A 57,671-nucleotide genomic window follows, 5' to 3' on the forward strand; every position below is an offset into this window, starting at 1 on the left:
CCATGCAGCCCATAAGCTGGTTAGTGCTTTAAAAAATGAAATCGGAATTCCTATCCATCTTCATACTCACGACACTACAGGCAACGGGGTAGCAACGGTTCTGATGGCCGTGGAAGCAGGGGTAGATATTGTAGATACCGCCTTTAACAGCATGTCAGGTTTGACGAGCCAACCGGCCATGAATTCAATTGCTGCGGCACTTAAAAATACGGAAAGGGACCCTGGGATTGACCTGAAAGGAATTCAAAAGGTATCTGACTACTGGGAAGCGGTGCGGCCGGTATACGGCAAGTTTGAATCAGGATTGAAGTCTGGATCAGCCGAGATCTATAAGTATGAGATTCCTGGAGGCCAGTACTCCAACCTTAAGCCTCAAGTTGAGAGCTTCGGTCTCGGCCATAAGTTCAATGAGATCAAAGACATGTACAAAAAAGTGAACGAGATGTTAGGAGATATTGTCAAGGTTACTCCTTCATCGAAAGTTGTAGGGGACTTCGCCATATTTATGGTCCAAAATCACCTCACCCCAGAGAATATTTATGAAAAAGCAAAGAATATGACATTTCCCGATTCCGTCGTAGCCTATTTCAGAGGCATGATAGGCCAGCCTATGGGGGGATTCCCGGAAAAACTTCAAGAGTTGGTCTTGAAGGGAGAAAGACCGATAACAGAACGTCCCGGTGAACTCCTTCCGGCTGAGGACTTTGACGAGATCTTTAAGTATTTAAGAGATAAGTTTGGTTTTGAACCGACGAAGAAGGATGTTTTGAGTTATGCTTTATACCCCGAAGTTTTTGAAGGATTCTTGAAAGTTATAGCTGAATACGGAGATTTGAGCAGGCTTGGAAGCGATGTCTTTTTCCATGGCCTTAGTGAAGGGGAAATCATCGAGGCTGAGGTTGCCGAAGGAAGAAGCTTGATGATTAAGCTTCGTTCCCTTGAGAAACCGGATCTGGAAGGATATAGAACTCTTGTGTTTGAAGTCAACAGAAATCGACGGGAAATTAAAATCAAGGATAAGAACTGGAGCAACAGTAACCCTCTCGTCCAATCGGGCGAATATAGTTTGACAGAAATGGCAGACCCTGATAATAAGAATGAAATAGGTTCCCCTATTCCAGGAACTGTCGTGACGTTGATGGTTAAAGAAGGAGACAAGGTTACGGAAAACCAAACTCTTGTGGTCATCGAAGCCATGAAAATGGAAACAAGAATAACCAGTTCCGCCGCAGGGATCGTCAGCTCAGTCAATATTAAAGAAGGACAGCAGGTCAAAGCCGGCGAACTCCTTATCGCCATTAAATAATTGGTAGGGAAAGCTTATTCTGCCACTGCAACACTGCAATTACCGTATAGCAACGTATGCTATACGGTTTTTCTTTTCAGTATAGTAATTTCGTGATTCAACCATATTACAATGCGGAAGTAGCAATTTTTATCCAATCGTACCAGGGGCCTGCAACATGTTAAGCGCCCTCACCGAAGCACCGATGTTCAGCTATTAGCTGAACGAGTTTACTCTTTATTATTCTTAACTCATGAATGCCGATTGTAATCGAAAATTATCTTTAAAGATTGACAAGTATCGTTCACAGATGTAATATAATCATCAATTACACATGTAAACTTAATTGAACTCTCAAATATGTAACGCAAAGAAAGGAAGTTATTTAAGTGATTAAAATCCCTAATATATCAGATGCCGAATGGGAAGTTATGAAAATCTGTTGGTTATCAGCGCCATGCAGTGCCAATGAGATCGTTAAGGCCTTAGAACAATCGACACATTGGAAACCAAACACAATTAAGACTTTAATCGGGAGGCTTGTCAAAAAGGGAGTCCTTGGTTTTAAAGAAGAAGGGAGATCTTATAGCTACTATCCGCTGATAACTGAGGAAGAATGTATTAAAGCTGAGAGTAAGTCTTTCCTTACACGTGTTTTTGGCGGTGCCTTAAAGCCTATGTTGGTCACTTTTCTTAAGGACGAAAAACTCTCTCCAGCAGAAATTGAAGAGCTAAAGCTACTCCTTGAAAAAAGGGAGGATTGAAGATGCTGATGCAACTACTGGTGAATTATCTCAACCTTTTTAACTGGGTTATGATGATATCTGCCAAAGCGAGCATCTTTGTAATTCTTTTGTTAGGAGTAAAGTTTGCACTCAGAAGCAAACTAGGAGTTCGCTTTCACTATCTGCTTTGGGTAGTTTTACTCATTGGTTTGTTGTTGCCTTGGACCCCCACTAGTTCCGTTAGTGTTTACAATTTCCTTGAGTTTCCCAAACTACAACAAAGTGCTGCAACGTTCTTTAAGAGCCCATATCAACCCTATTTTGAAATGCAAAAAACTCAAACTCATTTGGACAAAACTCTTGGTGTCATAAATACAGACAGCAAGGCCATGCCGACAGCGGCGACGCAAATATCAAGTAATAGCCTACCCATTATTATTCAATTAATCTACCTAGATTGGTTCTTCGGAGTTTTGTTTGTGTCAATCCTTACAATTATTAGTAACAAACAATTTGCGGCAAAAATTGGAAATGATTTAATAACCGACGATAGGATTCTCTCGAATTTCAATAGCCTTAAATTAAAATTGAAGATAAAGGCGGAAATTCCCTTAATTACAACAAGACATGTCAAGAGTCCCTCCTTATTTGGCTTATTTCATCCCCGCATATTATTACCCCTTGGCTTTGAACAAACATTTAATTTGGAACAAATCAACTATATTTTGTTCCATGAATTAGTACATTTTAAACGCAAAGACCTTTGGATTAATTGGCTAGCGCAGATATTAGTCACAATTCACTGGTTTAACCCCTTACTATGGTATGCGTTTTTCCGAATGAAAGAGGACCAGGAGATAGCCTGTGATGCCATAGTAATATCTCGCTTTGCCCCAGAGCAGTCCAACGACTATGCTCATACTTTGATCAAGCTGGCTGAGACATACTCTTCAGTTCCGGCGCTGACCTGTATGGCAAGTTCAGGCGGCTCAAAATCCCAGATTAAGAAAAGACTTATTCTGATCTCTAAGCCTAAAAAGACTTCAGTCAGCTGGTTATTACTGAGTGTCGTGGTTATAGGCTTAATAGCCTTTTCAACATTTACTAGTCCCAAAGTAAGTGCGGAGCCGTTATACAATCAAAACACCAATAATAATGAGCAAATAGAGGAGCCTTCAAAGGCTATCACTTTAAGTTCGGGGATTATCATAGAGGATATTACCGGTCCAACATATAAAGGCAAAGTGATGCTGATTAAAGACCCCAAACGAGTCAATTTAGCAATGACTAAAAATATTGGTATTAGTGGAGAAAGAGTCAGTGATCTGGTCAAAGATACGGGAGCGATCGCCGGAATTAATGCCGGAGGGTTCTCTGACCCCGATGGCAAAGGTAACGGTGCTTTTCCCGAAGGTTTAGTTATGCATGAGGGGAAAGTAGTATATAACAATGTGGGAGACAAGAATGTTAACGCTGCCGGTTTTGATGAGCAGGGGAAACTTGTTATTGGCAGCATGACTGAAAAACAGCTGCAGGAAAATAACATGCGTGAAGCGGTTACCTTTAGCCCCAATCTTATTGTTAAGGGCAAAGTAGTCATTGATGGAGACGGTGGCTGGGGAATTGCTCCTAGGACAGGTATTGGGCAAAGGGCCGACGGCACGGTTATTCTTGTTGTAATTGATGGCCGTCAAGCCACCTGGAGTCTTGGGGCTTCCTTACGTGACCTGGCAGAAGTCTTTGCCGATTATCACGCACTCACTGCGGTTAACCTGGACGGCGGTTCCTCTTCAGAAATGTTCTTTCAGGGTAAGGTCCAGAATCGGCTGGGAAACGTTTTTGGTGAACGCTATCTTCCCACAGCCTTTGTCGTCAACTAAAGGAGGCATTATGAGGAAGAAAAGAAAAATACACCTTACTAAGGTTGTTGGCTTTATTATTTTCAATGTCCTTTTTACTGTGCTCCTTGCCCCTTTTATTACGTTCTGGGGGCCTTTTGAAGCCACTAAAACAATAGCCGTTGGGTCTGTTCTAACGTCACGACATCCCCAGGTTGTTAAGGCATTTCTCTCAGATCAAGAGATAAGCGACATTGTTAACAATTATAATGATTCAAATGCAACCTCTGATCGGACAATACAGACTACTGTGACCGATGCCTCTGCTGGAATCACAATAGAAACAATTAATGGCAAGACTTTCAAAGGCAAGGTAATGCTCATCAAGGACCCTAAACGGATAAAAGTTGCTGTGACTAAAGACTTAGGGGTTAAAGGAGAACGGGTGAGTGACTTTGTGCAAGATACAGGAGCTGTCGCCGGAATCAATGGCGGAGCGTTTTGTGATCCTAACGGTGCGGGAAACGGTGGGTTTCCCGACGGGTTAACTGTGCATAAAGGAGAGATTGTCCAAAATAATATCGGTAGTAATAGCACGGACATCGTAGCTCTGGATAAGGAAGGCAAACTGATTGTAGGACAAATTACGGCAGATGACGTTAAAAAGAAAAATATTCAGGAAGCGGTATTTTTCTGGCCCCCTTTAATCCAGGACGGAAAACGCTGTGAATTTAAGGACTCAGAATGGGGAATAGGACCTCGCACAGCTATCGGGCAGAAAGAAGATGGCACGATTATCCTGGCTGTCATTGACGGACGTCAGCCACTTTGGAGTTTGGGGGCCAAAATGAGTGACCTCTACAACCTTTTCAGGGATTATGGGGCAGTCAATGCGGCTAATCTGGATGGCGGCTCCTCTTCGGAGCTCTTCTATAACGGAAAAGTACTTAATAAACTCTGGGATTGGGCCGGTGAGCGGTATCTGCCAACCGCCTTTGTGGTTATGCCGGAGGAAAGCAAATCATGACCTTGAATTTTAAATACTGACACCAAAGGAGAAATATGGCATGAAGAAGAAAATGCGTACCCTCTTGGTGTGGATACTAGTTTCAATCATCCTGCAATTTGGAGGGTACTCTCTTTTAAACAAGCAGATGGAACGAGTTCTGGGAAATTCGGGGACAGATAGTCAACCACCCATTACTACCGAGCTTCAAGCAACGATCCCAGGTTCAGGGTTATCCAATATCCAAGTTTCCTATGCTAAAGATTATGCCGCGTATATGGACAATAATGTACTGAAGGTTTTTAATCTTAAAAAAGGAAATGTTGTGTTTGAGAAAAATCCTTCCACAGCTAACGATCAAACATTAGGGGTACTTGATTACCAATGGCTGCCGGATCGAAATATTTTGCTCTATTTTTATGCTCAGAAAAACCCAAATGCTGTGACGACTGTAAAAGTCTACCCAGCCAAGCCTGAAGTCTCGACGCCTTCAATTTCCTTTAATTCCGAAGACCCTAAGCAAGAAAAAACCGTTATCAAGACCTCTCCCCAGCCCAAGCTTGAAAAACGCTATGGCAATTCTCAGCTCACGGAACTATATTCTTTGGAACTTCCGAATAGTGACGAAGATGCAATCCCGGATGATCGCCTGAATCCCTTTGAGAGTGGTAGTAAAGAGTTTCCAGCAGGCGGAAAAATTGAAAAATTTGTTGTCTCACCTGTTACGAATTTGATGTATCTAACTGTGAAGACCCGTTCCGGGCAGCAGCTTATGAAGATCGATGTTATGAAAAAGGTTAGCGTTCTCAGCGAATCACAGGAGGAAATCGATAATATGGCCGCTTCTGACCAATATGGAACCCTTTATATTGATAGTAAGCTAGGCGCTCTTCAACAGATTACAGCAATTCAGTATGATACTGCTTCGCAAAAGAACAAACGTTATATCATCACTAAAAATACCTCAGATCGAATCCTCGGCGTTAAAAAGGGAAAAGTCTATATCGGAGAAGTGAAGAACAATCAACTTGTAACGATAAAAACTACGAATGACCTTTCGGACGTTAAAGAAAACCCTTCTTTGAAAACTGAATGGGAAGGTTCAATTCCCTTCAACCCAACTACACGTGCGATTATAGGTGCTGATGGACAAATAATTGTCTGTGATAATCAGAAAGCCTATATCGTTAGAGATGAACATCTTAAAGAGGTCGTTTTGCAGGGGGATGAAAATTATTGTTCCGAGGATGGAGCTGAGCTTATCCAGCTGAGAAAGGAAGGTACCTCCACTTTAGTTAAATTGCAGCCATTAGAGCAATTGACTCAGGTAGGCTTCTAAAATCAAATGAAGGAGAGCAAATACCTGACGCATCAAATATTTAAGCAAGTTCATTGTATAGGGATGAAGCTCTGATGTTTAGCTTTAGCTGAACGAGTTCACTACTTCGTGTTGTCTTGAACGAAATTTAAATGCCCCAAAGTCAATTCATTAAAATGATTATTTTCTCACATACTACCAGGAAAAGAAAACTGTCGGAGATTAAAAATATGTGGAAAAAAATTATTTTAAGTGTTGCCTTAACTTTTGTTGGCTTTTATGCTTTGTTTCAAGTCGGTTATTATGCTACCTCAACTCCACCCTTTTGTGGTTCATGTCATGAGGTGAATAAATATTTAATATCATGGCAAACCTCTGCCCACAAAGATGTAAACTGTCTGGATTGCCATCAACCACGAGGTGAGCTGGGAAAATTTCAGGCTAAGGCACGGGGGCTAAATTATGTATTTCAACATTTCAGCGGTGATTATACGATTCCAACCAAGGCAATTGTATCCGATCAGAACTGTCTTCAATGTCATCTAGGGGATGATAAATCCTTTCCCAATGCAGCTAAACTTAAAAACACTCCACAAGTAGATCATTATCAGACGATTAAAAAAGCCCAATCCTGTTTAGATTGCCATAGAGCAACGGGGCATGATATCGATATCTATTTGACTCGGGATTTGAAAGGTAGAAAGCAATTATAGCCTAGCATGGCTTTATTCTTAAGGGGAGTGTTGCTCTACGAACTTGAGCAGTTCGTAGAGCAACGTTTCTTTTTTATGCTTCAAAATAATTAGTTTTACTATTTAAGTTTGAGGTGTTAATACCAGAGTATGACTCCGTTCGACTGTCAAGGCATATTCTTCGAGGGATTAAATTAGAAGCGTTCACAGGGCCTTTGCTTTGAAATGATAGTAAAGCTCGCTTTACATTACATAGGAATCATGCTACCATATTATATGGAAAGTATCCTTTACAATTCGTGTTTGGAGGAATGTCCTTGAAGAATAAGCTTGAAGAAATTAGAAAACAACGCGGGATTACACAGGAAGAACTTGCTGACAGGTTGGAAGTATCAAGGCAGACGATTAGTTCTTTGGAAAATGGTCGTTATAACCCGTCTATTATGCTGGCATTTAAGATTGCTCGTTTCTTTAATCTGAGTATCGAACAGATATTTATCTATGAGGGGGAGTAGAAAGTGAAGAAGCGTAAATTATGGTTATACGCTATTTTAACAGTCGCGGGAGCCGTGCTGTTTTATCTGGGAGAATTTGTATTGGTCAGTGAAGCAGTAAAACAAATTTCAGGGCTGGGCATTGGGCTTGGTGCAGCTTTGTTTTGTCTTGGATTAGGGAAGTTTTTTGATGATCTTTTGGTATCAAAGACTGAAGGTGAAACAATGAAACGCAGAATAGCAATTGAACGTAATGATGAACGGAATATACGATTAAAAGAAAAGGTTGGTGCTAAAGTTAATCAAGTATTGATTTATCTCTTAAGTATTTTGGTTTTGACCTTGAGTTTTATGGGAGCAAAGAGTGTCATTATACTAATGGTTGCAGCTATAATATTTATTCAATTGTTCTTAACCATTTTTCTTTTTAATTATTATGGGAAGAGAATGTAAGGATAGGTTCATAAATTATCATAGGTTGGCGACTTGTCTCATAGTCATAACTAATATACACTTCTTCATTTGCAGAATGATTAGAAAGTGGGAGGGCGTTATGACTAAAGAGCAAGAGATTCTCGATTTTCTGGAAGTCAATTTATTTAACCCCATTTTGCAATCACCAAGTACTTCAGAACGGTTCAAGAAGGCGACTCGTGGTTTACATTTGCGAATGAAACAGAGAGATGCTCAAGGGATGATACAGTACTTCTGGAATACAGTTGTCGATACTAAGACGAAGCAGGCAAATTACGGGCGTTTGCTTGAGAATGAAGGGTTTTCTGAGTTTGAGGAGGTTGTTGCCAACTTTCGGGTTCGTTTTAAGGAATTGTAGGCAACAAATAGAAGTAAGTAAAAGTGATTTCTCTAATAGGGTCAGCAGATTAAGCTGAACCTTTTTTTATCACACATTTGATCCAATCGTAAGACATCCGCTTCTAAAGTGGGAGTGATTCCCATAGTTAATTCCGGTTAATTTCCATTTTGGAATAATATACCAAATTCGTTTAAATAGGACACGTTCGTTGTTTAAAAGCGCATCATCAGCATGCTCTCTTCGACAGTCTTCATTTCTTCAGCATGAGATAATTATCTCGATAATTGAAGGAGTGAGTTTTGATGAGCAAAAAAATGATCGCGTCAATCATTATTGTTTGTAACACAATGATGGCAGGGTTGCCGGTTTACGCTGCAACGAATAATTCAAGTTCAGATATTAGTACGTCACAAAGTGTTAAGATGAATCGTTTAGCTGGGAAGACAAAATATGAGACGGCCAAGGCCATTTCAGAGTATTATAGCAGTGGTAAAGTTAATAATGTAATTCTGGCAACTGGAAATAACTTTGCTGACGGAATTTCAGCAAGTGTATTGGCTCATACCAAAGAAGCTCCTATTCTCTTAGTTAATTCAACCGTTGAGGATTCTCAAGATGCCTTTGACTATATTCGCCAACATCTTGATCCCCTTGGCACAGTTTATATTATTGGGGGGACAGGAATTATTGGAAATGAGTTCGAAGCTGAACTTAACGAACTAGGATTTGCCAAAATTGAACGAATTGCTGGTTTAGATCGCTATGATACATCTTACCAAATAGCTGAATCTCTTCACACTGCGATGGGATCATCCGTTGTAATTTCATCAGGAGAGGACTATTCCGATGCGTTAAGTATTTCGAGCTTTGCTGCTAATAAAAACTGGCCAATTCTGTTGTCACCTGCCAAGGAACTCCCTGAAGAATTGAAAAATTATTTGCAAGAACTAAAACCAGCGAAAGTTTTTGTTACTGGCGGAGAAGTTTTAATCTCGAACAATGTAATCTCCGAAATCCGCGATCTTTTGCCTGAGGCCAGTATCGAGCGGTTAATGGGGCAATCACGATTTGATACCAATGTAATTATTGCCAAGACATTTGTGACCAATCCGGCAATGGTCTATCTTGCCAACGGTTATGGCTTTGCAGATGCTTTGGCAGGAAGTGCGGTAGCTGCTCGAAAAGGAGAACCCATAATTATGGTCGATCCTTCCATCCCTACGTTACCTAAATCAACAGCTGGCTATTTTGAGAATTTTTTCATGAATAACTTAAGTCCCGATTTAGTTGCCTTTGGCGGAAGCGGAGTGGTATCCGATGAAATAATGGCAAACTCAAAACGTTTAATTTCGGGAGCAGTGAAAGGTACGAGTATCTATTCCATAGATGACCTTAATCAAACGGTAACCCAAAATGAAAGTTATTCTTTGCCCACAACAGTCCCCGCAAAACTCTATAATAGTGATATAGAGAATCTGTCTGTCCAGTGGAATCCCCAGACGGTTGATACCAGTAAAGTAGGTACAACAGTTTACATCGGGGTCATTGATGGTTTTGCTAATCCTATAAAGCTTAACCTTACTGTCCGAGAACCGTTGCCAATCGCCCAATATACGACTTACTTTGATCCTGGCTTGGCCAATAGAACTGAGAACATTCGCCTTGCAGCGAAAGCACTTGATGGAAAACTTTTAGCGCCTGGAGAACGCTTTTCCTTCAATAAAAGTGTCGGGGAACGAACTGCTGAAGCGGGTTATAAGGAAGCCCTGATTATAGAAGGAGACTCTTTTACCCCTGGACTTGGAGGAGGGGTATGTCAAGTTTCCTCCACGCTATATAATGCGGTAAGTCTTGCAGGCTTAGAAATTATTGAACGACATCCCCATACGCTGCCTATCAGTTACGTACCGCCTGGGCAAGATGCAACCGTTGCTTATCCAGAACTTGATTTTAAGTTTAAAAATAACACCGCGGCTTCTATCTTAATTCGTAGTTTTGTTGGGGATAATTCTTTAACATTTAAGCTTTATAAGAAGTAAACCTCTCTTGCCTACACTTATAATTTCCTTAGGTTCTGGAAAACCCTTTTATACCACTTCCAGTGACCACAAAAATGATAAACAGAGACAACGATTAGAATAATGGAAGCCCATTTATGGATGGTTTCAAAGAACATGGCTAATTCGTCATTTCCTGAATCAAAAGGAAAGATAAACCAGACGAGAAGACCTGTAATTGACACTATCAACAATAACAAGATGAGCGCAGTATCAACCAGAAAATAATTTTTTGCTTTATTCAAGCTACACCTCCCAAGAGATAGTTCAGATCGTCGGCCACGTCATAAAGAGTTCCTTACTTTGTTTAATACGACCAATGCTTTCAAGTTATAATCTGTGGAAGGAAGATTTGGTGAGGTTATTTGTTTGAGAAGCAAGCTTTTTCTTAGAGCTTGCTTTATCTTGCTTACCGTTCTTCTTGAAGCTATACTCTAGCTATAACAATTTTCTCGAGCTAAATTCTCCCAATAAGAGAGGTGCGAGCGTCATTAACAACTTTACAACCTTAAGGAATAAATCATTAGCTTTATTAATGACCTCCCGTGTAGCTAATACGTTAGCAATTCAGATGCTGACGGTCGCTGTCGGATGGCAAATGTATTCCTTGACACACTCAGCATTTTATTTAGGGCTTGTCGGATTAGTTCAGTTTATGCCTATGATTTTTTTAACCCTTGTCGTTGGACATGTTGCTGATCGCTATGACCGAAAATTAATTATCTCGATAAGCCAGATGGTTGGAGCTATGTCCGTTTTCTTACTCGCGTTTGGGAATTTTCATGGCTGGATTAGTGAAGAAAGAATCCTGATCTTAATCTTTATTATAGGAATCGCCAATTCCTTTCAGGGCCCGCCGATGCAAGCGTTGCTTCCCAACATCGTCAGCGACGAAGTTTTTCCCAGGGCGGCGGCTCTTGTGGCTTCAGCCTCTCAATTTGCAGTAATTATTGGCCCTGGTTTAGGAGGTATAATCTATTCCTTCGGCCCTGGAGCAGTGTATACTATCACCGGACTTTTAATATTCACCTCAAGTGTACTGATACTTTTTGTTTCAGTAAGAAAAGACCAAGTTAAAACAGAATCTAAAAATTTAAAAACCTTGTTTGCAGGTATATCCTTTATCAGAAGCAGGCCTGTGATCCTTGGTGCTATTTCTCTTGATTTATTTGCCGTATTATTTGGCGGTGCCACGGCCTTGCTCCCCATTTATGCCAGCAAAATACTCTTTATTGGTTCCTTTGGACTGGGAGTACTCCGCTCAGCTCCGGCTGTTGGAGCACTGTTAATGTCAGCTTTTCTGGCCAGATATCCGCTTAAGAAAAATGTCGGGCGAACTATGTTTCTAGCTGTAATTTTCTTTGGCGTCGCCACTATCATTTTTTCGTTATCGACTTCCTTTATTGTATCTATTTTGGCACTTATTTTATTAGGAGCTTCTGATGTCATAAGTGTTGTTATCCGTTCGACCTTTGTTCAAATGGAAACTCCTGACACAATGAGGGGCAGAGTTAGCTCCGTAAATATGCTCTTCATAGGTACTTCCAATCAGCTTGGCGAGTTTGAATCCGGTCTGACAGCTTCTTGGTTGGGTACAGTTCCGGCAGTTTTCATTGGAGGAATCGGAACCATAGCCGTCGCTCTTCTTTGGATGAAACTGTTTCCTGAACTTCTGCACATTGATAAGTTAGAAGTTAGAAGGTGAATTATTAACCCAATAATCATGAACTTAGCTGTCCACCCAGTAACAAAATTACTGGGTGGATTTTTAATACAATTGTTCGAAGGTATCACATTTTTCGAGATGAATTTTATCCGTCATATGACCGAAGAATGTATTTTGTTTCCGAAAATTGGGTTAACGTTTATCGTGAAATATGTTGTAGAATATAGATATTTAAGGTATCGTGTTTTCTCCAAGAGAATGGAGGTAAAATGAGTAATACAGGAATTTCTCGGTCATCTGACCCAATGGGGAACCAGAGGCTACAGCGAAAACCTGCCGGAATTTATTATTACAGCCGTAGAAAAAAACGGCTAAAGCAGGCTTTTATAGGGATGTTTGCAAGTTTCTCGATTTTCGTCTTGTGCTTTTTAGGATTTTTGTTTGCACCTGTTGAACCTTTTGAGTCCCTTCGCGATTTATGGGTAACTAGTGCCATGACTACGCTGCATCATCAATATTTGGCAACCTTTTTATTTAGTGAAGCGGAAATCAAAAAAATAATGGATAGTAATAAAATAGCCGATTTGGGGAATTCTCATCCTGATAATATTCGAACTCAAGGAACGGTCAATAACAGTGGAACGGAACTAATTGACATTAGTCAAAAGGGATTTAAGGGTTATTTGCTTAAGATTAATGATCCGGCCCGTGTTCAAGTCGCTGCGACGCGTTATCTGGGTAAGGTAGGAGAAAAAGCTGAGGATATTGCCAAGGAGAACGGAGCAAGTGCTGTAATCAACGGCGGGGTGTTTGATGATCCACAAGGAACCGGTAATGGCGGGCAGCCCCTCGGCATTCTTATTTCTGACGGTCAGATTCTGCATAAAGATCCCGTTTCATCCTTTGATATCATTGGGTTAAATCGCGATAATGTATTAGTTCTTGGACATTATACTTTAACCCAAATTAAACAAATGGATATCCGGGATGCAGTTACCTTTAGTCCGTTTCTTGTCGTCGATGGCAAGCCTTCAATTACATATGGAGACGGGGGATGGGGGATTGCTCCCAGAACAGCCATCGGACAGACTAAGGACGGCACAATCTTAATGCTGGTTATTGATGGGCGGCAAGTCGGCTCTTTGGGTGCAACCCTTAAAGATGTACAGGATATTATGCTTCAGTATGGCGCCTATAATGTTGCTAATCTTGATGGCGGTGCATCTTCAGTTCTTTATTATAACGGCAAGATAATTAATCATCCGTCAAGCCGTTATGGCGAACGATCTATACCATCGTTCTTTATTGTAAAATAGTTTTTAACGAGAAGTTAAAGTAATGATTTGCTTGCGGTCTTATAGAGCCGCTTATTAGTGCCGTCAGCGACAGTGGCGGAATGGAGGTAATTATGGTTATTACTAAGGAAAAGTCCTTTTTCGTCTATGGCCAAAAGGAGATAGACTATCTTCGAAGAAAAGATAAAAAACTGGGCGCAGCTATTGAGAGAATCGGTATAATCTGGCGTGAAATTACTCCAGATCCCTTCACTGCTTTGATCTCCAGTATTGTCAGTCAACAGATTTCCAGCAAGGCGGCAGAAACGGTTTGGAACAGATTAAATTTTCTATTTCCAGAATTGACGCCTGGAAGCATTGCTCAGGTTGATCTTGCTGAAATAAAAGCCTGTGGAATGTCGGAAAGAAAAGCAAGCTATATTAAAGGAATTGCAGAGGCAGCCATAACTGGAGTTATCGATTTCCAAAACCTAAATAAATTAACGGACGCGGAAATCACTTCCAAGCTTACTTCCTTACGAGGCGTGGGCCTTTGGACTGCGGAAATGCTTCTTATATTTTCTTTGAACCGTCCCGATGTCTTAAGCTTCAAAGATTTAGCCATTTGCAGAGGTATGATGAATCTATACAATCTTAAGGAACTTCCTAAAGAGAAATTTGAACGTTATCGAAAACGATATTCTCCCTATGGTTCGGTAGCCTCACTATATTTATGGGCTTTATCGTGATAGCAATGTCATTTCGATTTCGATCTTCAAAACAATGTTTTATTTTATCTCTAAAATAACCTCTAAAGAATTGAATTCTTTTGCTGATTAGAGTAATATGTTGACAGGAAATAAGGAATTATGATTGGGGAGGGGAGATTATGAATCAGGATGAAGTTTTAGGTCTAATTGAGAGTCTAAGATCTCAACTCGTCATGTTAGCCCAACGTAAGTCCTTGATTGATCCTGAAGTGATCAAGCTTAGCCAGCGTTTGGATTCGTATTTGACGCTCTATCATAACATTATGTCTAATTTTGTTAGTTAAGAAAATAACTATTGGGCAACTACCTGGCTGCTGATGGAATAGGATTTTTGTAACGTTAAACTATTATGAATCTAGGGGTTTTCCAGATGATGAGAAGAGCAGTAGTTGAAGATGTTCCGCAAATTATGGACATGGTCCAAAAGACAATTTTGGAAATGCATTCATATGGGAATTATCAATGGGATGAGAATTATCCACAAGCCGATGATTTTACGATGGATATTAAGGCAGGAAACTTATACGTACGAGAAGAGAAGGGTAATCTTGCGGCGTTTATCTGTGTAAATAGGGTTGAACCTGAGGAATATTCTCATCTTCAGTGGTTCTCCAGGGAAGGGATGGTAATCCACAGAATGTCTGTCCATCCCGATTATCGAAGGCGTGGTTTAGCTGTCGAATTGCTTCAATTTGCTGAGACCTTGGCGCGAAGCAATGATTTACCCTATTTGAAAACTGATACAAATTCAAAAAATGAAAAAATGAAGTCTCTCTTTATGAAATGCGGTTTTAAATTTATTGGTCAAATTAATTTTATGTCTAAAGAAGCCCCCTTTTTTTGTTACGATAAAGTTCTTGAGTAAAAGCGCTGAACATCAACTTTCGATGTTCAGCGCTTCTTAATTAGAGGATTCAATTGGCTGCCAATCTTTAATCCCATCATCTTCAATAATGCCTAATGTTACATCTGTGACATCTTCGTATGCCAATAAATTGTCTCGGATTTTGGCTTTGATTTTATCTGCTTCTGCTAAGGTAAACCCTCTGCGCAGTTCAATGTAGCTTTCAACGTGATAAAAACGTCCTTCCTGGAGGATACGCATTTTATTTATATCTGTCACAGCAGGATCGACCAAAATAATCTGAGATACTTTATCTTCCACCTCTTTGGGGGCGGAAACTCCAATAAGCCCGACCATATTGTCATACCCCACTCGAAAGGCAACTCCGACCATAAGCAGCCCGATTATGATCGCGGCAAATCCGTCAAGAGCCTTGAGAGGAGTAAAGCGTGTGAGTAGGATCGCTCCTAAAGCCAGAACTGCTCCGGAGGTGGCTACAAGGTCTTCATAAAAGACCAAACGGGTTGGGGGAGAAGCCTGTCTGACGTTTTTGAGTGCAAAAGGGATTAGATTTAGCCCTTTTTTATCACTGTGAGTCTCTTTGCCAATTTCACGGATTGCTTTAAGGAGAACGTAACCATCCGTTGCCATAGAAGCAACAAGACTAAAAATAGTAAATCCCAAAGTTTGAAACGACGAGGGATGCTTAATGAGATGGATTCCTTCGAGTACCGTTTCATAAGCCATAATTGTTACAACGATTACAGCCCCCATACAAAAGACATTAATGAGTCTGCCAAACCCCGTGGGGAAACGAGATGTTGGTTTTCGTTCCGCAAGGATGCTGCCGACAAAGACAAAGATCTGGTTAACCGTATCGGCCCCAGTATGCATAGCTTCAGCAAACATAGCCCCGCTTCCGCTGGTGAAAGCGGCAATGCCTTTAATCACAACCAGTATGAGATTCCCTATGGAAGCATATAAGGATGAGGAATTCCCCTTCTTAATTAATTGCCAGAGATTATTCACGAATATCCACACCAATCAATCATGTTTCTTCTTAGCTTCTCTGAAATAAGGGTGTTTATTCGTCAGGCGTGACAGAAATGAATTGGAAATCATACCCTATTAGAAAAGAAAGATCTTTGGAAAGTAGGTGTGAATTTGTCGTTGTATCTGGCATTGGGAGATTCTATCACTGCTGGGTATGGGGTTGGAACGATTTTCTCGTTTCCGTCGATATATGCCCAATTTCTAAGAAGGCGTGAGCCGAATTTGCTGCTGCGTAACGTTGGGGTTAATGGTTTGACAACCGGCGGACTTTTAGTTTTGTTACGGCAAAACGCAGCAATACGTCGCTATGTTTGTCAGGCTTCGTTAATAACGATTACGATTGGTTCGAATGATCTTCTTCAATTTTTGAGGAATTCCTTGAGAAGTTCTGCCTGTATCTTTAGTCCCGCTCAGTTGTCTTTGACCCTCGTTTCTATGGGGAAAACCGTATCCCAAATAGGGGAAGAAATCAGAAGGATAAATCCAAAGGCGACACTAAAAATAGGTACTCTGTATAATCCTTTACCAGCAGGACCCTATGCGCGGTTCACTTGTCAAGCACAGCAAATAATTGACCAGGCCAATATGATGATTGCTGCCTGGGCAAACCGTTATGGGGGAAATGTTGCCTATATTAATCGAGAATTCCGCGGTAAGGAGCAACAATTAATAGGCCCGGATTTTGCTCACCCAAACGTAACAGGATATCAGAGGATTGCCAGAGCCTTTAGCCGAGCTTAAGATTTGCTGAGACAGCCTTCATTAATCATTGCATGAAGGCTTCTTATAGTTTGTGATGAAGTTCTCTATTAAGTATTAGGAAGAGAAGATGGAAAGGGAACTAGAGTGGTTTCTTGGTTTTAATGCTGGGGATCTGTTCTATTAGTTATGTACCAATAATAAATTACTAAGCCAAAGAGGATTATTCCTATACTTAAAGAAATAAGAAGACGGCCTGGATGGTGGGAAGCTCGCCAGAAATCATGGCCAACCCAAGATTCCCAAATAATCATTGGGAATTTTCCGCAAAGAGTAGCCAGAATAAAAGAGGGAAAAGGCATTTGAGATAATCCGGCCGAATAGTTGACGGCCGCAGAGGGAAGTATGGGAATGAGCCTGGAGAGAAAAACAATCGAAAAGCTGTTGCCCTCGATGAGCTTTCCCCATTTTCCCGATTGAGCGATTTTAGGTTGGGCCCAAGCTTGGCCTAGGGACCGAGAGAGCCAAAAGCCAAGAGCAGCGCCTAAAAGGCTCCCTGCCAGAGAAAGCGAAAAACCGCCAAGCCCGCCAAAGAGGATAGTGTTCACTCCGGCAACCAATACGAAGGGAACTACCGGAAAAAGCATTAATAGTGCAATTATTAAAATATCAATAAAAAGGCTTAGGTTTCCCCATTGTTTAATAAAGGTTTGAAGTACAAAAGGGTGTTGAAGCTTGGGATAGAGGATAATCACCAGAGAAAGGGAGAGCAACAAGGTGAGAAGGGAAAAATGTTTTTTTTTCAAGAGATACCCCCCCAATGAAGAGTTTAACAGCGCACCTATTGTTTATCCTAACATATTATGTACTCTTTTGAATAGAAGTGATATTCAATCTTGAAAAGACTTTTTCTTTTCTTGGTTTATGATAAAATATGGTTATGACATGAGAATGAAAGGGTGATAAACCCATGCCGGCCCAATCTAATATGTATCGTCTCAAACCCGAGGACATCTTTGGTCTTCTTCAAGAAATTAATCACCAAGAGAATTTAGAAGACGCCCTAAAATTACTGACAAAACGAGGGCTTGATTTTTTTAATTCGACGATGGCTGGTATTTGGCTATTTGAAGAACAAAAATTTCATTCTCTGACCATTAGTGCTCTTACAGAACAACAAGAAAGATTTTTAAAGCGTAGCTTTCTTTCTTCAGATTTGAGGGATTTTTTTAAAGGCATAATAGAAAGCGATACTTTTTTTGAGCCTAAAATTACGCTCCATGAAATTGACGAGCAAGGGTATGAACATGATTTCGGAGCATTAAAGAAGGGGTATTCTTTCACAGAATGGAGCGAACATCTACAGGAATTTGAAATACGGCGAATTTTATGTGTTCCTTTGGTTCATTATGGCCAGTTTTTTGGCTTGCTGGCTCTATTTAGTCCTAATCTTTTCGCCTTTGATGAAAATAGCGTCTATTGGCTGGAACAACTGATGCCCTTGATTTCTTCGAATGTCTATGAGCAGCAGCTGCGTTTGGCGGCTTTAGACCGTGAACAAGCTTTGTCACTGCTTTTACGGGGAACTGAAATTTTAGTAAAGGCTGTTTCTGAGGATCAATTGTTAGCTGAAGCCGGGGAAATGGCTATGGAAATTTTATATCTCGAAGCAGGCTTTTTTCATATGGAGCAAGATGGGGATTGGATCATACGGTCACCCTTTGGGCGGTTAAAGCACTTAGAAAAAGTTTGGCAAGAGTGGATGAATTCCGATAAGCAAATCCATTTTCCGTTGGGGTATGTACCACGTTCGACACCAACATTAAGGATTTTAGAAAAATCGGATCAAAGAGATATGCCATATCCTGTGAAGCGGATTTATGTCCATCCGATTATAGCCCATCGCGGGATTGTCGGGGAACTCTGGCTTATGGACTCAGGAGTCAGGAATCTTGAACAAACTCAAGAAATACTATCGGCTTTTGTCAGGATTTTAAGTATGTCTCTAGAAACGATACGCCAAAGGCAGGAACTTAGACGTTTGGCAACAACAGATTGCTTAACAGGGATTTTAAATCGTCAAGGTTTTGAACAGCGGATGTTGGGAGAAATGGCGAATACCTTGAGGCGCGGAACGACCTTTCAATTTTTGCTTCTTGACTTAGACGGTTTTAAAAATTTGAATGACACCCAAGGACATCCCGCGGGAGATCTTGCCCTCGTTCATGTTGCCCAAAACCTGCAAAAATCTGTTCGGTTAGGCGATATTGTTGCTCGAACAGGCGGTGATGAATTTGCTGTGGTCTTTACGGATTTAAAGGCAGGTACAGACGCCATTAAAATTATTGAACGGTTAAAGAAAAATTTAGACCTCGAAAAATTTGGTTTGGGTATAACCATTGGGGTTGCAGAATTTCCTACGGAATCTCAGGACTATGAAACATTATATAAAGTTTCCGATCGTCGGCTCTATATCGGAAAACAAAATGGGAAAGGACAAATCATTGTCAGAGACTAATCCTAGAATTATCTTGAACTGAAAAGCGAATTCTAAAATTCGGCCGGCCGTATGGCGGCCGTTTTTTTATACGGAAAAAATTTGTCTATATTTAGAAAAAAACCAATTATTAGCAGGATTTTCATTGAATCTTGGAGAATGGATTTCTAAGGAGGAGATCCATTATGATGGTTAACCTGAAATGGGACAATTTAAAACGAATTACCCCATGGCGCTTAACGAGCCTATATGCTTTAATTGGTGGCTTTTGGATACTTTTTTCTGATCGTATTTTGGGCTTTTTTATTCAGGATCAGAAGTTATATGTTCAGTTATCAACCCTAAAGGGGTGGGCCTATGTTTTTGTTACTTCGGTTTTTCTTTATCTGTTCTTTTACTGGGGATTAAAGTCACTTCAGGATTCTGAAGAAGCGCTTCAGGACAGTTATCAACGACTACAGTCAAAGCATAAGGAACTTGAAATTGCCCATGAAGAAATGGAGGCGACTCATGAAGAGCTTGTGGCCGCCGAGGAAGAGCTGAAGCAGCAATTTTATGAAGTTCAAGAACAAGAGGCGTATTATCGAAGGGTATATGAGGGAATTTCCAGCGGAATTATAGTGCAGAATCGCCATGGACAGCTTATTCATGCCAATGATGCTGCCTGTCGTTTGTTGAGGCGTGGCCGCTCTCAATTGAGATTGCCTTCTCCTATTGATGGTTCTTGGCGAGCTTATTTTTCAGACGGGACACCCTTTAAATGGGAGGGATTACCTAAGGATGCTTTAGCTCACAATGAAAAATCACCTCTTTATCGTGAACTGGTAGTTTCAGAGGGAAGTCAACAGAAATCCTGGCTATCGATCCATTCTGACATTATTCAAAATCTAAATTCTGATCATGATCAGGAGATCATAACAACCCTCGTAGATATTACAGAGGAGAAAACGTTAGAAATCTATGAACATCTTTTAAATGAAATCAATCAAATGGTGTTATCTGAAAAGACCCTGCCTGAAATTAAACGATATCTCTGCGAACAGCTTGTCAAGCAAATGGAATTTCCTTGGGTTTGGATCGGGGTAAAAAAGGACGATGGAATGGTTGAATTTCGGGCCCAAGCTGGTCTGAAGTATTTGGACTCTAATCCGATCCGTTGGGATGAATCCTTATATGGGCAAGGAGCAGTAGGACGGGCAATTCAAACCGGCTATAAACATGTGGAAGTGTTAGAGGGAAACCCCATTTTCGATGCTTGGAAAGATTTTATTGAGAAAAATGAACTTCGTTCAGTGGCAGTTTTTCCTCTGATCCATCAGGGAGAAACCTTTGGAGTTTTGACGTTATACTCGCGAATAATTGACTATTTTAATGAAAAGCGGCTAGCTTTTTTGGAACATTTCTCGTTTCAATTAGCCGTTATGTTTAATTCAGCAAGCGATCGGGAACATATGGAACGCTATCGCCTCTTAGCTGAGGATTCATTGGAAATGATTCTTTTTGTCCAATCGGACGGACGGATCATAGATGCTAATGAGGCTGCTATAAATCGTTATGGATATACCCGGGAAGAGTTAACGAGTATGTATATCCAGGATATACGCTTAAATGCTGACCGTGATAAACTTATCGAACAACTCAGGCTAGCACAAACCGGGATTCAGTTTGAGTGCATGCACCACTGCAAAGACGGCAGCATTTTTCCGGTCGATGTCAGCTCTAAGGGGGCTGTTTTTCGTGGCCAGTCAATAATCGTAAGTATCATCCGTGACGCCACAGAACGAAAAAATACAGAGGCTATCATCTGGCTGGAAAAAGAACGTGCGCAAGTTACTTTGGATTCAATTGGGGATGCGGTTATTACTACGGACGTTCAGGGTAATGTCGAATATCTTAACCCTATAGCTGAAGCCCTGACCGGTTGGAGTAATGCTGAAGCAGTGGGCCGTCCATTGGAACAAGTTTTTCGGATAGTCAATGAAAATACCAGCGCCCCCGTTGAGAGTCCCATTGTTCGCTGCCTAAGAGAAGGGCGTATCGTTGGCTTAGCAAACCATACTGTCTTAATCCATCAAAATGGACAGAGAATAGCCATCGAAGACTCTGCTGCACCAATTCGCGATCGGCAAGGTGCCGTTATTGGAGGAGTTTTGGTCTTCCATGACGTTAGTGACAAGCGAAATTTAATGAAGGAACTTGCACATCAAGCCCACCATGATTCTCTTACTGGCCTGCCAAATCGTCTTCTGTTCAATGAACTCCTGAACCAGGCGTTGGCACAAGCTCGGCGTAAGAAGAGTATGCTGGCAGTTTTGTTCCTTGATTTAGACCATTTCAAGCTAATCAATGATACTATGGGACATAATATGGGTGATCTTCTCCTTCAGCTGTGTTCGGAGCGACTTCAACAAGCGATACGTGAAGGAGATACTATTGCTCGTCAAGGCGGAGACGAATTTTTGATTCTTCTTCCCGAAATTAGGCGGGGAGAAGAAGCCGCCTATGTCACTGACAGGATCTTAAAAGTTTTTTTAGAGCCCTTTATGCTCAGTGGGAACGAAGTATTCATTAGTACAAGTGTCGGAATAAGCCTTTATCCTAATGATGGCAGTGATTTAGAATCTTTAGTCAAACAAGCAGATACAGCAATGTATTATGCCAAGGAGCAAGGCCGAAAAAACTATCAATTTTTTACACCGGAACTCAACAGCCGGGCACAGGAACGTCTCACGCTTGAGAATAATCTGCGTAAAGCCTTAGAACGGGAAGAGTTTGTTCTTAACTATCAACCACAAGTGGATTTTAGTACAGGACGGATTGTTGGCATGGAGGCCCTGATTCGTTGGAATTCTGCCGAGAGAGGAATCGTTTCCCCGGACGTATTTATTCCTATTGCTGAAGAAACAGGTTTAATTGTTCCTATTGGGGAATGGGTATTGCGAAATGCCTGTGCCCAAAATGTTGCCTGGCAAAAACAAGGACATCAGCCCTGGCGCATTGCTGTAAATATTTCGGCGCGACAGTTCCAGGAAGCCAATTTTATTGAATTACTGTCTAAAGTAATAAACGATACCGAAATGGATCCTCAGTGGCTGGAAATTGAAATCACAGAGAGCATTGCCATGAAAAAGGGGGAATCTTCCGTTAATTTATTACATCGTATTAAAGAATTGGGAGTTCGGATTTCCATTGATGATTTTGGAACGGGATTTTCGTCACTAAATTACTTACAACGATTGCCGGTAGATACTTTAAAAATTGATCAGTCTTTTGTTCGAGATATTACTGAAGATAATAATGGGGAAGAAGTGATTACTACAATTATTTTATTGGCTCGAAGTCTTCACCTTAGAGTAATCGCTGAAGGAGTAGAAACGAAAATCCAATGGCATTTCCTCAAAGAAAAACAATGCGATGAAATGCAAGGGTATTTCTTTAGTAAACCGCTCTTGGCAGAGGACATTGAACGAAGGTTCTTATTGTCCGATTAATACATAATGATTACAACAACTTGATCTCTGGCAGGAAATTATTTCAGAAAGTAGAATAATATATTAGCCAACTATATAAAAGAGAGAAGAATATCAAAATGTGACATATATCAGGTGAACTGAGGAGGATTTAAGATGCGGTATGCAAAATGGATGGCTAATATAGGTGAAAGCTTTATAGGGGAAATGCTAAAAGCTGCCCAGAATCCAGATATGATATCATTTGCCGGCGGTTTGCCGGCCCATGAACTTTTTCCGGATCAGGTCTTGCAGCGCAGTTTTCAGCGCGTTTTCGAGGAACAGGGAAAACCTGCTCTTCAATATGCTCAAACTGCCGGACATCCGCCCTTAAGAGAATGGCTTGCGAAAGAGCATCTGAGAAATGGTAAACCGGCTGAGATGGAAAACATCGTTGTGACAACAGGAAGTCAACAGGGCTTAAGTTTATTGGGTCAAACCTTTTTAGATCCGGGTGACGTTGTGTTTTTGGAAATGCCGACTTATCTGGGAGCGATTCAGGCCTTTCAGGCTTTTGGTGCTCGATTCAGGATGATTCCCTGCGATGATCAGGGGATCATTCCCGAGGAACTGGAGAAAATGCTTGGCGAAGTAACTCCCAAATTCTTATATCTTATTCCTAATTACCAAAATCCTACCGGTAAGGTGATGGGCCTTGCGCGCAGACTGCAGCTTTTGCGGGTAGCTCAAATTTATGATTTGCTGATCGTTGAGGATAATCCTTACGGGGAACTGCGTTTTGAAGGGGAAGCTTTGCCCAATTTAGTGGAATTGGGTGAAAATGTCATCTATTTGGGAACCTTTTCAAAAGTTTTAGCCCCTGGACTAAGGGTCGGATACGTTGTTGCAGATGCAGACATTGTAGATCACCTTTGCCAAACGAAAGAGGGGGTAGACTTACACAGCAATAATCTGACTCAGCGTGCGGTGTTAGAGTTTTTAAAAGAAGGTGTGCTCCCGGAACATATTCAAACCTTGCGAAGGGTCTATAAGGAACGAAGACAATCTATGGTTGAGGCTATTGAAAAGTATCTCGGTGACCAGGTGGAAATGATTGTGCCTTCAGGAGGTCTCTTTCTTTGGGCTCGTTTCAAAAATATAGCCAGCAGTTTTGATTATGTTGAGGAGACTATTCGTCAGAATGTTCTCTATGTTCCGGGCGCGGTCTTTTACACAGATCAGCGAGTCACTCCAGAGGTACGTTTGAACTATTCCTGCTCGACACCGGAAGTAATTGATGAGGGAATTAAGCGCTTAGCACGGGCGATCGTAGGCTAGATAATTATAGTCTAGATCAACGAAGATGATTTGCCAGGATAGCTACTAGGATGATTAAATAGGACTGTGAGAACTAATCAATAAGAAATTGGGGCCGTAACGAAGATTAATTCGTTACGGCCTCTTCCACAAATAATGAGCCTATTTAAAGATGTATTTTTATTTTAATGGAGAAAAGGAAAAGCTGCAAAAAGGCAAAGTACTTCAGAAAGCTCGATAATGGCTCCATAGAGATCGCCGGTCAAGCCCCCGATAAGGGAAGTGATTTTATGTGCCCAAAGGGTTACAGCAATAATACAAACGAAGAAGGAGATTATGCCTGCGAAGCCTGATAATAAATAGGAGATTCCACAGACTAGGGCTCCCGAAATAAGAAGTGTAATCCATTGAGTCGCCTCGTGAAATCCCTTGCCTAATCCTTGAGCTCGAGCATATGGAAAGGCTATGACGCCTATTTGAAAAACCCAACGCGAAAGCATAGGCATAATAAGAAGAAGAGAAAATTTTGCCGGAGTTAGACTTGCAAGTAAAGAAAATTTAAAGAGCAGTAAACCAAAGAGTGCCATGGAAGCATGGGCTCCAACTCGGCTGTCCTTCATGATTTCTAAGATCCGTTCCGGGCTGCGGGCGGACAGCAATCCGTCCATGCTGTCCATGAAACCATCAAGATGGAGCCCGCCGGTGAGCATTAGTTCGGCAGCTAAGAGGAGAGCACCTAACACCAACGGCGGAAAAAATGGAAACAACCCTTTGGCCAGAAGCCAAAGAATAAAGCCTATTAAAAGCCCTACTAATGGATAATAACGATAACTTCCAGTAAACTCTTCCGAGGTTACCTCCACCTTAGGTGAGGGTAAAGGAAGTCTGGTCAGGAAAGTGAGAGCGATGAGAAATCCGCGCATTGGCTATCTCTCCTTGCGCAGGGATGAGAGCAAGGCCTCGCCTGAATGCTTGATTTCCACGGGGAGACCCGCAGTGACCCAATAAACCTTATCTGCGCTTTGGGCGAGAATTTGATTACTTCGTCCTGCTAAATCGCGGTAAGCACGGGATAAGGAATTTTCCGGAACAATTCCCTGACCGACTTCATTGGTAACGAAAATAACAGACGGCTGAATTTCTTGCGCCAGGAGCCCTACTTCTTGTACGAGGGATAAGATTTTAGGTTCGATCATCTCATAAATGGTTTGGGTAATATGAGCTGATTGCGAAGCTTGTGCATTTTTCTCTGTCTCAGAAAGAAGAAGATTCGTGAGCCAAAGGGTGACACAATCGAGGAGAATAACCCCATTAGTCTCTTTTAGTTTCTGCAAGGTATCGGGAATATTTAATGGTTCTTCGATCAATTGCCAAGTTGCGGGCCTTTGTAGTTGGTGCTTTTTGACCCGGTGCGCCATTTCTTCGTCCAAGATTTGAGCCGTTGCAATATAAATGACAGGTCGACTGGGGTACGCCGTATGGGCAGCTAATAGTTCCGCAAAACTACTTTTGCCGCTTCGTGACCCTCCCGTTATAAGGGTGAATTGTGACATCGTTTTCAATGACTCCCCTCATTGTCTTAATAAACCCAATCACGTGGCCCTAATTTGCTTTTTCACTGACGCCTGCATCTTCAAAGGTCGCCATTTCGTTTAAAATGTGCAGGGCAGCTTCAACGAGGTGAAAGGTCAAGGCTGCTCCCGTGCCCTCACCTAATCTCATATCAAGATTTAGCACCGGTTCCAGTTTTAGTTCAGCTAGTGCTTTACGGTGCCCAATTTCGACGGATCCATGGGATGGGAGCATATAAGCCACGCTCTTGGGAGCAAGTTTAGCAGCAATTAAAGCTCCTGCTGTAGAGATAAATCCATCAATAACGATGGGAACATGACTGGCAGCGGCTTGAATGATGCTGCCTGCAATGGCGGCTATTTCTAGACCTCCAACTTTCATGAGGACATCAAGTGCATCCGTTACGTCCGGCCGGTTCACTTCGATGGCTTTTTTAATGGCTTGGCATTTTCTTAAGAGGCCTTTGTCATCAATTCCAGTTCCTCGTCCCACAACGGACTCAACGGAAGAATTCGTCAGGAGGGCTACAATAGCTGAACTGGGAGTGGTATTGCCGATACCAAGTTCTCCGGTAGCAAAAAGGTTATAGCTGTTTTGAATTTTTTCTTGGGCAACTTCAGCCCCGGTGAGCAACGCTTGGAGCGCTTCCTTCTTCGTCATGGCCGGCCCTTTCGTCATATTCCGAGTTCCGTCGGCTACACGCTTATGAAGGCAGTTACCTTCGAGAGGAAAAGCAACTCCAACATCGGTTAAAACGACATCAGCTTGGGCTTGGCGAGCCAAGACGTTAATAGCTGCACCGCCGTTTATTATATTATACGCCATTTGGGGAGTTACTTCCTGAGGAAAGGCACTGACCCCTTCTTCTACGACTCCATGGTCTCCAGCCATTAAGAGGACGGCTCTTTTTAAGAGTTTGGGCTGAGAAGTGCGTTGAATTCCGCCAAGCTGTTTCGCAAAGTGTTCTAACTGTCCTAAGCTTCCTTGTGGTTTAGTCAGGGAATCTAAACGTACTTGAATTTTGGCCATAGCCGCTTCATCAAGGTCGGAAACTGAGGTAATGAGATGTTGAAGTTGATCATGGAGTTGTGTTTCGGATAAATTTTTCATGACATAATCCTCCTTAATTTTCAGATGAAAAAAAGTAAAGTCCCGCCACAAATAATGTGGTCGGGACTTTGCCGTCGTCACCGACGCTTCCCAATATAGGGAAGCCGTCAACATTTTAGGCAGGTCTCCTGGCTCTCGAATCATTGCCGGTTCGCAGCCTTCCCAGCATAAGCCAGTGGTCAGCGAGGCTCATCGAATACAGTGGTGGGTCCGCGTCGTTTTTTATTCCGAACTTCCCTATTCTCCCCAAAGGGCACCTAAAATGGATTGATTTTCTATAGCATATCACAACGGTTACTAATTCTCAAGACGGGAAAAGCTTATTGGTTGAAAATAACAACAATTTAATGAATTAAAAAGTTTGAGTTTCCGTAAAGCTAAACTATTTAATAAGCTAATCTAAACTATAACTATATTAAAAGCAAAAATCACGCGTTATGTATGATGGTAAAAAAGCTTACCCTAGAATTTGCAAGAACAATTTTAGCGAAGAAAGTTCAAATACAGCACCTACTCCAACACCGCCATCATCGACACCAACTTCCACGGGAAAAGATATTTATGACAAGAATTGTGCCGCTTGTCATGGTCCCGCTGGAGCAGGTGGTTCAGCGCGAGCCCAAAATACGGAAACAAGGTCCCAGAATGAAGTTGCTAATATCACACGAAATGGAAAAGGATCAATGCCTGGTTTTGGAAGTTCTTTGAGCGTTGCTGATATTCAAGCAGTTTCGGAATATGTCGCCGGTTTAAAAAAGTGAACAGCCTAAGATGGACATCTTATTTTTAGCAGAGATGTCCTTTTTTACAAGTCATAATCTATCATATATAATTGTTATAATCACTAAGTTGAGTGAACTCGGATGGACCCTACCCCACCGAAGCAAGGTATGGGAACCGCCCCCACTTGAAGAAGTGAGAGTCTTCTTATGATTGGATAAATGTCGTAAAAAATTATGGAGTTCTCTATAGAAATATTAGGAAAGGAAAAGGTTAGGCTGTGTTCGAGAGAACATCGCTTAATCAGGGGAGTGTCATAGAAGGTCTGCTTTGGAGCCTTTTTAAGGTTTTATTTGCTTTTCTCTTAGTTTTAATAAATGGTATTTTTGTAGCTGCCGAGTTCTCGATGGTTAAAGTCCGAAAAACCCGTTTGGCCGAGCTGGCTGAAAACGGTTCCCATCGTGCTCAGACGGCTTTAGAAGTTACCTCAAAGCTTGATGCTTATCTTTCGGCGAGTCAGCTGGGTATTACCCTGGCTTCTCTGGGCCTGGGCTGGTTGGGCGAACCGGCTGTTTCGGCACTTATCGAACCTTTGTTCAGCGGGCTGGGAAGATGGGAGAGGCTTTATACTGAAACCATCTCCGTAATTATTGCCTTTTTATTGATTACTTGTGTGCATATTGTTCTTGGCGAACTTGTTCCAAAGTCAATGGCCATACAGAAAGATGAAGGAACGGCTCTGGCAACGGCCGGTTTATTAAAAGGATTTTATCGAGTTTTTTATCCGGTGATTTGGACTCTTAACAGTCTTGCGAACTTTGTCCTGCGACTCTTGGGTATTCAACCGGCTAATGAACAGGATCTTGTCCACAGTGAAGAAGAACTGCGCATGTTAGTAGATGCCAGTCAACGATATGGCTATTTGGATAAAATGGAAGGAAAGCTTCTCGATAATGTCTTCGAATTTTCAGACCGCATTGCCAGTGAAGTCATGATTCCCCGCCAGGACATGGTCTGTATTTTTCTCCAGGATACCTTTGCCGAGTGTCTTGAACTTATAAAGAAATATGGGCATACTCGGTATTTGCTCTGCGATGGGGACAAAGATCATGTTCTGGGGTTAGTACACATGAGAGATATCTTCTGGCTTCAGGAACAATCTGAAGAGAAGGATATTACTAAGATTAAACGAGACATACTTGTTGTTCCGGAAGGAATGCCAATTTCACATTTAGTTCAAGCCATGCGAAGTCAAAGAACTCATATGGCTGTGGTCGTTGATGAATTTGGCGGTACTGCGGGACTTGTAACCATTGAAGATATGCTGGAGGAACTCGTTGGCGAAATTTACGATGAATTTGAATTAGAGCAGCCTCCTGTTGAAAAGCTTAATGATCAGGAATATATTCTTAACGGTCGTGTTCTTATGGAAGAAGTATCAGAATTGCTGGAAATTCAACTTGAAGAAGAAACTGTATCTACCATCGGCGGCTACGTCTTTTCCCGCTTAGGCCGTAAGCCTTTAAAAGGCGACGTGGTATATTTTGATGGCTTCCTTTTTGAAGTTATTGAAGTCAATGGTTTCCGTATAACGAAAGTTAAGGTCACCAAAAAGCAACCTCAGGAACCCAAAGAGGAAGAAATAAACAATTTTGATGATATAAAATGAGGCCTGCAATTGTGCTGCAGGCCTTTCTAATCGTGAGACTTCCCACTTCTACAAGTGGGAGCGGCCCCCGTTCTCGAGTTCACTAAAGAATTTGGATCTCTTTTTCCCTTAGCCAAAAATCGACTTGAATCAAAAAGGCGAAAAGTTGTGGAATGTCCATTAACTGACCAAACCACGGGCGCCCTGAAGGCAGTGTATCTGAAAGTTTCATTAAGTCTTCAAGAGCAGGAAGATTAATAAGAGGCAGCAGAGGAGAAGAAGAGTCGGCGACAATTTCTTTTAGCCAACTGCGCACGGCCTGCAGATATGCGGGGTGATGTGTTTTTGGATACGGACTTTTGCGGCGCCAGAGGACATCTTCAGGAAGAACGCCGGTTAGAGCATGACGCAGAAGCCCTTTTTCCCGACCTTCCAAGGCCTTCATCTCCCAAGGAATATTCCAAGCATATTCAACGATGCGATGATCACAGAAAGGCACCCTTACTTCTAGGCCTGTAGCCATGGTCATTCGATCTTTACGATCAAGGAGAGTGGGCATAAAACGAGTGAGAGTTAAATAGGAGATTTCTCGGATGCGAGCCTCGCGTTGACGTTCTTTGACAGTTCTGCTGTCTTGGTGAACCGGTGCGTTGCCCGGAAGTTTAGAAATCTCAGCTAAAGCTTCTTCATATCGTTCGCGAATATAGTCATAGGGTTGAAGAAATTCTATTAATTCGGGTGAAAGGACCTGCAATCGATTTTCAACATGAAGTGCCCAGGGAAAGGTTTCTGCAGCAAGGGAGTCAGGACGATGAAACCAGGGGTAGCCTCCGAACACTTCATCCGCGCATTCCCCTGAGAGCCCGACAGTTACATGCTTTTTGATTTCTTGGGAGAAGAGAAAGAGTGAAGAATCAACATCTGCCATGCCTGGAAAGTCACGTGCCGATGCGGCTATTTTAAGAGCTTCAACGAGGTCAGGAATCGAGAATGTACAATTTGTGTGTTGAGTGGAGAAGGCTTCCGACATTCGTTTTATCCATGGACCGTCGGCTCCGGGCTGAAAATCATTGGGCTTGAAATATTTATCATTATCTGCGTAATCCACTGAAAAGGTAGGTAAGGGGCCTTTGCCTTGATATGCTATCGTATTAGCGGCAATGGCGGTAATAGCGCTGGAGTCCAGCCCGCCCGAAAGCAGAGTGCCGATCGGTACATCCGATACCAGTTGCCGCTGGACAGTATCGAGAAAGAGGTTTCGGATTTTCGTTGAGGTCTGGCTAAGATCATCAGTATGAATGTTATTTGGCAGAGCCCAATATTGATAAATTTTTAAACCGTTGTTGGAATAAATCATGCTATGTCCGGGTCTTAATTCAGAAATCCCTTCAAAGACACCGTTGCCTGGAGTACGGGCAGGACCGATAAGAAAAACTTCCGCTAACCCATTTTTCCCAATTAACGGGGAGATTTCCGGGTGTTTGAGTATGGCTTTAATTTCTGAAGCAAACAGCAAATAACCGTTTTGTTCACTGTAGAAGAGAGGTTTTACTCCCATTCTGTCCCTTGCCGCAAACAAATGTTGAGATTTACTGTCCCAAATGCCAAAGGCAAAAATTCCATTGAGACGCTCAACACAGGAGGGACCCCATTCTAAGTAAGAGACAAGGACAACTTCTGTATCCGAGTGGCCTTCAAAATGATAGCCGAGACTCTGAAGTTCTGAGCGAACATCTTGCGTATTGTAGAGCTCACCATTATAAATGAGGGTATAAGTATGTTCTCCGCGCTGGCGACTCATCGGCTGCAGTCCGCCTTCAGGATCAACAACAATCAGACGTCGATGTCCGAAGGCAGCTCGTGGTGAGAACCAGTACCCTTCTGCATCAGGTCCTCGGGGTGTTAGAGTCTGAGTCATACTTCCAAGAACTTCTTGCTGAGATGATAAATCACGTTTCCAATCAATCCAACCAATAATGCCACACATTATAATTTCTGCCTCCTTGTTTAAAGGATAATCATTATCAATTAACCTCCTACACTTTATGTTCCAAACGCATAATAGTTTACGTATTTGTTGTATACTTGGTGAAAAATTTTTTGAACCTTTATCGTCAAATCTCGAGTATGTAGTTCACTCATGATTTATTAATTCCCTAATGCCTCTACGCTTTGACGCTATTTAAATATTAAGGGAGCCATGCTCTTTATGGAATAAACTGGAATATTCTATAGGTAAGCGGATCAATAGTTGGGAGGCTATGGTTATGACTGAAAATGAAGCGAGTTGTTCATGCCACTGTAAAAAGGAATCGAATAACATGCCTATATTAATTGGGGGCATTATTGTCTATGAATTGGCTGTTGCAGTGATCCTATTGACATTTATCTTTTGGGAACTTGAAAAACCATGTGGGTGCGATTCCCGCGAATCTTGCTGTCAAGATGAATCAAAAGGCGGTGTTGTCGAACTCTCAACGGAAGAATAGCAAAACAAGAGTTGCGCAGATAATTTATCCAATCCTAAGGCTTCACTTCTACAAGTGGGAGTGGTTCCCATACCTTTCTTCGGTGGGGCTAGAGTCCATCCTTCAGTGCGATTGCATTTGTTATGGGCTAGGCGCTTGCGGCGAAAGTGTCCACAGGACACTTTCGTCATCGAAGTCTCGATATTCAGCTTTGCTGAACGAGTTCGCACCTTTGGGTTAAAAAGAAACTATTGAATCAAACAGGAGCTTCTATTAAACATTTTGCTGTCAATGATATGTTCTATGAATACAATAAAAGGAGCGGGAACATACAAAGAACATATTATTAATCTGCTTGAGCATTGTATACTTAACTAATAGAGTTGCAAAATTTCCAATCAATAAATATAATTTGTAACAAGTACGAGGAATAAATAAAGGAGTTTGAATACATATGGCACTTGTCAATGAAAATTATTTGAAGTTACCTGGGAGTTATCTGTTTTCTGAAATCGCCCGCAGAATTAATCAATTCAAAGCCACCAATCCGGAAGCGGATATTATTCGTTTAGGCATTGGTGATGTAACCCGTCCTTTGCCGCCTGCCGTTATTGAGGCAATGCACAAGGGCGTTGATGAGATGGGAAAGGCAGAAACTTTTCGGGGTTATGGACCAGAGCAAGGTTATGAGTTCTTGATTGAGAAAATTATAGAACATGACTTTACTCCTCGCGGAGTGGGACTTTCCGTTGATGAAGTTTTTATCAGCGATGGAGCCAAAAGCGATACAGCAAATTTCCAAGAACTTTTTGGAGTTAATAATATTATGGCTGTGACCGATCCCGTTTACCCTGTTTACGTGGACAGCAATGTCATGGCTGGGCGGACAGGAATGTATGACAGTGATAAGGGACAGTATGGTAAAATTGTCTATCTTCCCTGTACGGAAGCAAACGGCATGAAACCTTCCCTTCCCAAGACAAGAGTAGATATGATATATCTTTGTTTCCCTAATAACCCCACCGGAATGACTCTGTCTAAAGACGAACTGAAACAATGGGTGAACTACGCGCGCGAAAATCGTTCGATCCTTTTATTTGATGCTGCCTATGAAGGTTATATCCGAGAAGAAGGAGTTCCCCACAGTATTTTCGAGATCGAAGGCGCACGAGAAGTTGCCGTTGAGTTTCGCAGTTTTTCCAAGACGGCTGGTTTTACAGGTACTCGCTGTGCCTATACCATTGTCCCGAAGGACGTAAAAGTTTATGATTCCAAAGGTGAAGCGCACAGTCTTAATCAACTTTGGCTAAGGAGACAAACAACCAAGTTCAATGGTGTTTCCTATCCGGTCCAAATGGCTGCGGCTGCTGTTTTCTCGGAAGAAGGCCAGCGGCAGATTAAGGAGACGATTAATTACTATATGGAAAATGCCCGGATTATTCGTGAAGGATTACAAGCTGCCGGCTATACTGTTTTCGGAGGCGTCAATGCTCCCTATATCTGGATGAAGACCCCCAATACTATGGGTTCGTGGGAGTTCTTCGATAAACTTATGACGAATGCCCATGTCATTGGAACGCCGGGAGCAGGCTTTGGAGCAAACGGTGAAGGATATTTTCGCTTAACTGCTTTCGGTACACGTGAAAATACTTTGCAAGCGATTGAAAGAATAAAGACGAGAATGTAGGCGAAAAATTAATAGAAATAGTTGGGTGTATAAAAACAAGGGATAATTCAAAGAATTACCCTTGTTTTCTTTATTTTTCGAGATTGTTATTGCTAAATTGACGCTGTTTAGGTATAATTTGCATTGCTGTAAAAGTGATAGGAGGTTGTTGACATGGGGAAGGCTTTGATTATCGGTGCTGGCGGTGTTGCCAGTGTTGCAATTCATAAATGTTGTCAGAATCCGGATGTTTTTGAGGAAATATGTATTGCCAGCAGAACTTTAGAGAAATGTGAAGCAATTAAAAGCAAGCTATCCGGAAGCCGAACAAAAATCCAAACGGCACAGCTTGATGCTGATTATACCGACGAGGTTATTGAACTAATCAAGAGCTTTAAGCCGGATATTGTCATGAACCTTGCACTTCCTTATCAGGATTTGACTATTATGGATGCTTGTTTAGCAGCAGGTGTTGACTATATGGATACGGCAAATTATGAACCACCGGACATTGCAAAATTCGAATATAAATGGCAGTGGGCTTACCGAGAAAAGTTTGCTCAGGCTGGGTTAACAGCGTTGTTAGGAAGCGGTTTTGATCCCGGAGTTACCGGAGTCTTTTGTGCCTATGCCCAAAAGCATTATTTTGATGAAATCCATTCCATTGATATTGTTGATGCCAACGGTGGTGATCATGGTTATCCCTTTGCCACGAATTTTAACCCTGAAATAAATATTCGGGAAGTCACAGCAAATGGAAGGTACTTCGAAAACGGCTCTTGGATAGAAACGCCTCCTCTTTCTATGAAGCAAGTTTATGATCTTCCCGAGATCGGTCCCAAAAACATTTATCTTATGTACCATGAAGAATTAGAGTCCCTGGCAGTAAATATTAAGGGAGTAAAACGAATCAGATTCTGGATGACCTTTTCGGATAATTATCTTAATCATTTACGAGTCCTCGAAAATGTTGGTATGACGTCCATTGAGCCTATTGAATTTGAAGGACGACAAATCATCCCCTTGCAATTCTTGAAAGCAGTTCTTCCCGACCCTGCATCTCTGGGGCCAAGAACGAAAGGGAAAACGAATATCGGTTGTATTATCCAAGGGCTTAAGGACGGAAAACCCAGAACCTATTACGTTTACAATGTTTGTGACCATCAGGAATGTTATGCAGAGGTCGGTTCGCAAGCTATATCCTATACGACTGGTGTTCCGGCCATGATTGGCGCCATGTTAATGCTCAAAGGTGTTTGGAAAAAGCCCGGTGTCTTTAATGTTGAAGAATTCGATCCGGATCCTTTTATGGAAGCCCTTAATAAATCTGGTCTGCCCTGGCAGGAATCGTTCATGCCAACACTCCTTGATTGAGGTATTGCCATGGACTTTGATATTAATACCTTGCCATCTCCCTGTTACTTAGTGGATGAGCGGCTGATTTTAAAAAATTTGGAAATTCTGAATTCTGTGCAAGAACGTACGGGATGCCGTATTCTTCTTGCTTTAAAGGGCTTTTCTATGTTTTCTGTCTTTCCTCTTGTGGCTAAATATCTTAAAGGGGTCACAGCAAGTTCTTTGTACGAAGCGAAACTGGGGCGGGAAGAAATGGGCAAAGAAGTTCATATATATGCACCTGCCTACATTGAAGAGGAATTTGACGGTATCCTTGAGAACTGTGACCATATCGTTTTTAACTCGTTTTCTCAATGGAATCGATATAAAGGAAAAGTGCAGCAATATGGAAACAAGAAGATTAGCTGCGGTCTTCGCATTAACCCGGAATATTCGGAGATTGAGACCCCTATTTATAATCCTTGTTATCAAAACTCCAGGCTGGGTGTGACACTGTCGAATTTTAGACCTGATGAACTGGAAGGAATTGAAGGCCTCCATTTTCATACAATGTGTGAGCAGAATTCTGACACCCTGGAACGAACACTTCCGGTGGTCGACAGGAAATTTGGGCAATATATTAAAACTATGAAATGGCTTAATCTTGGCGGAGGCCATCACATTACCAGACCTGATTACGATATCGAAAGGTTGATTCAAGCGATCAAGTGGCTTCAAGATAAATATTGCGTGGATATTTATCTTGAACCGGGGGAAGCGGTTGCCTTAAATACAGGATTTCTTATTGCCAGCGTTCTTGACATTGTTGAAAACGGCATGAAGATTGCTATTTTAGATACCTCTGCGGCCTGTCATATGCCGGATGTTCTTGAAATGCCCTACAGACCTAATGTAATTGATGCCGGGAAGCCTGGTGAATATTCTTATACCTATAGGCTGGGAAGTCATACTTGTTTAGCGGGAGATGTCATTGGAGATTATTCCTTTAAACAACCCTTAAAAATTGGTCAGAGACTTGTTTTCTGTGACATGGCCCATTATACTATGGTAAAGAACAATATGTTTAATGGCGTTAATCTTCCTGCCATTGCACTTTTCAACGAAGAACAAGGAATTAAAGTCATCAGACAGTTTGGTTATGAAGATTTTAAACATCGTTTGTCCTGAAATTTGTGCTATAATAAGTTCAAGACGATCAACTTATGAGGTATTTTATGTATGATTTAGCGGACTACCGCAGTTTGAAAAATCGAAAGCATGTTCAGGATTCTCCCGTGGGAATATTAGATGTGATTGAATCAGATTATCCGAGTCAATATTCACTGCTTCTTGATAATCAATCCCTTATGGCGACTCTGTTTTCCAAAGAGGAATGGATTGACATATTAACGAAGTCGCGAAATTCTTACAAAGATCATATTCAACGACCGAATTTATCAAGGAAAATTTTAGTTCATAAAATTTGATCTTACTTTTAAAAAAAAGGTTTAGTTTGTGTTCCGGCACAATCTAGACCCTTTTTTAGGTTGCGAGTCTAACTTTCCTCCTCAAACAATATCATAACATTAGGATGTTCTATGAAGGAGGTAGGATTTTAACTTGACTGCTGAATCATCTGAAAGTGTTTTATTTGAGCACCGTTTTTGGTTACAAGTTCTTGGTGACCATAGCCGATTCTTTTTAAAAGCTTTGGGACCTTCTGAAAAAGATGAGATTAGTCGTGCACTTTATTTTATTCACGAGTTTGACAGTCTTCTTGCTTTAGTCCGTAAGGGAACAGGTATGGGGGAATTACATAACTTTCACAACCACATTTGGCAGAAGGTACAGCAATTAAAGGATTTTAAGTTACATTTAATCAGCCGCCAGCTGGAAGGTCAAATACGAATCAATTTAGAACCCTCGCTGATAAGCCATATGGTTAATGAACTGGAAGAATACCAAACATTACTGAGTTATATAGTCAAGGGGGAAACTGTTCCCTTGCTTCATCCGACCCATTACCATTTACTGTGGTTGTTAGATGCGATTGGACATGCCGATACAATTACCATTTCACTTGATGTTGTAGAAGCATCCCTCAGAAACGAAAGTCAACGCTTTACCAAAGATTTCGAAGACAGCTATCGCAAAGCTCATGAAATCAGAGGCTTAACAAGAGCAATGCGGGATTTTTCAGTTCTAACGACATTTAATCATGAGGCAGCAAATCAAATTCAGCAATTTATTCATTTTCTGACTCAACTATTAGAACGTCTTCTCAATAAATCAATTTTAGGGATGTTAGACCCTCTAATGCCGGACCATATGCTGCGGGAAGAGTGCTACTATTTGACAAAGCTATCACTCGTTACAGATGCGAGCAGTCCCTCTTGTGACCCAGGGAGAGCTAGAATTATGGAAAAGCTTTAACCAGATGATGAATATAGGATAATCCTGCTAAACATTGGTTATGTGTTTAGAGATAATCCCCTAATTAAGATTAAACCAGTCGTTTTCAAAATTAAACTGATTAATGAATAATTGTATTAATCCTGCACAACACTCTTAATATAAAAAAAGCTTGTTAGGAGTGTTGACATGGCAGGTTCTTGGATATCGTTATTACCTTTTTTGGTTGTTATTCCTGTTTCGATTATTACGAAACAAGTTCAACCCGGATTATTTGTCGGATTAATCTTGGGATGTTACTTAAAGACTCCTGATGTCCTAGGGGGCATGAAGACATTGATTGGTTATATTGTCGCTAATATTATAAAAGAGAATAATATTCGCATTATTATTTTCCTCTATGTATTTGCAGGATTGATCAGTTTAACGAAAATGACCGGCGGAATTAAAGGTTTTGTCAATCTCGTCGGAAATAAGGTTAAAACAAAAGGTTCCGCCATGTTATTAACTTGGCTTTCAACCATTGGAACCTTTTCTGATCCGGATTTTAGGATTGTGACGATTGCTCCGATCATGAAAGCATTAAGGCAGCGCTTAAAGATGACGAAACAAGAAATTGGTTTTGTCATCGAAGCAACGTCTAATCCTGTTGTTGCTCTCGTTCCCGTTGCTACAGCATTTGTCGGCTATATGGTTTCCTTGACAGGGACAGCTCTTAAACATGTGGGAAGTAAGGAAGCGCCTTATGTCATCTATATCAAGAGTATCCCCTTTAATTTCTTTTCTTTTGTTATTATAGCCTTCGGGATTTATTACAGTTTCTTTCATGATTTTGGGGCAGGGAAGCTGGAAAACGGAAAGAGTTCCGTAAGTAATCAAACAAGTGGCCAAACAAACAATCAGGCGAATAGCCAAGACCCAAATGAGAAACAGGGCGAAGAAGACCTTCAACAGTGTTATCGGTCTTTCGAAAAAGAAACTCCCACGAAACCTTGGAATTTGATTCTGCCCCTCATCTGTGTCGTATTTGGTACGGTCTTTTTGAGTTGGTGGGATGGGCATACAAAATCCAGCAGTTTTATTGGTGCCTTTTTGAAAGTTGATGCTCTGGGTGTTATGCTTGAGGCGGTGTTTCTTACCTTGGTCCTTGCCATAATCTTTTATTTAGTTCAGCATTTCAGTGTTGCAAAACTCGTAACGCATTTTGTAAAAGGCGGCAACGAATTAATGTCCGTGATCATTATGTTGACTTTGATCTGGGCGCTGTCCGCTGTATCGGAAGATTTAGGATTCTCTAAATATATTGCAGCCCAAGTGGCCGGCCGAATTCCCCATAATTTTATCGCTCCCGCTATGTTCCTTCTTGGCGGTTTAATTTCGTATTTTATTGGCTCGTCATGGGGGACATGGGGATTACTCATGCCCTTAGGAATAACTCTTGCTCATCAATCGGGAGCCAATCTTTTAATTGTTATTGGTGCTGTTTTTTCCAGCGGAACTTTTGGGGCTTTTGCGTCGCCTCTCAGTGATAATACCGTGACTCTGTGTACAATTCTCGACCTTCCAGTAATGGAATATGCGCGTTTAAAACTGAAACCCGCCTTACTTGCGGCAGCGATTACAACCATAATGTTTGGGGCGGCAGCTTTTCTGTTCCACTAGAAAGCCTATTGATTTCTGAGATTCAATTTGGGCTGTATTTTTGGAATTTTCGCAGGTGATTTTATTCTAAATTCGTTTACAAGATTATTCCTGCCAATAATAAATTAGTTTTCAAATAGCTCAGTTTTTCAGCGTTTTCCCCTTTTTAAGAGGATATTAATTGGGATGGTTTAACAATTTATCCTTTTCAGTGGTATAATGAGACATTAGATAAAAGGGACAAATTACAATTGTTAAAGGAAGGTTGAAGGCAATGATATCTAATAAAATGAAAGAGCAGGTTCAAAGCAGCTCGATTATTCGTGCAATGTTTGAGGAAGGAAAGCGATTGGCGGAAATTCACGGTGCAGAAAATGTTTTTGACTTCAGCCTCGGAAATCCAAGTGTTGAGCCTCCGGAGGATGTTAGGCAAGCAATCTTAGAAATATTAAATACGGAAAACACCACTAAAATTCATGGATACATGAATAATTCAGGATTTGAGGACGTTAGGGCAATAATCGCCGATTCGATAAATGATAAATTTGGCACTGTTTTTGGACAGAGGAACATACTGATGACCGTCGGTGCTGCCGGCGGCATAAACGTTATTCTTAAAACATTACTAAACCCAGGAGATGAAGTCATTACCTTTGCCCCTTTTTTCGGAGAGTACCGAAATTATGTTAATAATTTTGAGGGCCAGCTGCTCGTAGTCTCCCCTAATACTCTTGATTTTCAACCAAATCTTGAAGAATTTAAGCAAAAAATTACTCCTCAAACCAAAGTGATTATTATAAATTCACCGAATAATCCTACCGGTGTGGTTTATTCCGAAGAAACTATCCTTAAAATGACAGACATTTTAAGAGAAAAACAAAAAGAATTTGGCACCGATATTTATCTCTTTTCTGATGAACCCTACCGAGAATTGGCCTATGACAATGTAAAAGTTCCTTATGTAACTAAGTATTATGAAAACACAATTATCGGCTATTCATTTAGTAAGTCTCTTTCTTTGCCAGGCGAACGAATTGGCTATTTAGTAATTCCCGATCAGGCAGCAGATTTCGAAAATATACTGATAGCGGCGAATATCGCAAATCGTACCTTAGGTTATGTTAATGCGCCATCTCTATTTCAAAGAGTTGTGGCTAAATGCTTGAATGCCAAAGTGGATGTTGAGACCTATAATAAGAATCGTGAACTTTTCTATAACGGACTCTTATCCTACGGCTATCAATGTATTAAGCCTGAAGGCGCATTCTACTTGTTTATTAAAACCCCCCTTGATAACGACGTGGAATTCTGCAATTTGGCCAAGCAGAAGAATATTCTTATTGTACCCGGAACTGCTTTTGGTTGTCCCGGCTATGCGCGTATTGCTTATTGTGTTGCTTATAAAACCATCGAGAACGCTTTGCCGGGATTCAAGGCGTTAATTGAAGAACTTCAATAAGATATAAGTATCCTATTTATCCTTCGATGATGAAAGATGACATCTTAATTACATGTTAATTGCGGGCTTTTTAGCCCGCAGTTTATTTTTGTAGAGGAAAAAGCCGTAGGCTAACGGACTTTCTGTTCTTTATCCACTCTTCGGTTTTTTGCTTTTTATATAAAAATTAACCTCATGACTAGGAAATAAACTCTAGAATTTTTTGGTAGGTTTCTTTTGTGTCCAGATACCCGTTTTGCAATAGTCCATGAAGCTTTTGAGGATTCTTTTCAATTCGACCAACCTCTAAGGCTTTAGATGGCCTGACGACAAGAGCCTGACCGTTACTCTCAAGCTGCTCAATATAATCTAAGGTATCGTTGTAAATTTTATAGCGATTCAACATCGTTTCTACTAAGGAAGGGTACTTTCTGTAAGCTACTTTGAGGAATCCGGTGAACTTAGCCGGACTTTTCCTGTAGCCGCGATTTCTTGTTAAGACGATGACATTTTTAGAGTTGCCGTCCTCAATGGATTTGCGGATAGGTATGGAATCTGAGATTCCACCATCTAATAATTCGTACCCTTTATAATGCACAATAGGAGATATAAGAGGCAGAGAAGCTGAGGCTCTTAAAGCCTGAAACTTTTCACCAATTTCTTCTTTAGTTAAATAAACAGGTTTACCGGTTTTACAATCTGTGGCACCTACTAAAAAATTACAAGGAGAATTATAAAAAGTCTTAAAATCAAAAGCGACATGCTTATTAGGAACTTCGTCAAAGATAAAATCCATTCCAAAATATGATTTGCTGAGCAGAAGATTTCTTAAACTCATGTACCGCCAATCTTGCGCATAATTGATAATAACCTTCTCGTTACGTCCACGCTGCTTCGAAATATAGGAAACAGCATTGCATGCGCCGGCGGATACGCCAATGATATAGTTGAAATAGAGATCATTCTCCATAAAATATTCCAGAACTCCACAGGTATAGAGTCCTCTCATGCCTCCGCCCTCTAACACTAAGCCTATTTTTTCCATAGCCTTCACCTCTGCAATATTAATTATTCATATAGCAATTTCATAATGCTGTAAAACTGAATTAGCGTTAGTTAACAAACCTATAAGACATTTGAATAAAACTCTAATTGGCAACAGTATCCAAATTCATAGAAGAATATCCCATCTTGTACTATAATTAATACTAGACTATTAAGTAAGAAACATAGAGGAGAAGTATTCATGGCACATAGAACGTTGAAATCAGGATATGAGCAATTAAGTGAGCGCTTAAATCGATTTCCGCAAGGGGCACCGCCTACCGAGTATTTGTTTAAAATACTTAAGGTTCTCATGAGCGAAAAAGAAGCTAGGATTATGTCCAAGCTGCCTATAAAGCCATTCACGGTTCAAGCTGCTAGCGCGGCCTTATCTATGGATTTAAAAGATACAGAAAAAACACTAATAGAACTTGCCTCCAGAGCCCTATTGTTGGATATTGAGGATCCCACAGGCGTAAGAACCTTTGTACTGCCGCCGCCGATGGCCGGTTTTTTCGAATTTTCTTTAATGCGGCTTAATGGGAACAGTAATCAAAGACTCCTTGCCGAACTATTTTATCAGTACTTAAATGTTGAGGAGAATTTTGTTCGCGATTTATTTGTTACCGAAACGAAATTAGGCCGGATTTTTGTCAATGAACAAGCGTTAAGCACCGTAAATGATCTTCATATCTTGGATTATGAACGAAGTAGTGAAATAATTAAAAAAGCCTCCCATATAGGAGTTGGCACTTGTTATTGCAGACATAAGATGAGTCATCTTGGCAAGGCATGTGATGCTCCTCTGGAGATTTGTATGACATTTGGAGGAACTGCAGCCAGCCTGATTAAATATGGTTATGCCAGAGAAATCACCGTTTCCGAATGTATGAGTTTAATTGAAAAGGCTTATGAGCATAACTTAGTCCAAATTGGTGAAAACGAACAAGAAGGATTACCTTTTTTATGCAATTGCTGCGGCTGTTGCTGTGAAGCTCTCTTGGCCATAAAACGGTTCGGAACCTTAAACACTATAAATACAACAAATTTCCTGCCAGAGGTAGACGAAGCCCGGTGCAAAGGCTGTGGAAGGTGTGTTCAAGCCTGCCCCGTGGGGGCCTTGTCCATTGAATCTCAAACGATAGGCGATAGCACAGTCCTAAAAAAAGTCAAATTAGATGAGAATGTCTGCCTGGGATGCGGTGTTTGTGTGAGAAATTGTAATCATGGGGCCTTAAAGCTTAATCACCGGGATAAACGGGTAATAACACCTGTCAACTCTGTTCATCGCATCGTTTTGCAAAGTATTGAGAAAGGGCAGCTTCATAATCTCATCTTTGATAATCAGGCTTTGTTTAGTCACCGCGCCATGGCAGCAATTTTGGGAGCAATCTTAAAAATGCCTCCCCTTAAACAAATGATGGCAAGTGAACAGGTCAAGTCCAAGTATTTGTTAGCTCTTATTAAAAATTATAAGGTATGAAAAGAATTAGATAATCGTTCTTTATGCCAGCAAAGGAAGAGACTTTTTAAAAAAAGTCCTTCCTTTGTCTATATTGATTAGTTTTAGATTTTTGGGAAGCATGCAGCAGGCAATGATAACATTATACTTCTTTAAGGATTAGTTGGTCTAAATCAATTCTCGGGCGTGGCTTAGGGTTTTGATCAGGATAGCCGACAGGGATTAAGGCTACGACACGATAATTATCACTCAAATCGAGGATTTTCTTAACCTTTTCTTGATCGAACATCATGATCCAGCATGTGCCAAGACCAAGATCAACAGCTCGTAATGTAAGATGATCAACAGCAATGGCGGCATTTAACCGTAGATAGCCTTCGGCGACTGCTGGATCCAAGGGTATGCGTTTGGCATAGGCATCGGGGTCCATTTTTTCAAGAGGAGTATCATTAAAAGCTCCTGCTTCTTTAAGTTCTCGGGCTCTTGTTCCCATGCCTCCGAAGGACTCCATGTCCACACAGCAGGCAATGACAACAGGTGCGTGGCTGACAAAGGGCAACGGCGAAGCTTCTGTCAGTCTGGCACGTGCTGCTTCACTTTTGATAACTACAAAGCGAGTAGGCTGAAGGTTACTGCCTGAGGGGGCAAGCCGAGCTGCTTCGATCAACTCTCTGATCGCCGTCTCAGGGACTGAATCTGCTTTGAATCGTCGAATACTCCGTCTGGTTTTCAGAGCATCAAGTAATTCCATAGAATTCATCTTCTTTCTTTAAAACTAAAATTGCTTTTTAAGTATTTTTATCAGGCAAGGCATACGTTCTTAATCTTATCTACTTACATTTTAGGGGATTACCCCCTTATTTGCAAATTCTGCACTGACTATAAAAAATTGTAAGTTGCTAGTCTTTTTAAAGAGAAAGTTTTAAGTAATTGGCAGTAATTAGAAGGTTATTGCTCTTAGTTGTCGAAATAGAAAAATACAATGATTATAATATAGCCTTGAGTAAAGCTGTTGCAAGAGATTAACTATTGAAATGGAGTGTCTGCCTATGAAAAATAAAACGAAGAATTCAAAATCGGTTATCAACTACGGGATTAGGTTTAAATTACAAGCTAGCTTTTTAGCCGTAATTATAATGACACTTTTTGTGGGGATAGTGGGGTATTATGGTATTTACCGGCTTAATCAGAGCGCACAAGATCTGGGTGATCATTGGCTAAAGGCCACTAATGCCTTAGGACTGGTCGTTGAGGATACGGAAGATATGCAGAGGACGCTCCTATTGGGCTTTTCGGAACGAGGCGATGCGACGGCTTATCAAGGTATTAAGTTCAGCTTTCTTAATAATAAAACGAAATGGGAAAATGATTTCACGACCTATAGCAGATATGTAACGAGCTCCGAAGGGAAAACCAGAAATGAATCTATGAAAAAGGCATTCGATGCTTACATAACAGATGCTGATCAGGTTTGGAAGTTGATTGAAGACAATAACGACAAAGAGGCCCGAGCTCTTTTAATCGATAAGAGCAAGGAAAGTTTTGATCAAGTAATTAATGCAATGGAAGCTCAGATGTATTTTATGGATAAAGGAGGAGAACAAGCGGTTGCTGACGCCCAGCTTACAAATGCTACTGGCTTAAAGTTTCTGATTATTTTTATCGGCGCCGCTTTTCTCCTCGGAATAGTGCTGACAATATTGTTGGCGAGAAACATCAGTCGGCCCCTTAATAAGGTCACGATGATTGCTCAATCCGTAGCTAATGGTGATTTAAAGGTTAGTATTCCGGAGATAAAAAATCGAGATGAAATAGGTATTTTAGCACAAGCGGTGGGGGATATGGTTCGATCGCTAAGAGAAATTATCGGTGAAGTATTAAATCAATCCGAGAGTGTAGCGGCAACGAGTGAAGAATTGTCGGCAGCTGCCGAAGAAGCAACCACTGCGAGTGAACAAGTTTCCACCACTTTGGTTCAACTTACGACTGGCGCATCGAGTCAAGCATTATCGGTGAAGGATACGAGTGTTGTCATCGAACAGATGTCTTCGAGTGCTCAACAGGTGGCAGCCAATACGGAGATTGTTAATCAAAGTAGTGAGAAAGCAGCACAAGCAGCTGATGTGGGATTTCTGCAGGTGGAAAATGCAGTGCAAAAAATCGAACAAATTCGTGAAGTTTCGGTCCAAACCGCTGAGGCCGTATTTCATTTGGGCGAGCAATCGAAAGAGATTGGACAAATTGTTGATGTGATTAAGGGCATTTCGGAACAAACGAATTTATTAGCTTTAAATGCTGCCATTGAGGCGGCTCGAGCAGGTGAACATGGAAGGGGTTTTGCGGTGGTAGCTGACGAGGTTAGAAAGTTAGCGGAACAATCTTCTTTATCTGCTACTCAAATCGCATTCTTGATTGAAACGATACAACGTGACACGGAACGGGTTGTTGAGGGGATGGAGAAAGGCAAAGATGAGGTCGCTGCCGGTGTTGAAGCTGTAAATTTGGCAGGAAATTCCTTTAGAACTATCGTCGAAGAGGTTAATACTGTCGTCAAACAAATCCAGGAAGTTATTTCTGTTGCTCAGCAAATGGCCAGCGGAGCTGTTCATGCTGTGGAATCTGTTAAAAGTATTGGAGATATTGCCGAACAAACAGCGGCTAATGTGGAAGAAGTTTCAGCAACTTCTGAGGAGCAAGCGGCAACAATGAGTTCTGTAAGTCAATCTGCCGAGGCCTTGGCGAAGCTAGGTGAAAGTCTAGCTTTACTGGTGAGCAAATTTGACGTTTAAACTTTAGTGAAGATGTGTGTGATCAGAGTTCTGCGCAAAAGAAGTCTTCGGAGGAAGAGATTGGTCTCAGGTTGGAATTCACTGTTAAAATAAAGGAGGAAGCATATGGGAACAATGATTGCGGGATTTACTCTGAATAAACTATTGACGTTGGGCCTAGGTGTTATTGCTGTGGGCTTTATACTTAAAAAGTTATTTAAGTTGGCAATTGCAGTACTTATAATTGCTGCACTTGTTTATTATGGCTTGCCTATAATTCATACTACATTGGCTCAATTTCCTAAATTCTCTGATATCTTGTTCGTGAATCTTTAAAAAGCTCAGTATAGATTACTTTTCAGCGCGGGATATTATAACAATAGCCTACGTTGAAAAGGGGTATTTAAATGCATGGAACTGTATGGTCTTTGGTACCGTTTCTTGTGGTAATTCCACTGGCTCTGTTCACTAGACAGGTCTTGCCGGGCTTAGTTGCTGGTTTGTTAATAGGAGCCTACATGATTAATCCTACACCGTTAGGCGGGGTGGATACAGCACTTCAATACATTTTAAAAGAATTAGCTGTTTCGGACAATTTGCGTTTGATCGTCTTCATGTATGGTTTCGGAGCTTTCGTTGGCTTAGTTCGCATTACCGGAGGAGTCAGCGGTTTTGCTCAAATTATGGAAACAAAGATTCATTCCGGACGAGGCGCCTTTATCGTAACTTGGTTATCGTCCTTCCTTACCTTCATGGCGCCTGATTTTCGGATCATTACGGTGGGCCCGGTCATGAAACAAGTATTCTCGCGTCTTCAAGTGCCTGTCAATAAGGTAGCATTTGTGATTGATGCTACAGCGACACCTTTATGTGCGATTATGCCTCTAGGAACAGTCTTTATTGGTTATAGTATCGGATTGCTGGGGGTGGCGAGCCGGCATCAAGGAATTCCTATGGCTCCTTATAATTTGTTTTTACTCAGCATCCCTTTTAACTTTTTTTCCTTGGCGATGCTCGCTTTTGCTTTGGGCTATACGTTTCTCAAAAGTGATAAAGTACAAGAAAAAAATTCCAGTGCTCAACCTGTTGAATCCATAGAGAAAATGAGGTCGATTGGTTCGGCGAAATTAGCTTATGCGGAAACTGCGCTGGAATTGTCAATCCCTTCACCTATCTCCAAAGAGAGGAAAAAGAGGGGTCATGACCATGGTGATGAACTATTTCCTGATCCGATAGAACTTGTCGCTCAAAAGGTTAAACCAGATGCTCTTAACCTTATAGTACCCTTAGCTCTTTTACTAACCTTAACATTATTTTTTACCTGGTGGGATGGCCATCTTCATTCTTCAAACATATTAGGTGCCTTTATCCAAGCTAATGCAGCAAAAGCGATGTTGGAAGCCTTGCTATCGACGCTGTTGTTCTCCTTTATTTGGTATGCCTTTCGCAAGGAACCTATCCAACGAACTCTTTTTGGTTTCATGCAAGGCGGCAATGAAATGATGGCTGTGAATGTTCTTTTAGTTTTTGTCTGGGCTGTTTCGGCAATCTCTACAGACCTTGGGTTTGTCACTTATACGGAACAGACAGTGGGACGGTTAGTCCCGGCTGCTTTTATTGCACCAGCTTTTTTCGCATTGGGGTGTATGCTCTCCTATGTAATTGGCTCATCCTTCGGTACTTGGGGGATTTTATTGCCGCTGGGGTTTTCGCTGGCGACGACTGAACACGCAGCTTTGCCCTTAATTGCAGGAGCCGTATTTGCCAGCGGTACGTTTGGCGGATTTGTATCTCCACTAAGTGATAATACTGTGGCAATGGCAACTGTCATGAGAATTCCGGTTATGGACTACGCAAAGTTAAAACTGCGTCTGGGACTTCTGGTTGCAGCTGCCTGCATGATCTTATATGGTCTCGTCGGCTGGTTTTATCGTGGGACATAATTACAGTTATTTTGAGATGATTAAGGGGACGGTTCAAACAACACATTTTACAAGATGTTGTTTGAACCGTCCCTAAATTATCTCATACCTTGCTTCTGTTGGGTAGAGTCTATCCTTCAGCGCGATAGCATTTGTTATGGGCTTGGCGCTTTCGTCACCGAAGTCCCAATGTTCAGCTTTAGCTGAACGTGTTCACTGTAGGCTGCATGGGTGTTTCCAATAAATTGATGGCCGCTGTAGATATGATTGTTTTAATCAAGTTAGGAGGATCTCATACCATGGGCCAGATAAATGTCCGAGATGAAATAATCCCTTATGAAGAACGACGGAGCGTTCGCTATCGAAGAATAACATTAAGCATCCTGAATGATCGAGTTCGAATTTCAGCGCCCCCAAATGTGTCGAAAAGGCAAATAAAGGAGTTATTAAAGGCTAAAGAGGACTGGATTTTAAAATACTGGCTGATAAAACGCCAAAAGCAAGATCATTCGGTAAAGAACTTTACTGATGGTGAACAATTTCCCTTTCGCGGTGAACAATTAAAACTATGTTTCCGAAGCCACAATTATCGTCGGATTCGGGTAAATTCAGATGGACAAATGCTTATTGTGTCATTGCCTCAGGACGGTCTTGATTCTCAATCTGCGGAAACTCTGCGCAAGTTTATTATAACCTGGTATAAAGTTCAAGCACGCAATCTTTTCAAGCAAAAACTTGATGATCAGGCAAAGCGAATGCAGGTTACATACCGAGACTTTCGCTTAAAAGATCAAAGAACAAGGTGGGGAAGCTGCTCCAGTCGCGGAAACTTGAATCTTAATTGGCGAATTATTATGGCTCCCGATAAAGTGATTGATTACCTTATTATTCACGAACTGGCTCATTTGACGCATCTGAACCATTCGCCGGAATTCTGGCAGCGAGTTAAAACCTTTATGCCGGAATATATGACCTGGAGAAAGTGGCTGAAAGACCATGGACATGAATTAGTGCTCTAGGATAACGGGATGTCCGAAACTGCGAACTACGAAATAATGAAGTTAGCAAGAGGATGTTCATCCAATCGTGAGACTCCCACTTCTACAAGTGGGAGTGGTTCCCATACCTTGCTTCGGTGGGGGTAGAGTCCCCCACCGAAGCCCCGATGGTCAGCTTTAGCTGAACGAGTTCACTAGATCTGAAAAATTCTTCGGCAAATTTCAGCCACAAATTTGCGGCATGTGGCAAGGAACGTCCTCTTTTCCAAATGATAGACATGCTATGAATGATTTGTGGTTCAGTTAATTGGACAGAGACTATACGATTAGGGTCTAATTCGGAACAAACTGCGCTTGGTAAGAAAGCAATACCTAAATTTGCTGCTACCATTTGAGTCATTAGCTCAAGCTGAGACGTTTCAAAAATGATGTTTGGAGAAAAACCAACATTCCTGCACTGGTTAATAATTTCATCGTGAAGACTAAAATCTTTACTATACAAAACAAAAGATTCATTAGCTAAGGCTGAGAGTTCAATGGATGGCAGCTTGCTTATGGGATTCTGTGAGGAGACGATAACAAAAAGAGGGTCCTTGGAAATAGAAATCGAGTCATAGTAGTGATGATCTGGGACTATGCATACGACCCCAGCGTCCAGAGTACCGTCTTTTATAGCAATTGCCACTTTTTTGGAGCCATATTCAGACAAGCTAATCTCAATTAAAGGATACTTTTGTTTAAACTCTCCTAATAATTCGGCAAATATGGTTGAGCTAGTTATTGGCAATAAACCAATTGAAATTTTCCCTTTTTCCATTTTGATTTTGTTTTCAAAATCGGTCGTTAAATTATGAAACATAACAACAACCTGTTGAGCTTGCTCTAAAAAAATAATTCCTGTATCTGTCAACTGGACGTACTTTGAGTTCCTATTAAATAGGGAAGTGCTAAGTTCAGTTTCCAAATCTTTAATCATTTTACTAATGGCGGATTGTGAGACATGGCAAACCAGAGCCGCTTTACTAAAGCTTTTTTGGCGAGCAACTTCGATAAAATATTCTAAATGTCGAATATCCATTAGTAACACCTCCAAATACAGTCTAATATGAATTTCGATCATAGTAAAGATTACAATTATATATTTTTTTTATGTTTTGCTGCGATTAGAATAAAGTCAGAACTAACAACAAAGGATAAAAAATGATTAACAAATAATTTCTCAAACGCGTTTGAATTATCTGGGAAAGGCTGTGATTTTTAAATGAAAAAAGGTAGCAACCCAACGGTTAAAGATCATGAGGACAAGAGAAAGGAACCGTCAGATATTACCCAAACAAAAGAATTTTGGTCGACTCTAGGAGTCATTAGTTAAAGCTATTAAGTTTCTGGTTAGCTTCTGTTGTAACGATGAAACTCGTGCAGTTAAGCTGAACATCGGGGCTTCAGATGGGGAATCTACCTCACCTGAAGTTAACGAAGGACCACCCACACTTATAGAAGTGGGGGGTCTTAAAAAATGGATAAAATTCTCATATAAAGAAAATGAGCAGCTAAATCTCATACTTAATCTCAAAAGAGTTTAAGCAACTCATTTTCCATGAATTAATCAACCTTGGAAAACTGAAGTGAATCGGCACTTCGGTTTTCAATTTAACCACGTTAGCAAGAAGTCCCCTCCCTCAAATCGTCGCAACGATTAGGGAGGGGATGAATTTGCGGCCGAACATCTAATTCTTCTAATCATATGCTTATACGTTGCCCGCTCTATACCTCACCGGAAAACTGGAATTAACCTCTTTGATCCAATCGTAAGACTCTCCTTGAAATGTGCATTAGAGAAAACCTAATAAGTTAGAGTTGTTTTGTAAACAATCATAAAGAAGGTAAAATAGATATAAGCATCATAGAATGAAAAAACTGTTGTCAAATGATTAGGCAAAATTTTATAAAGGGGGACTATTGATTATGAAAGATTTGCTTCGAAAAGGGCTGGCATTTGGTTTGGGATTAGCAGTTGTCAGCAGAGAACAAATTGAAAAGTTTGTAGATGAGATGGTAAAAAGAGGAGAAGTAACCTCCTCAGAATCGAAGGATTTAATTCAGGAATTGCTCGAAAAAGGTGAAGCTCAAAGGAAGGAAATGAATAGCTCTATTCACAATCAATTAGAAAAAATGCTGAAAGAGCTGAATGTAGCCACAAAGGCAGATATTGAACGATTGGAAAAGCGCATTTCGGAATTAGAGGCTATCATTAAGAACCAGGAATAGCTGATTTCGGGAATTGCTGAATCAAAACTAATCTGCGAAGGGGTTAATTTTTTTCGACAAAGTAATGACTTTGATAGAGGGGACATTAGGACATTATGATGATCGGGAAGAGAATTCGGCATTTAAAACGATATCGAGATGTTGCAAAGGTTCTCGCTCGCCATGGATTTGGCTTTTTTGTTGAGGAAATCGGACTTATTCACATGCTTTCTCTTCCCAAACGCCTTTTTACAGATTGGGAGGACATTGATCCCATGTCTATGGGAGAACGAGTACGTCAAGTTCTTGAAGAATTAGGTCCTGCCTACATTAAAATTGGTCAGATTGCCAGTACCCGCGCAGATATATTCCCGGAGGAGATCATTGAGGAACTAGAAAAATTGCAGGATAATGTTCCTCCCTTTTCCTTTCAGGAAGTGCACCGGATTATTGAAGATGAATTGGGATCTCCGCTTGAAGAGATTTTTTCGATGTTTGAAGAAACAGCTATTGCCGCAGCTTCAATCGGGCAGGTGCATCTTGCCCAATTACGCAGCGGAGAGAAGGTCGCAGTAAAAGTTCAGCGTCCAAACATTAAGGATCTTATTGAAACGGATTTGGAAATTCTGCTTGATCTGGCGACTTTAGCAGAACATCGGATGGTTCGAATGGAACGCCTGCAATTGCGAGATGTTGTTGAAGAATTTGCCAAATCCTTGCGCAATGAACTGGATTATACTATTGAAGCACGTAATGCCGAAAAAATTGCTAAACAATTTAAAGATGATTCAAGTATTCATATCCCCGGGATATTCTGGGATTATTCAACCGGTAAAGTATTAACCATGGAATACGTGGAAGGTCTCAAGCTTAATTTGTATGACGAGATTGATGCCAAGGGCTATGAACGCAAAGACATTGCTGACCGCCTGGTGAAAGCACTCTTTCATCAGGTATTAATTGAAGGATTCTTTCATGGAGATCCTCATCCCGGAAATATCTTCATCTTAGAAGGAGGAGTAATCTCCTTTATTGATTTTGGTATGGTGGGCAGACTTACTCAGGAAATGAAAAACAATTTTGCATCTATGGTCATTGCCATGATGCGTCAGAATACGGAAAGCATGATCCAGGCAATTTTAAGGATTGGCATAATTCCGGATGACGTAAATTTGCCGCTTCTCTCCAAGGATGTGGATGATTTGCGGGAAAAGTACATGGATGTTCCCATGAGTCGGATAAGTCTAGGCTTAGCCATTGGAGATCTTTTGGGGGTGGCCTATCGGCATCAGATTAGAATTCCTGCCGATTTTACCCTATTAGCAAAATGTTTATTGCTTTTAGAGGGGATTGTAGAGAAACTTGATCCACAGCTGAGTATCATGGATATGGCTAAACCCTTTGGACTTCGTTTGCTCAAGGAGCGCTATCATCCGAAAACTGTTGCAGGACGAGTGTGGCATAACATCTCGGATTTTAGTGATCTTTTAGTTGATTTGCCAAAACAGATGAAGGCCTTAATGCGAGATGTTTTAAGAGGAAGAATTCATTTAGATGTAGGTATCCCCGAGCTCGATGTATTTTTGCGCAGAATGGATCGGATTTCTAATCAGATTACCTTTAGTATTGTGTTATTGTCTTTTAGTATCGTAATGATGGGCTTAATCATTGCTTCAGCTTTAGGTCGGCAGCCAATCATGCTCTGGAAAATGCCAGCTATAGAAATAGGGTTTATTGCCGCGGCCTTGATGTTAGTCGGGCTGTTTATTTCCATATTCCGATCCAGAAAGTTCTAATATTACTTGTTTTTTGGTGCAATGAGTCCTGGAGTTGAAACTTCTGCTCATGGGTAACCTAAGTATGAGGTGAAAGACTGTGACAGAAGAATTTGTTCCGCACCGTGTCTTTTTCGAACCATCAGCACTTGAATATCCTTTAGGGAGGCTTTTAGTAGAGGACTTTCGCAGAATGGGTGTTTCCGTGACCCCGACACCTTCTCACAACAGAGTCACAGGAATACCCGGAAATAATCCACCTCAGGCTTACCGTGAAGCAAAACGAACCTTGGTTATAGGCGTAAGGCGGGGTGGAAAATTTCAAACTTGTAAACCATCGGCACATTACCAACTGCCCTTAGTGACCAGCTGCCCTGGGATGTGCGAATATTGCTATTTGTCGACGACCTTGGGGAAGAAACCTTATGTGCGAGTTTATGTGAATATAGAAGAGATCTTGGAAATTGCCTCTAAGCTAATTCAAGAGCGTTCACCCGTAATCACTTTTTTTGAAGGAGCTGCGACATCTGATCCCATTCCTGTAGAGAGATATACAGGCGCTCTAAAACAGACCATTAATTTCTTTGGTTTAAATCAATATGGGCGTTTTCGTTTCGTAACGAAATTTACTGATGTGGATTCCTTGCTTTCAGCTCGTCACGAAGGGCATACACGCTTTCGCTTCAGCCTGAATTGCGATTATGTTGTGAGCAGGTTTGAACATTTGACACCTTCTCCCGAACAACGAATTATTGCTTCCGGTAAGGTACTTAAGGCAGGTTATCCCTTAGGTTTTATTATTGCGCCTATTTTCAAGTTTTCCGGCTGGAAAGAGGAATATGAACATTTATTGGAGAGAACAGCGGAGGAATTAACACGTCTGGCTCCTAAGGGATGGTCTCCAGAGCAGCTGACCTTTGAGTTTATTTCCCATCGGTACACTTTGAAAGCGAAAGCAACAATTCTTGAGATTTACCCCAATTCTTCATTGCCTATGACAGAGGAGGAACGTAAGTTTAAATATGGCCAGTTTGGCTATGGAAAATATATTTATCCTAATGAAGATCTCGAAGAGTTAAAAGAATTCTTCAGAGAACAAGCAGATACCTATTTTCCTATGGCTAGAGTGGAATATTTTATCTAACCCTTAACGAGGTTGTTATAGAATGAACCCGCAATAGCAATTTACTCAAGCATTTTGTATAAAGTGATTCCGGAATAAAGTAAAAAGGCCTGAAAGACATTAATTAAACTGCTCCCGGTCAAGAAGGGGAGCATACCATTAGGCGTCTTTCAGGCTAATTTATCTGGTCACAAGACTCCCGCTTCTACAAGTAGGAGTAGTTCCCTTATCTTGCTTCGGTGGAGGTAGAGCCCATCCTTCAGCGCGATAGCATTTGTTATGGGCTAGGCGCTTATGGCGAAAGTGTCCACAGGACACTTTCGTCACCGAAGCCCCGATGTTCAGCTTTAGCTGAACGAGCTCACTTATAAAAACGTATAAATATTCATTATGCAACGGTCACTTGGTTCCAAGAAGTTAACTTTAGAGATCAGTCACTTGAATTTGAAGCCGTGTCCTCAGAATCGTCAATGAGAAGAACGTAAACTTCTATCGGGCCATGTACACCAATGGACAGATCCATTTCAATATCCGAGGTCCGGCTGGGCCCAGTAATAAACTCCAGCGCTGCCGGTGGGTTCTCCAGGGCAGAAACTTCAGAGAGGATTTCAGCGATGGTATTTCTGATTTTTGACGTTTCCATAACCGTCAGGTGACGGGGAGGAAGCAAGCTAACGGCCCGACCCCGCTGAGGATTGCTGCTGGTTACGATGGTGCCGGAGAGAGCAACCCCCCAGTCCGCTCCTGTCACGCCAAGTTCAGCCTGAGCAGCTAATTGGTGTCGGTCTTGAGGGGAGGGGGCCGCTTGTGAATAGCGGGCCAGTGGCCAGTTTAAGGTTGTAAACGCGGATTCGGCAAATGCTGGGAGCAGGTTCCAGCTAACTATCGTTCCTTGATTGGTGGTTTGAGCAAAGGAAAGATCGCCGAACCATTCTTGGAGACATTGGATCGCTTCATCCGGTGATTTAACAATGGCTCCTTTACCGCCTAAAGCTTGCCAATTATCAAGAAAGGTTCTTACCCGCTCTTGACTTGAGACTTGGAAAGAAGGAACATCGAACGCTGCTGGTTCTGGAGCTGATTGGGGAGTGGAGCGCCCAAGTTTTGATGCCAGGAGACTAATAAAATCGTTAGTGTTGGTCATTATTGATCTCACCTCGTCTTACTCTTTGGAGTTGGGAGTAGGGATGGTCCCTTTGTGTTTTGCTTCGGCCCAGAGGTACATAAAGGATTTTGAAGCAACTTTAGGCAAGGTCTTGCTTTTGGTCCAATTGGAGAGAGGAGGCGGACCGCTGACAATCCGGTCATGCTGCACAAAGGGAAACTGAAACCTCGCACCTAGACGCAGAGCCTGACGCAAGGTTTTTTCATGAGTAAACATATAACGATAGGCTTGGAATATTCGTTTTTCAATTTGAGGAGTGTGGCCTGTCATGGTCTTGCGGGCTCTAAGTTTAACCAGAAGGTCATGAAGAGGAATACGCACAGGACAGGCTTCGGTACAAGCACCGCAAAGAGAAGAAAAGTAGGGCAGATGCCCCCATTTTTCCCAATCGTTTTCCAGGAGGGGTGTGATGACGGAGCCTATCGGTCCGGCATAAACAGATCCGTAAGCATGTCCTCCAATTTGGCGGTAAACAGGGCAGACGTTAAAGCAAGCTCCGCAGCGAATACATTTTAAGGACTGACGGAAGGTGGGATCACCAAGGATTTCAGAACGGTTATGATCTAAAATGACAAGATGAAATTCTTCTGGTCCATCAGCATCGGTTGATTGTTTGGGAGGCGTAAGAATTGTTGTATAACTGGAAAGACGCTGTCCCGTCGCACTTCGGCCGAGGAGATTGAGTAAGACGCTGAGTTCACGGAAGGAGGGTACAATGCGCTCCATCCCCATAAGAGTAATCTGGACACGGGGCAGGGTGCTTACCATGCGCCCGTTTCCTTCATTGGTAACCATTGTGATACTGCCTGTCTCTGCGACGGCAAAGTTACACCCAGTAATTCCAATATCACCCTGTAGAAATTTCTGACGCATTTGCTGGCGCACAAACTTTGTGAGGGTGGGTGTATCTGAACTAAGAGGGTGGCCTGCGAGAGGTTCAAAGATTTCGGCAACTTGTTGGCGGGTTTTATGCATAGCAGGAACGATAATATGAGAAGGTACTTCTCCGGCAACTTGTAGTATGTATTCTCCCAAGTCTGTCTCAACAACACTGATGCCGTCCTTTTCCAAGACTTTGTTAAGATGAATTTCTTCCGAAACCATTGATTTCGATTTAATAATCGTTTTGGCGCCATGGTCGCGGGCAATCTTACTCACAATGTCAACGGCTTCAGAAGGAGTTTGGGCAAGATGGACGTGGCCCCCGTTTTTTTCAACTTGTGTTATGAGTTGTTTGAGATAATAGTCCAAATTGGCAATAACATGGGAACGAATAGTATCCCCGGCTAAGCGCCACTTCTCCCAATCTCCCAGCTCATCCGCTGCATTGTATTTGTTATGGCGCAAACGGTCTGTGGCTCGCCGAGTCGCTTTGCGCAAAAAGTCGTTGGTGAGAGCATTATCGACTCTTTTTTCAACGATAGGTTTATATGTGGACATTCTTCATTCCCTCCCCAAGTAACTGAATAATATGCATAGTTTTAATCGGTTTATTGATTTTCTCCAGATAACCAGAGATATTCATGAGGCAGCCCATATCCAGACCGAGCAGCAGATCGGCTCCCGATTCTAAAACGTGTTCCGCCTTTTCGGCGACCATCGCTTCAGAAATTTTTGGCATCTTGACCGAAAAGGTTCCGCCAAAACCACAACACAATTGGGATTCGGGCAAGGGAAGAAGTTCAAGATCTTGAACATGTTCAATCAGGGTAAGGGGAGCATCTTTAATTCCTAGAAGCCTGGTGGCATGACAGGAAGGATGATAGGTGGCTTTGGCCTTATATTTGGCCCCTAAATCAGGTTTATGCAAGACATCAACAATGAATTGAGTAAATTCATAGCTTTTGTGAATCAAGTCTTCGGCCTTAGCAAGATAAACTGGATCATTTTCAAAAAGAAACGGATAGTAATGATGGATCATAGCTATGCATGATCCACTCGGTCCGACGACAACTTCGCTCTTCTCAAAGGCATCAATAAGTGTACGAGCTACCTCCCGGGCATCATCGAAATAACCGGAATTAAAGGCAATTTGGCCGCAGCAGGCTTGTCCATCGGGCACATCAACGGTATGCCCCAAGTATGTAAGAATTTTTGCCATCGTCAGATCAACGTCCGGATAAAGAGCATTCGCCAGACAGGTGGCAAAGAGGGAAACTTTCATAACTGACCATCCCTTCGTTAAAACTATTCACGCATAGTATAAAGTTAGTATTTCCTAAAACTATGAGTTTTGATGCGGTAGGAATGGCTTTTTGATGGATTTGTCTGCGGGAATGACTTTAAATGCAAAGGAGAAGCTTAGGCAAAATAAGCCTAAACTTCTCCTTTGTATTACTGGAATTAATGGCAAAAGAATCAACTCTCATAACATAGATCGAGTACATAGCTCTTTATGAGCAAGAATGAACCTTTAAGATAAAAGACTTCATTAGCCAAGGATAGGAACATTGGGTTCATTATACCAAATTGAAATTACAGTTGTTGATCCTGTACTTTGAGTAATATTAACAACTTTAACCCAACTGTTATCCTCGAACCATTGATTAATTTCTTTTTCCAGAATTCTTGGATCGGGGGAAGTGAAAATCTTTACATTCATAGGGGTTAGTTCGTCCTTTCGATGAAATATTAACGTTCTTTTGGTAGTAAACTCGTTCAGCTAAAGCTTTAAACTTATCATAGCTGCTATGTGAAGAATGTCAAGGAAGGACATTTGAAAGATAAATCATTTCAGAAAAAACTATTTATCTTTCCAAGAGCATTATGTTAAACGTGACGTCCTATGGATGTAGCCCTCTAAAAGTAAAAATTCCTGCGGTCTTTAAGTATAGCTTAAAAACCGCAGGGTTTATCCAGTTTTTAAGACCCCCACTTCTATAAGTGGGGGTGGGTCCTTCGTTAACTTCAGGTGGGGTAGAGTCCTCCTTCGCCGCTAAGTATTCCTATTGGAAAAGGCGGCTCGGCAATAATGTCCACTGGACATTATTGTATCTGAAGCAACGATGTTCAGCTTTAGCTGAACGAGTTCACTGGCCACTTTTATTTCGCTGCAATATTGGCTAATGTTTCATTTGATTCCTTAACTTCAACATATACAGGGCAACCCATAACGTACATTAAAAGTTGTTTTTTCATTATATATACCCTCCTTTTTTATAGATACTAAACGTGAAATGTTTAATAATCTTGTTTGTAAATTATAGTAAAGTAATACTTGTTTTGCCTTATCTATCATCTCCTGGTTTATGTAATTATTTTAAATCGTTTTCATACATAAGTGAAATACATAGTTGGAATATAATTTATTGCCAAAACGAATAAATACATATAGCATATAAATAAATCCGTTTGACTAT

The 57,671-nt window shown here is 41.4% G+C and carries 50 protein-coding genes, 2 pseudogenes and 1 riboswitch (1 of these 53 only partly in view); of the genes and pseudogenes, 38 read left to right on the forward strand and 14 right to left on the reverse strand.

Going from position 1 to position 57,671, the window contains the following annotated elements; all coding sequences use genetic code 11:
• From B5Y67_RS12830 to B5Y67_RS12875, 11 genes and pseudogenes are all read left to right on the forward strand, one after another.
• Window positions 1-1,306, forward strand: partial view of a pyruvate carboxylase gene (locus B5Y67_RS12830; protein ID WP_088226829.1) — the 3' end only. The gene continues 2,147 nt to the left of window position 1, outside the view; only the last 1,306 of its 3,453 coding nucleotides appear in the window; its start codon lies beyond the left edge, outside the window; the stop codon is at window positions 1,304-1,306.
• A 368-nt stretch (window positions 1,307-1,674) separates the two neighbouring features.
• Window positions 1,675-2,049 carry a BlaI/MecI/CopY family transcriptional regulator gene (locus B5Y67_RS12835; RefSeq protein WP_088226830.1) on the forward strand — a complete coding sequence of 125 codons (375 nt, stop codon included), beginning with the start codon at window positions 1,675-1,677 and terminating at the stop codon, window positions 2,047-2,049.
• A 53-nt stretch (window positions 2,050-2,102) separates the two neighbouring features.
• Window positions 2,103-3,023, forward strand: a pseudogene (locus B5Y67_RS25925) (M56 family metallopeptidase); the annotation flags it as partial.
• A 180-nt stretch (window positions 3,024-3,203) separates the two neighbouring features.
• Window positions 3,204-3,890: pseudogene (locus B5Y67_RS25930) on the forward strand (phosphodiester glycosidase family protein); the annotation flags it as partial.
• A gap of 10 nt (window positions 3,891-3,900) precedes the next feature.
• A complete protein-coding gene (locus tag B5Y67_RS12845; RefSeq protein ID WP_088226832.1) occupies window positions 3,901-4,875 on the forward strand; it encodes a phosphodiester glycosidase family protein in 975 nt (324 codons plus the stop codon).
• A gap of 40 nt (window positions 4,876-4,915) precedes the next feature.
• Window positions 4,916-6,193: a hypothetical protein gene (locus B5Y67_RS12850; protein WP_088226833.1), complete on the forward strand. Its 1,278-nt coding sequence runs from the start codon at window positions 4,916-4,918 to the stop codon at window positions 6,191-6,193.
• A gap of 209 nt (window positions 6,194-6,402) precedes the next feature.
• Entirely contained in the window at window positions 6,403-6,885 is a 483-nt protein-coding gene (locus B5Y67_RS12855) for a NapC/NirT family cytochrome c (protein WP_088226834.1), read from the forward strand.
• A 296-nt stretch (window positions 6,886-7,181) separates the two neighbouring features.
• Window positions 7,182-7,379, forward strand: a complete 198-nt coding sequence (locus B5Y67_RS12860; RefSeq protein WP_088226835.1) for a helix-turn-helix transcriptional regulator — start codon at window positions 7,182-7,184, stop codon at window positions 7,377-7,379.
• Window positions 7,380-7,382: 3 nt separating this feature from the next.
• Window positions 7,383-7,811, forward strand: a complete 429-nt coding sequence (locus B5Y67_RS12865) for a hypothetical protein (protein WP_088226836.1) — start codon at window positions 7,383-7,385, stop codon at window positions 7,809-7,811.
• Between the two features lie 100 nt (window positions 7,812-7,911).
• Window positions 7,912-8,190: a hypothetical protein gene (locus B5Y67_RS12870; protein WP_088226837.1), complete on the forward strand. Its 279-nt coding sequence runs from the start codon at window positions 7,912-7,914 to the stop codon at window positions 8,188-8,190.
• Window positions 8,191-8,474: 284 nt separating this feature from the next.
• On the forward strand, window positions 8,475-10,211 hold the full coding sequence (locus B5Y67_RS12875) for a cell wall-binding repeat-containing protein (protein ID WP_088226838.1): 1,737 nt from the start codon (window positions 8,475-8,477) through the stop codon (window positions 10,209-10,211).
• 17 nt (window positions 10,212-10,228) lie between these two features.
• On the opposite strand, the gene B5Y67_RS12880 is transcribed toward B5Y67_RS12875, so the two are convergent.
• Window positions 10,229-10,474, reverse strand: coding sequence for a DUF4405 domain-containing protein (locus B5Y67_RS12880; protein ID WP_088226839.1), 246 nt, complete (start codon window positions 10,472-10,474; stop codon window positions 10,229-10,231).
• 245 nt (window positions 10,475-10,719) lie between these two features.
• On the opposite strand from B5Y67_RS12880, the gene B5Y67_RS12885 reads away from it, so the two are divergent.
• From B5Y67_RS12885 to B5Y67_RS12910, 5 genes are all read left to right on the forward strand, one after another.
• Window positions 10,720-11,934 carry an MFS transporter gene (locus tag B5Y67_RS12885; protein ID WP_282432777.1) on the forward strand — a complete coding sequence of 405 codons (1,215 nt, stop codon included), beginning with the start codon at window positions 10,720-10,722 and terminating at the stop codon, window positions 11,932-11,934.
• Between the two features lie 230 nt (window positions 11,935-12,164).
• A complete protein-coding gene (locus B5Y67_RS12895; protein ID WP_088226842.1) occupies window positions 12,165-13,211 on the forward strand; it encodes a phosphodiester glycosidase family protein in 1,047 nt (348 codons plus the stop codon).
• 92 nt (window positions 13,212-13,303) lie between these two features.
• The gene (locus B5Y67_RS12900; protein ID WP_088226843.1) at window positions 13,304-13,918 is read left to right on the forward strand and encodes a DNA-3-methyladenine glycosylase; all 615 of its coding nucleotides are present in this window, start codon (window positions 13,304-13,306) and stop codon (window positions 13,916-13,918) included.
• A gap of 140 nt (window positions 13,919-14,058) precedes the next feature.
• The gene (locus B5Y67_RS12905; RefSeq protein WP_088226844.1) at window positions 14,059-14,223 is read left to right on the forward strand and encodes an aspartyl-phosphate phosphatase Spo0E family protein; all 165 of its coding nucleotides are present in this window, start codon (window positions 14,059-14,061) and stop codon (window positions 14,221-14,223) included.
• 86 nt (window positions 14,224-14,309) lie between these two features.
• Window positions 14,310-14,804 (forward strand): GNAT family N-acetyltransferase, encoded by a 495-nt coding sequence (locus B5Y67_RS12910; RefSeq protein ID WP_088226845.1) that lies wholly within the window; start codon window positions 14,310-14,312, stop codon window positions 14,802-14,804.
• A 36-nt stretch (window positions 14,805-14,840) separates the two neighbouring features.
• On the opposite strand, the gene B5Y67_RS12915 is transcribed toward B5Y67_RS12910, so the two are convergent.
• Window positions 14,841-15,812, reverse strand: coding sequence for a cation diffusion facilitator family transporter (locus B5Y67_RS12915; protein ID WP_088226846.1), 972 nt, complete (start codon window positions 15,810-15,812; stop codon window positions 14,841-14,843).
• Between the two features lie 141 nt (window positions 15,813-15,953).
• Between B5Y67_RS12915 and B5Y67_RS12920 the strand changes: the two genes are divergently transcribed.
• Window positions 15,954-16,577 (forward strand): GDSL-type esterase/lipase family protein, encoded by a 624-nt coding sequence (locus B5Y67_RS12920; protein WP_242975963.1) that lies wholly within the window; start codon window positions 15,954-15,956, stop codon window positions 16,575-16,577.
• Between the two features lie 119 nt (window positions 16,578-16,696).
• Here B5Y67_RS12920 and B5Y67_RS12925 read toward each other — a convergent pair whose 3' ends face one another.
• A complete protein-coding gene (locus B5Y67_RS12925; RefSeq protein WP_088226848.1) occupies window positions 16,697-17,341 on the reverse strand; it encodes a TVP38/TMEM64 family protein in 645 nt (214 codons plus the stop codon).
• Between the two features lie 164 nt (window positions 17,342-17,505).
• Here B5Y67_RS12925 and B5Y67_RS12930 point away from each other — a divergent pair, with 164 nt between their 5' ends.
• From B5Y67_RS12930 to B5Y67_RS12940, 3 genes are all read left to right on the forward strand, one after another.
• A complete protein-coding gene (locus B5Y67_RS12930; RefSeq protein WP_088226849.1) occupies window positions 17,506-19,053 on the forward strand; it encodes a sensor domain-containing diguanylate cyclase in 1,548 nt (515 codons plus the stop codon).
• Between the two features lie 164 nt (window positions 19,054-19,217).
• Window positions 19,218-22,523 (forward strand): EAL domain-containing protein, encoded by a 3,306-nt coding sequence (locus tag B5Y67_RS12935; RefSeq protein ID WP_088226850.1) that lies wholly within the window; start codon window positions 19,218-19,220, stop codon window positions 22,521-22,523.
• A 135-nt stretch (window positions 22,524-22,658) separates the two neighbouring features.
• Window positions 22,659-23,819 (forward strand): PLP-dependent aminotransferase family protein, encoded by a 1,161-nt coding sequence (locus B5Y67_RS12940; protein WP_088226851.1) that lies wholly within the window; start codon window positions 22,659-22,661, stop codon window positions 23,817-23,819.
• Window positions 23,820-23,983: 164 nt separating this feature from the next.
• On the opposite strand, the gene cobS is transcribed toward B5Y67_RS12940, so the two are convergent.
• The 3 genes from cobS to cobT are packed head-to-tail and all read right to left on the reverse strand — an operon-like array spanning window position 23,984 to window position 26,480.
• The gene (gene cobS / locus B5Y67_RS12945) at window positions 23,984-24,721 is read right to left on the reverse strand and encodes an adenosylcobinamide-GDP ribazoletransferase (protein ID WP_088226852.1); all 738 of its coding nucleotides are present in this window, start codon (window positions 24,719-24,721) and stop codon (window positions 23,984-23,986) included.
• 3 nt (window positions 24,722-24,724) lie between these two features.
• On the reverse strand, window positions 24,725-25,351 hold the full coding sequence (cobU, locus tag B5Y67_RS12950; protein ID WP_088226901.1) for a bifunctional adenosylcobinamide kinase/adenosylcobinamide-phosphate guanylyltransferase: 627 nt from the start codon (window positions 25,349-25,351) through the stop codon (window positions 24,725-24,727).
• Window positions 25,352-25,400: 49 nt separating this feature from the next.
• Complete coding sequence (cobT, locus tag B5Y67_RS12955) at window positions 25,401-26,480, reverse strand: nicotinate-nucleotide--dimethylbenzimidazole phosphoribosyltransferase (RefSeq protein ID WP_088226853.1); 1,080 nt, start codon at window positions 26,478-26,480, stop codon at window positions 25,401-25,403.
• 100 nt (window positions 26,481-26,580) lie between these two features.
• Window positions 26,581-26,756: riboswitch (cobalamin riboswitch) on the reverse strand.
• Window positions 26,757-26,917: 161 nt separating this feature from the next.
• On the opposite strand from cobT, the gene B5Y67_RS12960 reads away from it, so the two are divergent.
• Window positions 26,918-27,241, forward strand: a complete 324-nt coding sequence (locus tag B5Y67_RS12960) for a cytochrome c (RefSeq protein ID WP_088226854.1) — start codon at window positions 26,918-26,920, stop codon at window positions 27,239-27,241.
• 284 nt (window positions 27,242-27,525) lie between these two features.
• The gene (locus B5Y67_RS12965; protein ID WP_088226902.1) at window positions 27,526-28,869 is read left to right on the forward strand and encodes a hemolysin family protein; all 1,344 of its coding nucleotides are present in this window, start codon (window positions 27,526-27,528) and stop codon (window positions 28,867-28,869) included.
• Window positions 28,870-28,951: 82 nt separating this feature from the next.
• Here B5Y67_RS12965 and asnB read toward each other — a convergent pair whose 3' ends face one another.
• Window positions 28,952-30,835: an asparagine synthase (glutamine-hydrolyzing) gene (gene asnB, locus B5Y67_RS12970; protein WP_088226855.1), complete on the reverse strand. Its 1,884-nt coding sequence runs from the start codon at window positions 30,833-30,835 to the stop codon at window positions 28,952-28,954.
• A 280-nt stretch (window positions 30,836-31,115) separates the two neighbouring features.
• Here asnB and B5Y67_RS12975 point away from each other — a divergent pair, with 280 nt between their 5' ends.
• The 8 genes from B5Y67_RS12975 (at window position 31,116) to B5Y67_RS13010 (ending at window position 39,829) form a co-directional block, all read left to right on the forward strand.
• The gene (locus tag B5Y67_RS12975; protein WP_088226856.1) at window positions 31,116-31,337 is read left to right on the forward strand and encodes a hypothetical protein; all 222 of its coding nucleotides are present in this window, start codon (window positions 31,116-31,118) and stop codon (window positions 31,335-31,337) included.
• Between the two features lie 433 nt (window positions 31,338-31,770).
• A complete protein-coding gene (locus B5Y67_RS12980) occupies window positions 31,771-33,003 on the forward strand; it encodes an LL-diaminopimelate aminotransferase (RefSeq protein WP_088226857.1) in 1,233 nt (410 codons plus the stop codon).
• Window positions 33,004-33,156: 153 nt separating this feature from the next.
• Window positions 33,157-34,356, forward strand: coding sequence for a saccharopine dehydrogenase family protein (locus B5Y67_RS12985; RefSeq protein WP_088226858.1), 1,200 nt, complete (start codon window positions 33,157-33,159; stop codon window positions 34,354-34,356).
• A 9-nt stretch (window positions 34,357-34,365) separates the two neighbouring features.
• Window positions 34,366-35,505, forward strand: a complete 1,140-nt coding sequence (gene nspC, locus B5Y67_RS12990; RefSeq protein WP_088226859.1) for a carboxynorspermidine decarboxylase — start codon at window positions 34,366-34,368, stop codon at window positions 35,503-35,505.
• A gap of 47 nt (window positions 35,506-35,552) precedes the next feature.
• Window positions 35,553-35,804 (forward strand): hypothetical protein, encoded by a 252-nt coding sequence (locus B5Y67_RS12995; protein ID WP_088226860.1) that lies wholly within the window; start codon window positions 35,553-35,555, stop codon window positions 35,802-35,804.
• A gap of 133 nt (window positions 35,805-35,937) precedes the next feature.
• On the forward strand, window positions 35,938-36,750 hold the full coding sequence (locus B5Y67_RS13000; RefSeq protein ID WP_088226861.1) for a DUF2935 domain-containing protein: 813 nt from the start codon (window positions 35,938-35,940) through the stop codon (window positions 36,748-36,750).
• Window positions 36,751-36,918: 168 nt separating this feature from the next.
• Window positions 36,919-38,391 carry a Na+/H+ antiporter NhaC family protein gene (locus B5Y67_RS13005; RefSeq protein ID WP_088226862.1) on the forward strand — a complete coding sequence of 491 codons (1,473 nt, stop codon included), beginning with the start codon at window positions 36,919-36,921 and terminating at the stop codon, window positions 38,389-38,391.
• Between the two features lie 253 nt (window positions 38,392-38,644).
• On the forward strand, window positions 38,645-39,829 hold the full coding sequence (locus B5Y67_RS13010; protein ID WP_088226863.1) for a pyridoxal phosphate-dependent aminotransferase: 1,185 nt from the start codon (window positions 38,645-38,647) through the stop codon (window positions 39,827-39,829).
• A gap of 178 nt (window positions 39,830-40,007) precedes the next feature.
• Here B5Y67_RS13010 and B5Y67_RS13015 read toward each other — a convergent pair whose 3' ends face one another.
• Complete coding sequence (locus tag B5Y67_RS13015; protein ID WP_088226864.1) at window positions 40,008-40,853, reverse strand: patatin family protein; 846 nt, start codon at window positions 40,851-40,853, stop codon at window positions 40,008-40,010.
• A 201-nt stretch (window positions 40,854-41,054) separates the two neighbouring features.
• Here B5Y67_RS13015 and B5Y67_RS13020 point away from each other — a divergent pair, with 201 nt between their 5' ends.
• On the forward strand, window positions 41,055-42,335 hold the full coding sequence (locus tag B5Y67_RS13020) for a 4Fe-4S dicluster domain-containing protein (RefSeq protein WP_088226865.1): 1,281 nt from the start codon (window positions 41,055-41,057) through the stop codon (window positions 42,333-42,335).
• Between the two features lie 121 nt (window positions 42,336-42,456).
• Here B5Y67_RS13020 and B5Y67_RS13025 read toward each other — a convergent pair whose 3' ends face one another.
• Entirely contained in the window at window positions 42,457-43,065 is a 609-nt protein-coding gene (locus B5Y67_RS13025) for a nitroreductase family protein (protein WP_088226866.1), read from the reverse strand.
• Between the two features lie 298 nt (window positions 43,066-43,363).
• Here B5Y67_RS13025 and B5Y67_RS13030 point away from each other — a divergent pair, with 298 nt between their 5' ends.
• The 4 genes from B5Y67_RS13030 to B5Y67_RS13045 all read left to right on the forward strand — a co-directional run bounded on the left by B5Y67_RS13030 (window position 43,364) and on the right by B5Y67_RS13045 (window position 48,023).
• Window positions 43,364-45,103 carry a HAMP domain-containing methyl-accepting chemotaxis protein gene (locus tag B5Y67_RS13030; protein ID WP_088226867.1) on the forward strand — a complete coding sequence of 580 codons (1,740 nt, stop codon included), beginning with the start codon at window positions 43,364-43,366 and terminating at the stop codon, window positions 45,101-45,103.
• A gap of 105 nt (window positions 45,104-45,208) precedes the next feature.
• Entirely contained in the window at window positions 45,209-45,418 is a 210-nt protein-coding gene (locus B5Y67_RS13035; RefSeq protein ID WP_088226868.1) for a hypothetical protein, read from the forward strand.
• Window positions 45,419-45,489: 71 nt separating this feature from the next.
• Window positions 45,490-47,025 carry a Na+/H+ antiporter NhaC family protein gene (locus B5Y67_RS13040; RefSeq protein WP_088226869.1) on the forward strand — a complete coding sequence of 512 codons (1,536 nt, stop codon included), beginning with the start codon at window positions 45,490-45,492 and terminating at the stop codon, window positions 47,023-47,025.
• Between the two features lie 278 nt (window positions 47,026-47,303).
• On the forward strand, window positions 47,304-48,023 hold the full coding sequence (locus B5Y67_RS13045; RefSeq protein ID WP_088226870.1) for a SprT family zinc-dependent metalloprotease: 720 nt from the start codon (window positions 47,304-47,306) through the stop codon (window positions 48,021-48,023).
• Between the two features lie 82 nt (window positions 48,024-48,105).
• Here the strand turns inward: B5Y67_RS13045 and B5Y67_RS13050 are convergent, their stop codons facing one another.
• The gene (locus B5Y67_RS13050; RefSeq protein ID WP_242975964.1) at window positions 48,106-49,080 is read right to left on the reverse strand and encodes a LysR family transcriptional regulator; all 975 of its coding nucleotides are present in this window, start codon (window positions 49,078-49,080) and stop codon (window positions 48,106-48,108) included.
• An 887-nt stretch (window positions 49,081-49,967) separates the two neighbouring features.
• On the opposite strand from B5Y67_RS13050, the gene B5Y67_RS13055 reads away from it, so the two are divergent.
• The 3 genes from B5Y67_RS13055 (at window position 49,968) to splB (ending at window position 53,168) form a co-directional block, all read left to right on the forward strand.
• Window positions 49,968-50,270, forward strand: a complete 303-nt coding sequence (locus B5Y67_RS13055) for a polyhydroxyalkanoate synthesis regulator (protein WP_088226871.1) — start codon at window positions 49,968-49,970, stop codon at window positions 50,268-50,270.
• Window positions 50,271-50,368: 98 nt separating this feature from the next.
• Window positions 50,369-52,045, forward strand: a complete 1,677-nt coding sequence (locus tag B5Y67_RS13060; protein WP_088226903.1) for an AarF/UbiB family protein — start codon at window positions 50,369-50,371, stop codon at window positions 52,043-52,045.
• 79 nt (window positions 52,046-52,124) lie between these two features.
• Window positions 52,125-53,168, forward strand: a complete 1,044-nt coding sequence (splB, locus tag B5Y67_RS13065; RefSeq protein ID WP_088226872.1) for a spore photoproduct lyase — start codon at window positions 52,125-52,127, stop codon at window positions 53,166-53,168.
• Window positions 53,169-53,577: 409 nt separating this feature from the next.
• Here the strand turns inward: splB and B5Y67_RS13070 are convergent, their stop codons facing one another.
• The 4 genes from B5Y67_RS13070 to B5Y67_RS25375 all read right to left on the reverse strand — a co-directional run bounded on the left by B5Y67_RS13070 (window position 53,578) and on the right by B5Y67_RS25375 (window position 56,914).
• On the reverse strand, window positions 53,578-54,291 hold the full coding sequence (locus B5Y67_RS13070) for a lactate utilization protein (RefSeq protein WP_088226873.1): 714 nt from the start codon (window positions 54,289-54,291) through the stop codon (window positions 53,578-53,580).
• A gap of 18 nt (window positions 54,292-54,309) precedes the next feature.
• Window positions 54,310-55,752, reverse strand: coding sequence for a LutB/LldF family L-lactate oxidation iron-sulfur protein (locus tag B5Y67_RS13075; protein ID WP_088226874.1), 1,443 nt, complete (start codon window positions 55,750-55,752; stop codon window positions 54,310-54,312).
• Window positions 55,739-56,476: a (Fe-S)-binding protein gene (locus B5Y67_RS13080; RefSeq protein WP_088226875.1), complete on the reverse strand. Its 738-nt coding sequence runs from the start codon at window positions 56,474-56,476 to the stop codon at window positions 55,739-55,741. Before B5Y67_RS13080 ends, B5Y67_RS13075 begins: the two co-directional genes overlap by 14 nt.
• A gap of 267 nt (window positions 56,477-56,743) precedes the next feature.
• The gene (locus B5Y67_RS25375; protein WP_170932689.1) at window positions 56,744-56,914 is read right to left on the reverse strand and encodes a hypothetical protein; all 171 of its coding nucleotides are present in this window, start codon (window positions 56,912-56,914) and stop codon (window positions 56,744-56,746) included.
• Between the last annotated feature and the right edge of the window lie 757 nt (window positions 56,915-57,671).

The organism is Desulfosporosinus sp. FKB, assembly GCF_002196705.1.
Classification (GTDB): Bacteria; Bacillota; Desulfitobacteriia; order Desulfitobacteriales; family Desulfitobacteriaceae; genus Desulfosporosinus.

Excerpts from the sequence above, each read along its gene's own strand:
- B5Y67_RS12845 (WP_088226832.1), top strand. The coding sequence starts at position 3,901 with ATGAGGAAGAAAAGAAAAATACACCTTACTAAGGTTGTTGGCTTTATT.
- B5Y67_RS12850 (WP_088226833.1), top strand. The coding sequence starts at position 4,916 with ATGAAGAAGAAAATGCGTACCCTCTTGGTGTGGATACTAGTTTCAATC.
- B5Y67_RS12855 (WP_088226834.1), top strand. The coding sequence starts at position 6,403 with ATGTGGAAAAAAATTATTTTAAGTGTTGCCTTAACTTTTGTTGGCTTT.
- B5Y67_RS12870 (WP_088226837.1), top strand. The coding sequence starts at position 7,912 with ATGACTAAAGAGCAAGAGATTCTCGATTTTCTGGAAGTCAATTTATTT.
- B5Y67_RS12875 (WP_088226838.1), top strand. The coding sequence starts at position 8,475 with ATGAGCAAAAAAATGATCGCGTCAATCATTATTGTTTGTAACACAATG.
- B5Y67_RS12895 (WP_088226842.1), top strand. The coding sequence starts at position 12,165 with ATGAGTAATACAGGAATTTCTCGGTCATCTGACCCAATGGGGAACCAG.
- B5Y67_RS12900 (WP_088226843.1), top strand. The coding sequence starts at position 13,304 with ATGGTTATTACTAAGGAAAAGTCCTTTTTCGTCTATGGCCAAAAGGAG.
- B5Y67_RS12905 (WP_088226844.1), top strand. The coding sequence starts at position 14,059 with ATGAATCAGGATGAAGTTTTAGGTCTAATTGAGAGTCTAAGATCTCAA.
- B5Y67_RS12910 (WP_088226845.1), top strand. The coding sequence starts at position 14,310 with ATGATGAGAAGAGCAGTAGTTGAAGATGTTCCGCAAATTATGGACATG.
- B5Y67_RS12930 (WP_088226849.1), top strand. The coding sequence starts at position 17,506 with ATGCCGGCCCAATCTAATATGTATCGTCTCAAACCCGAGGACATCTTT.
- B5Y67_RS12935 (WP_088226850.1), top strand. The coding sequence starts at position 19,218 with ATGATGGTTAACCTGAAATGGGACAATTTAAAACGAATTACCCCATGG.
- B5Y67_RS12940 (WP_088226851.1), top strand. The coding sequence starts at position 22,659 with ATGCGGTATGCAAAATGGATGGCTAATATAGGTGAAAGCTTTATAGGG.
- cobS (WP_088226852.1), bottom strand. The coding sequence starts at position 24,721 with ATGCGCGGATTTCTCATCGCTCTCACTTTCCTGACCAGACTTCCTTTA.
- cobU (WP_088226901.1), bottom strand. The coding sequence starts at position 25,351 with ATGTCACAATTCACCCTTATAACGGGAGGGTCACGAAGCGGCAAAAGT.
- cobT (WP_088226853.1), bottom strand. The coding sequence starts at position 26,480 with ATGAAAAATTTATCCGAAACACAACTCCATGATCAACTTCAACATCTC.
- B5Y67_RS12960 (WP_088226854.1), top strand. The coding sequence starts at position 26,918 with ATGTATGATGGTAAAAAAGCTTACCCTAGAATTTGCAAGAACAATTTT.
- asnB (WP_088226855.1), bottom strand. The coding sequence starts at position 30,835 with ATGTGTGGCATTATTGGTTGGATTGATTGGAAACGTGATTTATCATCT.
- B5Y67_RS12975 (WP_088226856.1), top strand. The coding sequence starts at position 31,116 with ATGACTGAAAATGAAGCGAGTTGTTCATGCCACTGTAAAAAGGAATCG.
- B5Y67_RS12980 (WP_088226857.1), top strand. The coding sequence starts at position 31,771 with ATGGCACTTGTCAATGAAAATTATTTGAAGTTACCTGGGAGTTATCTG.
- B5Y67_RS12985 (WP_088226858.1), top strand. The coding sequence starts at position 33,157 with ATGGGGAAGGCTTTGATTATCGGTGCTGGCGGTGTTGCCAGTGTTGCA.
- nspC (WP_088226859.1), top strand. The coding sequence starts at position 34,366 with ATGGACTTTGATATTAATACCTTGCCATCTCCCTGTTACTTAGTGGAT.
- B5Y67_RS12995 (WP_088226860.1), top strand. The coding sequence starts at position 35,553 with ATGTATGATTTAGCGGACTACCGCAGTTTGAAAAATCGAAAGCATGTT.
- B5Y67_RS13005 (WP_088226862.1), top strand. The coding sequence starts at position 36,919 with ATGGCAGGTTCTTGGATATCGTTATTACCTTTTTTGGTTGTTATTCCT.
- B5Y67_RS13010 (WP_088226863.1), top strand. The coding sequence starts at position 38,645 with ATGATATCTAATAAAATGAAAGAGCAGGTTCAAAGCAGCTCGATTATT.
- B5Y67_RS13015 (WP_088226864.1), bottom strand. The coding sequence starts at position 40,853 with ATGGAAAAAATAGGCTTAGTGTTAGAGGGCGGAGGCATGAGAGGACTC.
- B5Y67_RS13020 (WP_088226865.1), top strand. The coding sequence starts at position 41,055 with ATGGCACATAGAACGTTGAAATCAGGATATGAGCAATTAAGTGAGCGC.
- B5Y67_RS13025 (WP_088226866.1), bottom strand. The coding sequence starts at position 43,065 with ATGGAATTACTTGATGCTCTGAAAACCAGACGGAGTATTCGACGATTC.
- B5Y67_RS13030 (WP_088226867.1), top strand. The coding sequence starts at position 43,364 with ATGAAAAATAAAACGAAGAATTCAAAATCGGTTATCAACTACGGGATT.
- B5Y67_RS13035 (WP_088226868.1), top strand. The coding sequence starts at position 45,209 with ATGGGAACAATGATTGCGGGATTTACTCTGAATAAACTATTGACGTTG.
- B5Y67_RS13040 (WP_088226869.1), top strand. The coding sequence starts at position 45,490 with ATGCATGGAACTGTATGGTCTTTGGTACCGTTTCTTGTGGTAATTCCA.
- B5Y67_RS13045 (WP_088226870.1), top strand. The coding sequence starts at position 47,304 with ATGGGCCAGATAAATGTCCGAGATGAAATAATCCCTTATGAAGAACGA.
- B5Y67_RS13050 (WP_242975964.1), bottom strand. The coding sequence starts at position 49,080 with ATGGATATTCGACATTTAGAATATTTTATCGAAGTTGCTCGCCAAAAA.
- B5Y67_RS13055 (WP_088226871.1), top strand. The coding sequence starts at position 49,968 with ATGAAAGATTTGCTTCGAAAAGGGCTGGCATTTGGTTTGGGATTAGCA.
- B5Y67_RS13060 (WP_088226903.1), top strand. The coding sequence starts at position 50,369 with ATGATCGGGAAGAGAATTCGGCATTTAAAACGATATCGAGATGTTGCA.
- B5Y67_RS13070 (WP_088226873.1), bottom strand. The coding sequence starts at position 54,291 with ATGACCAACACTAACGATTTTATTAGTCTCCTGGCATCAAAACTTGGG.
- B5Y67_RS13075 (WP_088226874.1), bottom strand. The coding sequence starts at position 55,752 with ATGTCCACATATAAACCTATCGTTGAAAAAAGAGTCGATAATGCTCTC.
- B5Y67_RS13080 (WP_088226875.1), bottom strand. The coding sequence starts at position 56,476 with ATGAAAGTTTCCCTCTTTGCCACCTGTCTGGCGAATGCTCTTTATCCG.
- B5Y67_RS25375 (WP_170932689.1), bottom strand. The coding sequence starts at position 56,914 with ATGAATGTAAAGATTTTCACTTCCCCCGATCCAAGAATTCTGGAAAAA.